Source organism: Citrobacter sp. XT1-2-2 (genome assembly GCF_023516235.1).
Lineage (GTDB): Bacteria > Pseudomonadota > Gammaproteobacteria > Enterobacterales > Enterobacteriaceae > Citrobacter > Citrobacter werkmanii.
In genome coordinates this window covers 1,378,157-1,435,827 of the sequence record NZ_CP097324.1, presented here as the reverse complement: position 1 = coordinate 1,435,827, position 57,671 = coordinate 1,378,157, and the positions used below count along the sequence as shown (strand labels likewise).

Below are 57,671 nucleotides of genomic sequence, written 5' to 3'. Positions count from 1 at the left end.
CTTTGTTTTAACTGGTCATCCATCTTGTTGTTCCTTTCACGTGTCGATCAAAAAAGTGGCGCGGGTAACCATGCTACGAGCCGCACATTATCACCTCAGTCAGCGGCCCAAACTTTGAAGGTCCCCAAACTCTCGCCATTCAAAGAAAGAATTTGTTATCAACTTATAACAGCCATGTTACCTGCTTAATCCAGCAATGCCATGCTTGTCTGCTATGCTTTTTGCGTGTGCAGCCCGCAATTTTCCCAAAAGTGTGAATTAACACACGCATCTAACGCTTTACTTTTCAAGGAGTATTTCCTATGACCCGTAAAGAGCTTGCCAATGCCATTCGTGCGCTAAGTATGGATGCCGTACAAAAAGCTAACTCAGGCCACCCCGGCGCACCAATGGGAATGGCCGATATCGCCGAAGTACTGTGGAATGATTTCCTCCGCCATAACCCGACCGATCCCACCTGGTACGATCGTGACCGGTTTATTCTGTCCAATGGTCACGCTTCAATGCTGCTTTACAGTCTGCTGCATCTTTCCGGCTACGATTTGCCGTTAGAGGAGTTGAAGAACTTCCGCCAACTGCATTCGAAGACGCCAGGGCACCCGGAAATCGGCTACACGCCGGGCGTGGAAACCACCACCGGCCCGCTGGGTCAGGGTTTAGCCAACGCGGTTGGCCTGGCGATTGCCGAACGCACGCTGGCGGCGCAATTTAACCAGCCGAATCATGAGATTGTTAACCACTATACCTGGGTGTTTATGGGCGACGGCTGCCTGATGGAAGGGATTTCCCACGAGGTTTGTTCCCTGGCGGGAACCCTGGGACTGGGCAAACTGATCGGCTTCTACGATCACAACGGCATCTCGATCGATGGCGAAACCGACGGCTGGTTTACCGACGATACCGCGAAACGCTTTGAGGCCTATCACTGGCATGTGGTGCATGAGATTGACGGTCATGATCCTGAGGCGGTGAAAAAAGCGATTCAGGAAGCGCAGGCTGTTACCGATAAGCCATCGCTGATTATCTGCCGCACGGTGATTGGTTTTGGCTCACCGAATAAAGCCGGGAAAGAAGAAGCGCACGGCGCCGCGCTGGGCGAAGAAGAAGTGGCGCTAACCCGACAGAAGCTGGGGTGGCACCATCCTGCTTTTGAGATCCCCAAAGAGATTTACCGGGCGTGGGATGCACGGGAAAAAGGTGAGAAAGCGCAACAGGCCTGGAACGAGAAATTCGCGGCGTATCAACAAGCACACCCGCAGCTGGCGGCTGAATTTACCCGTCGAATGAGCGGCGGGCTACCGGAACAGTGGGAAGAGACGACCCAGAAGTACATTACCGACTTACAGGCTAATCCGGCCAAAATCGCCACCCGTAAGGCCTCGCAAAATACCCTGAACGCCTACGGGCCGATACTGCCTGAACTGCTTGGCGGCTCAGCGGATCTGGCGCCGAGCAACCTGACCATTTGGAAAGGATCTACGTCGCTTAAAGAGGATCCAGCCGGAAATTACATCCACTATGGCGTGCGGGAGTTTGGCATGACCGCGATTGCCAACGGTATCGCCCATCACGGTGGCTTTGTGCCGTACACCGCCACGTTTCTGATGTTTGTCGAATATGCCCGTAATGCCGCGCGCATGGCGGCGTTGATGAAGGCCAGACAAATCATGGTTTATACCCACGACTCGATTGGTCTGGGGGAGGATGGTCCTACGCACCAGGCCGTCGAACAGCTCGCCAGCCTGCGTCTGACGCCTAATTTCAGCACCTGGCGACCGTGCGATCAGGTTGAGGCGGCAGTAGGCTGGAAGCTGGCGGTCGAACGCCATGACGGGCCAACGGCGCTAATCCTCTCCAGACAAAATCTGGCGCAGGTTGAGCGTACACCTGAACAGGTGCAGCAGATTGCCCGCGGGGGATATGTGCTGAAGGACAGCGGCGGTAAACCGGATGTTATTTTGATTGCTACCGGTTCAGAAATGGAAATTACGCTGCTGGCGGCGGAAAAACTGACCGGTGAGGGTCGTAACGTGCGTGTGGTTTCTCTGCCCTCGACCGATATTTTTGACGCTCAGGATGAGGCGTACCGGGAATCGGTCTTACCGGCAAACGTCAGCGCCCGGGTGGCGGTGGAAGCAGGCATTGCCGATTACTGGTACAAATATGTCGGTCTAAAGGGGGCAATTGTCGGCATGACCGGTTATGGAGAATCAGCTCCGGCAGATAAATTGTTCCCGTTCTTCGGCTTTACGGTAGATAACATCGTCGCCAAAGCGCATAAAGTGCTTAACGCGTGATCCACAATGTGGGCCAGGCATCTGGCCCGTGCCAGTTATCGCAACTTGGTTCCTGGGCATAACGCGCCAGGCGAAACCGCTGTCCGTCATAGCGCCAGCGCGTCTGGATACCGCAATCAGCCAACCCTCGTCCTTTGGCGAGGGTGACCAGTTCCCGCGACTTCTCGTCAAACGTGGCGTTGGTCAGTTCCATATCCCGACTTTCGGCATCCGTTTTAAATGGCAGACTCAAACGGACGGCACTGGAGGTTAACGGTTTTGCGCGTGAAACAATCCACGCCAGATCGATGGTGTTATACGCCCCGGCTTCACAGCCGATCATCAGTAGCGCTTTGTCATCCGTCAGGGCCGTGACGCGCATCTCGCGACGCAGTGGATCGATCGAGCAGCGAATACCATTGATGCGCCAGTTACCATAATCCAGCAGCTCACTGCGCTCTTGTTGCGTTAAGGGCGTTGGCGTTGGGTTAATGACAGCCACACCTTTCAGGGCCGGTGCTGGCGGTACGCTGAGCGGCGGCTCATCACCTTTTTCGATCCAGGCGGTTTCGCTCCCCACGCGTTTTTGCTGGGCGTCGATAAACAGTAATGCGGCTTTTAATCCGATCAGTGAAAGATTTTGCGCGCCTTTTTGCAGGGTTATTGCCTTCGCGTCCTGTACGGTTTGTAAAAATGCGCTAATAGTGACCGGATCATCGGTCATCAGTTGCCAGGGGGTAATACGCCAGTGCTCACCGCTAAGCGCAAGCGGTGCGCCATCCAGCAACAGGCGCGGCGCAATTTCGCTCTCTTTAGCATGGGAAGGCTCCAGCCCTCCCAGTTCAATACGCAACACCGCATCGGTGTGCGCCCCGGCGCTGCGGCTGAGGGTCATGACCAGGCCGTGATGTTCTCCGGTATTGCGCGCCACGCAAAAATTCTGGTTATTACACGTCACCTGCCAGTCAGAAAACGCCTGCTGCGCGGGCGCGGCCCACAGCAAACGGACGGGAATCAGCCCGAGCAGAAAAATGAAAATGACGCGATAGCGCATGGACGGTACAACCCCGGAATTAAAACACACAGCCTAAGCGGTATCTTCCTTGCGCGACTGATGTGGCTCAATAAGAATCGTCGGATTGGCCGTCTATTTGTAAAGAAATATTAATACTCAGGGTTAATCCATAAGGTGCGACGACTGCAGGTAGTTCAACAACAGCACCGTTTTGCCGTCACGGATCTCACCCGTTTTAATCATTTCCAGCGCCTGCGTGAAGGGCAACTCCAGAACCTCAATATCTTCATCTTCAACACCGCCGCCTGCATTTGCCCGCTGACTGTCGCTGTATTGCGCGATAAAGAAATGGATCAGCTCCGTTACGCCACCCGGCGACATGTAGAGTTCGAACAGTTTACGCACTTCCCCCACTTCATAGCCGGTCTCTTCAATCGCCTCTTTACGAATACACGCTTCTGGTTCGTCGTTATCCAGTAGTCCGGCGCAGGTTTCAATCAGTTGGCCGTCTTCGTTACCGTTGACCCAGGTCGCGACGCGGAACTGACGGATGAGCACCACGGTTTTCTTCTCCGCGTTATACAGCAGAATTGTGGCGCCGTTGCCGCGATCGTAAACCTCGCGCTTGTGACGAATCACCTCACCGTTACTTCGGGTCAGATCATAGGTAATATTGCGCAGGATGAAGTAGTTATCAGAAAGGACTTTATCTTTGATGAGGGTAATTTTTTGCGACATACCGGCTCCACGGCGAGAAGTGAGAAATAATACTACGCCGTGAAACCGGGTTTGTCTTGACCTTCGGCTAGTGAGATTTGACTGATTTTACGCCCAGCCAGTCGACGATCCCTTGGGCAGCATGCCGCCCTTCAGCCATCGCCGTGACCACCAGGTCCGCACCGCGTACCGCATCTCCGCCGGCAAAGATTTTCGGGTTACTGGTTTGATAACGGTACGCGCTCTCAACGTTGGCGGCAATGCGTCCCCAGTTATCGACCTTAACGCCATGCGCCTCCAGCCACGGCATACCGTGCGGGTGGAAACCAAACGCCATGATCACCGCGTCTGCGGGCATAACAAACTCACTCCCGGCGATCGGCACCGGGCGTCGACGCCCATTCGCGTCCGGCTCGCCAAGCTGGGTACGTAAGAAACGCACGCCGCTGACTCGTCCATCGGCATTCAACACCAGCTCAACCGGCTGGACGTTAAACTCAAAGTTCGCCCCCTCTTCGCGCGCGTTTTTCACCTCTTTTTTCGAACCCGGCATGTTGGCTTCATCACGACGATAGGCGCAGGTAACCTGGCTTGCCCCGTGACGCAGCGCGGTACGCACGCAGTCCATCGCCGTATCGCCTCCGCCCAGCACCACAACGTTCAGCCCGGCGGTATCGATAAACGGTTCTTCAGGCAGTTCATCCAGCCCCATCACCTGTTTGGTGTTGGCAATCAGGAACGGAAGCGCATCATAAACGCCCGGCGCGTCTTCATTCGGCAGGTCCGCTTTCATGGAACGATAGGTCCCCACGCCCACAAATACGGCATCGTACTCTTCCAGCAGCGTCGCCAGCGCCACATCCCTACCCACTTCACAGTTAAGTTCGAAATGAATGCCCATGGCGCTGAAGATTTCACGGCGACGCGCCAGCAGCGTTTTGTCCAGCTTGAAGGCCGGTATGCCAAACGTCAGCAAACCGCCGATTTCAGGATGGCGATCGTATACGGTGGCGCTAACGCCGTTTCGCGCTAACACATCCGCACAGGCCAGGCCTGCCGGACCCGCGCCGATAATCGCGACGCGCCTATCCACTTTCTGTACGTGGCTTAAGTCCGGTCGCCAACCTTTGCTCAGCGCCCGGTCAGAAATATAACGCTCAATATTACCGATAGTCACCGCGCCATGCTCGTTACGCACCGTGCATGCCCCTTCGCAGAGCCGGTCCTGGGGACACACGCGCCCGGTCACTTCCGGCAGGCAGTTGGTCTGATGAGAAAGCTCAACCGCCGCGTCGATGTTCCCGGCTTTGACCAGTTCTATCCACTGCGGAATATGGTTATGCAGTGGGCAGGTCCATTCGCAAATACTGTGGTCGCCGCATTTCAGACAGCGGGATGCTTCCCGTTCCGCCTGCGCCGTGCGAAACGGCAGATAGATCTCTTCAAAGCTGGTTTTTCGGGCTTCAATCGCCAGCTTATCTGGCTCACCACGCGCAGGCGTCGCCTGCATTTGCTCACGTTTGGTGATGGCATCCTGAACAAAATCGGTAGCGCTACTGTGCCAGGGCTGACTCTCCAGACTGGCTGTACGCAGTCTGCGCGCTTTTGACAGGCCGGTAAGCGCGTTTTCCGTCACCAGCTGTAACGCCTGTGCCGGACAGTTTTCCACGCAGGCGGGGCCTTCTTCACGCCCCTGGCACAAATCGCATTTATGCGCAGTCGCTTTCACCTTTCCTTTAGCCACGGGAGTGAGTACGATCTGCATCGTGCCAAAGGGACAGGCCACGACGCACGATTTGCAGCCAATACACTTTTGCGGGTTCACCTGCACGCTGTCGTTATCATGGCTGATTGCCCCGTTTGGGCAACTTCTGGCGCAGGGGGCGTCTTCACAGTGGTGGCAGGTCACCGCACTGCGCTGTTGCTGATGCTTGATGACGGTAATTCGGGGCTGAAAATGCCGCGGGCTCAGGACATGCTGCTCGCCATTGTGGGCCATGACGCAAGCGACCTCACAGGCATGGCAACCCAGGCACTGCTGGCTATTGACCATAATAAAACGATTCATGGCTTCCTTCTTTTTTGGTTGCAAAAACCTTATTCTTTATATGACTGTTGTTATTAACCGACACGGAAGGAAGCGGCAATGTTCATTTGCCCAGGAAGCACAACTATTTATCCAGAACCTGTGGCAGATCAATTTATTTCATCGCATATGAAATTGTGTTTCAGTTACCATCCAGTTTCATGGCGTTTTATTAACATTTATCAAATACACCGTATCGTTCGGGCTGTATCAAGGCGCGACGTGTATTGTGTGAGGATGCACAAGTGACGGTAAAGCGTCCGGTCTCGGCCAGCCTGGCCAAGGCTTTTTTCTACATCGTGCTGTTGTCGATTCTCTCAACGGGTATTGCGTTGCTCACGCTGACCAGCAGCTTGCGGGATGCTGAAGCCATCAACGTTGCTGGCTCATTGCGCATGCAAAGCTACCGTCTGGGTTACGATCTGCAAAGCCAAAGCCCGCAGCTCAACGCCCACCGCCAACTTTTCCAGCAGGCGCTAAACTCGTCGGCATTACAAAATCTGAATGCGTGGTATGTACCGCAAGCGGTGAAAAGTCGCTATGGACGACTGCATGCAAACTGGCTGGAAATGAACGCCCGTCTGATCGATGGCGATTTAAAATGGTACCAGGCCAATATCAATAACTATGTCGATCAAATCGATCTCTTCGTGCTGGCGTTGCAACATTACGCCGAACGCAAAGTGATGCTGGTTTTTGGTATTTCGCTGGCAGGCGGGATTGGCATATTCACGCTCGTCTTCTTTACCCTGCGGCGCATTCGCCAGCAGGTGGTGCGGCCGCTAAATAAGCTGGTAATGGCCAGCCAGCATATTGAGCACGGTCAGTTTGATATCCCACCGCTGGATACCGGTTTACCCAACGAACTGGGGCTGCTGGGCAAGACCTTTAGCCAGATGTCGAGTGAATTACACAAGCTGTACCGTTCACTGGAAGCCTCGGTCGCAGAGAAAACCCACGATCTCCACGAAGCCAATCGCCGTCTGGAGGTGCTGTATCAGTGCTCTCAGGCGCTGAATACCAGTCAGATTGATGTGTACTGCTTCCGCCATATTTTACAGATTGTCCGCGAACATGACGCCGCGTATTTCCTGGAGCTTACCGTCGGTGATAACTGGCGGATTAGTGAAGGGAGCAAAAGCCCCGAGCTGCCAATGCAAATCCTGCCGGTCACGATGCAGGAAACCGTCTACGGCGAACTGCACTGGCAAAGTCCAAACGTCAATGCCTCGACCCCGCTGCTCAACAGCGTATCTTCTATGCTGGGACGCGGGTTGTACTTCAACCAGGCGCAAAAACATTTTCAGCAGCTGTTGTTAATGGAAGAGCGCGCGACCATTGCACGCGAACTGCACGACTCGCTGGCGCAGGTGCTCTCTTATCTACGCATTCAGCTCACGCTGCTGAAGCGCTCGATTCCAGAGGATAACGCTCCGGCGCAAAATATTATGGCGGATTTCTCTCAGGCGCTGAATGATGCCTATCGTCAACTGCGCGAGCTGCTGACCACCTTCCGTCTGACCTTACAGCAGGCTGATTTACCCTCCGCCCTGCATGAAATGCTGGAAACGCTGCAAAATCAGACCTCAGCTAAACTGGTGCTCGATTGCCGGTTGCCTACGCTGGCGCTGGATGCGCAAATGCAGGTGCATCTGCTGCAGATTGTTCGTGAAGCGGTGCTGAACGCAATTAAGCATGCTAACGCAACCGAAATTGCCGTCAGTTGCGTCACCGCGCCGGATGGCAATCATACGGTTTATATTCGCGATAACGGCATCGGCATTGGCGAACCGCATGAGCCCACCGGGCACTATGGATTAAATATTATGCGTGAACGAGCGGAAAGACTGAGCGGCACGTTGACCTTCTCGCAGCCCTCCGGCGGGGGAACGCTGGTAAGCATCAGTTTTCGTTCGGCTGAATCCGACAGTAAGCTAACGTAAAGAACCGCAAAGCGCCGTCGGGCCTGGATCCAGGTCTGACGGCGCTGGCACAAAAGGTATGCTGTAAACGGGCATGATAATTTACATTATCTTCTTTTTTTCTCCACGTTTGCCCCGTACCTTGCCGCTAAAGTGAAGCAAGTCATACCCATAACGATACGCAGAAACACGAGGTCCCCTTTTAATGGCGAATTTTTTCATCGATCGCCCCATTTTTGCCTGGGTGTTAGCTATCCTGTTGTGTCTGACAGGAGCCCTGGCTATTTTTTCGCTACCCGTTGAGCAATATCCCGATCTGGCCCCGCCCAACGTGCGGGTAACCGCCAACTATCCTGGTGCATCTGCACAAACGCTGGAAAACACCGTGACCCAGGTCATCGAGCAGAATATGACCGGTCTCGATAATCTGATGTATATGTCATCACAGAGCAGCGGGACAGGCCAGGCGACGGTTACGCTGAGTTTTGTCGCCGGGACCGATCCTGATGAAGCCGTACAGCAGGTGCAAAACCAACTGCAATCGGCAATGCGTAAGCTGCCGCAGGCGGTACAGGATCAAGGGGTCACGGTACGCAAAACCGGGGATACCAATATTCTGACCATCGCCTTCGTCTCTACCGATGGCTCCATGGATAAGCAGGACATCGCCGATTATGTGGCGAGTAATATTCAGGACCCGCTCAGTCGTATAAACGGCGTGGGGGATATCGACGCCTACGGTTCACAATACTCCATGCGTATCTGGCTCGACCCGGCCAAACTTAACAGCTTCCAGATGACCGCCAAAGATGTGACCGACGCTATCGAGTCACAGAATGCGCAGATTGCCGTTGGGCAACTTGGCGGCACGCCTTCAGTGGACAAACAGGCGCTGAATGCGACGATTAATGCCCAGTCGCTGCTGCAGACTCCGGATCAATTCCGCGATATTACTCTGCGCGTTAACCAGGATGGTTCGGAAGTTAAACTGGGCGACGTGGCGACGGTCGAAATGGGGGCTGAAAAGTATGATTATCTCAGCCGCTTTAATGGTAATCCCGCCTCCGGTCTGGGCGTGAAGCTGGCCTCCGGCGCCAATGAAATGGCAACGGCAACGCTGGTTATTAACCGCCTGAACGAGCTGTCGCAATATTTTCCGCACGGGCTGGAATATAAGGTGGCGTATGAAACCACCTCCTTCGTAAAAGCCTCAATTATCGACGTGGTAAAAACGCTGCTGGAAGCGATCGCGCTGGTATTTTTGGTCATGTACCTGTTCCTGCAAAATTTCCGCGCCACGCTGATTCCCACTATCGCCGTTCCCGTCGTGCTGATGGGTACCTTCTCCGTGCTCTACGCCTTTGGCTATAGCGTGAACACGTTAACCATGTTTGCGATGGTGCTGGCGATCGGCCTGCTGGTGGATGACGCCATTGTGGTAGTGGAAAACGTCGAGCGTATTATGAGTGAGGAGGGCCTCTCACCGCGTGAAGCCACGCGAAAATCGATGGGACAAATCCAGGGCGCGCTGGTCGGTATCGCCATGGTACTGTCGGCGGTGTTTATCCCAATGGCCTTCTTCGGCGGCACTACCGGGGCTATTTATCGCCAGTTCTCGATTACCATTGTTTCCGCGATGGTGCTGTCCGTTCTGGTGGCGATGATCCTCACCCCTGCGCTGTGCGCCACGCTGCTTAAACCGCTGCATAAAGGCGAACAACACGGGCAGACCGGTTTCTTCGGTTGGTTTAACCGCATGTTTAATCGCAATGCCGAACGCTACGAAAAAGGCGTTGCCCGGATCCTGCATCGCAGCCTGCGCTGGATCCTGATCTACGTTCTGCTGCTCGGCGGTATGGTCTTTCTGTTCCTGCGTCTGCCGACTTCCTTCCTGCCGCTGGAAGACCGCGGAATGTTTACCACCTCGATACAGCTCCCCAGCGGCTCCACCCAACAACAAACGTTGAAAGTGGTAGAGGAAGTAGAGAAGTATTACTTCACCCACGAAAAAGACAACATCATGTCGGTCTTTTCCACGGTAGGATCCGGCCCCGGCGGGAACGGACAAAACGTGGCGCGTATGTTCGTGCGTTTAAAAGACTGGGATGAGCGTGACACCACCACCGGGACCTCCTTCGCCATCATCGAACGCGCGACCAAAGCGTTTAATAAGATTAAAGAGGCTCGCGTCTTCGCCAGCAGCCCTCCAGCCATTAGCGGCCTCGGAAGTTCGGCTGGTTTTGATATGGAACTGCAGGATCACGCCGGCGCGGGCCATGACGCGTTAATGGCCGCACGCGACAAGCTGATTGAGCTGGCCGGGAAAGACGCGTCCCTCACCCGCGTTCGTCATAACGGACTCGACGACAGTCCACAATTGCAAATTGATATCGATCAGCGCAAAGCCCAGGCGCTGGGCGTGTCCATTGACGACATCAACGACACATTGCAAACGGCCTGGGGCTCCAGCTACGTTAACGACTTTATGGACCGCGGCCGCGTGAAGAAAGTCTACGTCCAGGCGGCGGCAAAATACCGCATGCTCCCGGACGATATCAACCTGTGGTACGTTCGCAATAATAGCGGCGGCATGGTGCCTTTCTCGGCCTTTGCCACCTCGCGCTGGGAAACCGGCTCACCGCGCCTGGAGCGTTATAACGGCTATTCTGCCGTCGAGATTGTCGGTGAAGCCGCGCCCGGCGTCAGTACCGGTACGGCGATGGACGTGATGGAGTCGCTGGTCCGTCAATTGCCGACCGGATTTGGCCTGGAATGGACGGCGATGTCTTATCAGGAACGACTGTCGGGTTCTCAGGCCCCCGCCCTGTACGCCATCTCTCTGCTGGTGGTGTTCCTGTGTCTGGCGGCGCTGTACGAAAGCTGGTCGGTGCCCTTCTCCGTCATGCTGGTCGTGCCACTGGGGGTTATTGGCGCGCTGCTGGCCACCTGGATGCGCGGTCTGGAAAACGATGTGTATTTCCAGGTCGGGTTATTAACCGTTATCGGACTATCAGCGAAGAACGCGATATTGATTGTTGAATTCGCCAATGAGATGAACGAGAAAGGACACGATCTGCTTGATGCCACGCTGCATGCCTGTCGCCAGCGCTTACGCCCGATTCTGATGACGTCGCTGGCGTTCATCTTTGGGGTGTTGCCGATGGCCATCAGCAATGGCGCAGGTTCCGGCGGTCAACATGCGGTGGGGACCGGTGTAATGGGCGGGATGATCTCAGCCACAATCCTGGCAATTTACTTCGTTCCCCTGTTCTTTGTGCTGGTCCGTCGACGCTTCCCATTGAAGCCGCGCCCAGAATAATCGGACACAAAAAAGGCGACTTACGTTGAGTCGCCTTTTTTTATCCTTTGCAGGATATGAATTTCTTCCAGAAAATTATTTACGAAGCATGACTTCGATAAAGTCTTTCCAGTTCCCCAGTTCACGTTCAATCATAACAACCTCTCTTATTATTATGAGCATTCTACGAAATCATCATCATCAAAAGAAGATCATTTAACCGATGGTTGTGATTACATCCTCCCGTGTTTGGGGTATATGTGATCACTATGCGCTAAACCCATAAATTTTATGTGACTTACTGCAACATTTTGAAATATTCATACATCATCTACTACTTTGACAATTCTGATGGAAAAACAGGCTGATGCAAACAGGCAAATTCTGATTTTCATTTATACGATAGTTTTGGAACTTTCAGGAATCATTATTCACCCTTGTTCAACAATGTTATATTTCTCTATAACGCCTGAATGACAATATGTATTATTCATGTTCACAAAACATAGGCATAAATATTCAAATTCCATCAATAAGGATTCAGATGATTACTCTCTACGGCATTAAGAATTGCGATACGATTAAAAAAGCCAGACGCTGGTTAGAAGAACGAGGGATCGACTACCGCTTCCATGATTATCGCGTCGACGGCCTGGACAACACGCTATTACAGTCCTTTATCAGCGAATTAGGTTGGGAGCCGCTGCTCAATACGCGTGGAACCACCTGGCGAAAACTGGATGAAGCCACGCGTAGCCAAATCACTACTGCGAACGCCGCCGCCGCGTTGATGATTGAAATGCCTGCAATTATCAAACGCCCATTGCTCTGCAAGCCGGGTAAGCCTATGCTGCTTGGTTTCAGTGATTCCAGTTATACGCAGTTTTTTAATGAGGTGTAATCTATGTCGTGCCCGGTTATTGAGCTGACTCAGCAGCTTATTCGCCGTCCTTCTCTGAGCCCGGATGATGCCGGGTGCCAGGCGTTAATGATTGAACGCCTGCGCGCGGTAGGTTTTACCGTTGAGCGAATGGATTTTGGTGACACGCAGAATTTTTGGGCATGGCGCGGTAAAGGTGAGACCCTGGCATTTGCCGGTCACACTGACGTAGTGCCTGCCGGCGATGTCGATCGCTGGATTAATCCGCCGTTTGAACCGACCATTCGCGATGGCATGTTGTTTGGGCGTGGCGCTGCCGATATGAAAGGTTCACTGGCGGCGATGGTCGTGGCCGCAGAACGCTTTGTCGCCCAACATCCTAATCATCAGGGCCGCCTGGCATTCCTGATAACCTCTGACGAAGAGGCCAGCGCCAAAAATGGCACCGTGAAGGTGGTTGAAGCGCTCATGGCGCGGAACGAACGCCTCGATTATTGTCTGGTTGGCGAGCCGTCCAGCACGGAAATCGTTGGCGACGTGGTGAAAAATGGTCGTCGTGGTTCACTGACCTGCAACCTGACCATTCACGGCGTGCAGGGGCACGTAGCCTACCCGCATCTGGCTGATAACCCGGTACACCGCGCAGCACCTATGCTCAATGAACTGGTGGCGATCGAGTGGGATCAGGGTAACGAGTTCTTCCCGGCGACCAGCATGCAGATTGCCAATATTCAGGCAGGAACCGGCAGCAACAATGTTATCCCGGGCGAGCTCTTTATTCAGTTCAACTTCCGTTTCAGCACCGAATTAACCGATGAAATGATTAAAGCCAGGGTGCTGGAACTGCTGGATAAACACCAACTGCGTTATACCGTCGACTGGTGGCTCTCCGGCCAGCCGTTCCTGACCGCACGCGGTAAACTGGTGGATGCAGTAGTGAACGCCATTGAGCACTATAATGAAATTAAACCGCAGTTACTGACTACAGGCGGGACATCCGACGGGCGTTTTATTGCCCGCATGGGGGCACAAGTAGTAGAGCTTGGGCCGGTCAATGCGACCATTCATAAAATTAATGAATGCGTTAATGCCGCCGACCTGCAACTGCTGGCCCGTATGTATCAACGTATCATGGAGCAACTCGTCGCCTGATGAGTGTTCCTGTAAGAGGAAATGAGCATGGACTGGCTGGCAAAATACTGGTGGATTTTAGTGTTGGTGTTTCTGGTAGGCGTATTGCTGAACGTGATTAAAGATCTCAAGCGTGTCGACCCTAAGAAATATCTCGCCAATAAGCCGGAGCTTCCCCCGCATCGTGACTTTAACGATAAGTGGGACGACGACGACGATTGGCCAAACAAGGATCAACCGAAGAAATAATTTCCAGGCCGATAAGTTCCGTAGGCCCGGTAAGCATTAGCGCTACCGGGTATTAAGTGCCGGATGGCAACGCTTCGCGTTTTGTCCGGCCTACTGTGATCAATCAGATCATCTCAATCACATCATCATCGTGAGGCTTACCACCGCTCAGCGCTTCATCAAAGTAGTGTTTCGGTACGGTAAAACGCAGATGATCGAGCGCAAACTGCATGCTGTGTTCATCAATGGCGTGCCCCAGATTTTCGACGATATCCAGCGTCACATCTCCACCGGCGCGAATTAACGCTTCCTGCGCAGCAACGGCGTGAGATAACTCAATCACCCGGTCTTCACCGCCGTGAATCAAATGTACCGTCGTAGCCGTGGTTGCAACCTCTGGTAAGGTGGCGTAGCGACCATTGAAGGCGATGACCCGCGATGCCAGCCCCGGCTCGGCTTTAATACTCTCAAGCGACATAATCGCCCCCTGAGAAAAACCAATCAGCGCGGTAGCCTGAGGTGAAACGCCGCTGTGTTTTTGCCAGTAGCGCACGGTTTCAATAAAGACCGGCATAATGGCGTCAACACGCGCCTGCCGGTTCTCCTCCGTTACGCCCTGAACCGAAAACCACTGACGTCCGGAAGGAGAACCATAAGGCTCAGCCCCGCCAATGCTGACGATGAGCGCATCCGGAAACAGCGGTGCAAACCAGGAGCCGATTTCGCCCATGGCAACCGGGTTATCGCCGACGCCATGAAACAGCAGCAGTAGCTGTTGAGCGGGTTTATCAGGACTTTGAACAACAAAATGGTCATGTTTCATGGCGATCTCCTTAACTGATGAGAATCATTCTACGCCGCTTAACCGCAATGACCATGTCAGTAAATTGAAGAAGTTAGTGAAAATTTTGCCATTGCATAATGCGATTTTGTAGCCGCTGTATACGTTCAGCATCCAACTGTTTCAGCGCCTGCGCCGCCTCGGCCCGCTGAACGACCAGCAGTGCTTTACGCCCGGGGATCTTCAACTGCTGGCACAATTCGACATCGCTGCGTTTAGCCTGTAAGCGGCCCCGCAAGGCCGGGAGAGGTAACTCGCTGTGCTGAAGCAGACGAGTCAGACAGCCAAGCGACGTCAGTAATGGCCGATGGGCGAAGGCAAATCCGGCCAGATCATTCCAGTCATCCTCATTAAGCGTAGACTCTTTCAACGGGTCCAGCGGAATGCCCTCACCGTTCCACTGCGTAAGGATCTCCGCATCGCGCCGCAGACGCTGGTGTTCGCGCCCGGCGAGGCGTTTTCCCGCTTCGCTAATAGGCAGTAACGCCATGGCGGTATAGCACCCGCTGCTGGCTTCGCGGTGATTGCCCATTCGCACCAGAGCAAAACCACAGCGCTGCCAGAAACGCCAGAGTTCGACCGTATACCCAAAACTGACGGACAGATAGTCACACTGCGTGGAGTAACGCCGGGCCTGCATAATCAACTGCTGCCCGATACCTTCTCGCTGGCGAGCAGGATGAACCGCAATTCGGCTTACCCGCCGTCCAATGAGCGTTGCCGCCAACGGATCACCGCCGTGCGCCGCCAGTGACTGTGCAACCAGATTTCCTCGTGGTCGGCGATATCCTGCCCAAACGGCCTGGCTTAATTCTGCAGACAGTCCCCCTTCATCCACCAACCAGACGGCGCCCGCCACCGAGTCTGCACACGATGCCTGAAGGAAATGCTGGCCAGGCGCGTCCATCATTCGCCGCAGATCCAGTGGCGAAGTGCGATAGTGCGCCCCGGAAAGCAGTTGATATACCGCTACCGGCAGCGCCGGGTTGTCATGCCAAGACTGTTGTCCAAATGCACTGAAATGGAGATCGCCCGACGGGGCATGCGTAAACGTTTCGTCGTCAAACAGCAGCGCATCGCTGACGATTTTCTCCAGCGGACATCCCAGCGCCCAGCGTACGGGCTGTTGTAACTCAAAACGTCGAAGATGGGGAAAGCGGGCGCAGAATTTCAACAAGAAGCCTCTGCCGGTTCCCTCATAGCCCTGAACGGTGGTGGTTAATAGCGTGCGGGGAAAACGCGCGACTAACTGATGCAGTAGCGGCGCGGGGATTGCGGCGGCTTCATCAACGATAAGCCAGTCTGCGGTTGCAGAACTGCTTAACAACGCGTCCGGGGCCATAAAACGGTAACGTTCTGCGGCAAATTGCGCCAGCACATCGGTTGCCGCTTTGGCTGGCGCGGTAACAATTGCAGTCCCGTTGATACGTGCAATCAGTTGCCCCGCCAGCGCGGATTTTCCCCGACCACGCGCGGCCGTCACGGCAACCACGCCAGAAGGCATAGTCAGTAACTGCGATAAAATCAGCGCCTGTTCAGGCTGAGGTTCACCGGTTGCCGCGTGCCAGTCGGCGCGAGCAGCAAAGTGGGGATATGTAGCAGGCTGATGCTGCTGCCAGTGCAACGCCTGTCCATCACGGGAAATGACCCGTTTGACGTGTTCAACAAAATGCGGCGTTGGAATCGGGTCAGCACAGTCACTCCAGCGCAGTGAATCCGCGTCAGGATGCGTGTGCCAGCTATGCCAGGGGGGAGTGAGCAACACCAGCCAGCTGCCGGCGATCAGCGTGCCGCTTAAGGCGGCAAACGCCGCAGCGTCAAATCCCTGCCCGGCGTCAAAAAACGCATGATGGAATTCGCGACCTAGTAACGTTTGCAGCGCCTGCGGCGTACAGTTCGGCTCAGCAGGAGCTTGCGCCCCTACCCATAGCCAGTCGCCGGGTAACGCGTTGCGTAGCGCTAATGCTTGCGCCTGACGCCAGCTATCCTCGCCGCTGATAACCAGCAGACGGCGGATGCCTTCGCGGGTCATCTGTTCAGTTAACGCCCTCAGCGCCGTGTTATCAGACATCCCTGCCTCTGTCTCTTAAATGCCTTTTCCAAAAGTATTGCACTGCCCCGGATCGCCACTGTCAAAGCCGCGTTTGAACCAGGTAAAGCGCTGTTCAGAAGTTCCGTGGGTAAAACTGTCCGGTACAACGCGGCCTTGTCCTTGCTGCTGCAGGCGATCGTCACCGATAGCTTGCGCGGCGTTCAGCGCCTCTTCCAGATCGCCGGACTCCAGCACGCCCTGCTGCTGCATACTATGGCCCCAGACGCCGGCAAAGCAATCCGCCTGCAGTTCCATACGCACGGAAAGACGGTTCACTTCAGCCTGTGAGGCATTCTGTTGCATCTGACGAACTTTCGGTTCAATACCCAGCAGTTTCTGCACGTGGTGGCCCACTTCATGGGCGATAACATAGCCCTGAGCAAAATCACCATCGGCGCCCAGCTTGTTTTTCATATCGTCGTAGAAGGAGAGGTCGATGTACACGGTGCCATCCGCCGGGCAGTAAAACGGGCCCATCACGGACTGGCCTGCGCCGCATCCGGTACGCGTAGCGCCCCGATACATCACCAGCTTCGGCTGTTGATAGGTCCGGCCCATTTTTTCAAACTGCTGTCCCCAGGTATCCTCCGTGGTGGCCAGAATCACCGAGGTAAATTTTGCCGCTTCATCATCATTTGGGCTGATGGAGTGTGATGATTGCTGTTGGGAAACGGGTTGACCGGTCATTAATCCGGTGAGATCCACGCCATAATAACCTGCGACCAGCACCACTATCAGCAGGATGATGCCGCCTTTACCACTGGGCAAACGAAAACCAGGCCCGCCCATAGAAGGGCCGCCAGAGCTGTTTCGTCTGTCTTCTACATTGTCACTTTCACGACGCCCTTGCCAGCGCATAATCACCTCAACTTTTTATTCATTATGATGATGATCGTAGGCGGTTCGGAACAGGATTACCATAAGAAACAGTAATCAAAATCGGCGAGATTGATGAGCCGGTGAGCGATCGCCGGCTCAGAAGGGAATTAGTCTAACTTGACACCCAGGCGATGCGCGACGGCTTCATAGGCTTCGATCAGACCGCCCAGGCTCTGGCGGAAGCGATCTTTGTCCATTTTATCCAGCGTTTCTTTGTCCCACAGACGGCTACCGTCCGGTGAGAATTCATCACCCAGCACCACTTCACCTTTATACAAGCCAAACTCAAGTTTGAAATCGACCAGAATCAGGCCCGCATCATCAAACATCTTTTTCAGCACGTCGTTCGCTTTGTAGGTCAGCTCTTTCATACGCGCCAGATTCTCTTTGCTCACCCAACCAAAAGTTTCGCAATAGGAATCGTTAATCATTGGATCGTGCATAGCATCGTTTTTCAGGAACAGATCAAACAGCGGCGGATTAAGTTCAATACCTTCCTCAACGCCTAAACGCTTAACCAGTGAGCCCGCCGCGCGGTTACGCACCACACATTCAACCGGTACCATCTCCAGTTTTTTCACCAGACATTCGGTATCGGAAAGCAGTCGCTCCATCTGGGTAGGAATGCCCGCTTCTTGCAGTTTAGTCATAATGAAATGGTTGAACTTATTATTCACCATGCCTTTACGGTCAAACTGTTCAATGCGCGCGCCATCCCCTGCTGACGTATCATTGCGGAATTCGAGCACCAACAGGTCCGGGTTTTCCGTGCTGTATACGGTCTTCGCTTTACCACGATACAACTCAGCTTGCTTTTGCATCTTTATTACTCCTGGGTGTGAATTAACGATAAATATTGCGTTTTTCTGCCGACGCACACGTTTGCGTATCATATCAGAAAAAAAGGGCTGGAGTTATCCAGCCCTTCATTTTTACTTACTGAACGCTGCCTGGAAGACGGCGACCAGCGCGTCGTTCTGGCTTTGTGTCAGGGTATGCCCCTTCGGATCGATAAACTGCATACTACTGCGGTTATCTAAATCACCGACCTGCAGTTTATAGTCGCCAGACACTAAACCTGGATCGCTTGCGCCCAGTTCCTGCCAGCTGCTATCAGACAGTGGTTTGTAGGTCACGGCGATGCTGCCCTGAGAACGGGTGCTGTCGGTCACTTTCATGCCCACTTTCTCAAGCGCTGCCGGCAGACGCTGCCACACCACGTTGAACGGTCCACGCACCACCAGCATTGGTAAACCAGTGTCGTCGGCGGCGCTCTGAACATCCATGGTTGCTGCAGAGCGGTTCTGCGCGGCATTCGCAGCATCTGTGGCGTTCTTATCCAGACCAGCAGAGATGACGTTCATCATCTCAGCGCTGTAACGCTGCATAGATGCCGCATCGGCTACAGGTTTACCCGCCTGCTCGAGGTTAGTCAGTTTCACCGTTACCGCTTGCTGATAGCCCTGCGGTTTAACCGAGATTTGATAACGTCCACGGTACTGCTCGTCTTCATCCAGACGGTTCCAGTCAACCCAGTCGGTGGTCAACGTCTGGCTGGCATCATCACGCTTAGCGATCGTGTAGTTTTTAGACTGAATGACGCTAACGACCTGTGGCCACAGCGTGTTGCCACGACCATTTTCCACCAGTAATGTCGACGTATCACCTGCGATCTGGGTACGAGCGCCAGTGACTAACGCTAACGGCTGGGCCGGTGGGCGAATATCCAGCGCTTTACCCACGGCACCGCTACCGTTGGTTACCGGGATATTATAGTCACCCGACATAACCGGCAGAATCATCCCAGCTGGCGCATGAAGCTCAGCAAGCGGTGCGGCCTCCAGATAGGATTCATCACCGCTCACCTGGCGCTTATAGCGCGAGTCAGAACTACAGGCCGCGAGCAACATAACAAGCGAAACACCCGCAACCTTGGCCAGGCGCGACTTTTGTACTGAGTAAGCCATCAAATCTCCCTAAACTTTACAGCAAACCGGCATGCTTAAGCGCCGCCTTGACGATTTCACGAGCATTGTCCGTGATTGGCGTCATCGGCAGACGCAGCGTATCGGTCGCCACAAGTCCCAACTCCTTACATGCCCATTTCACTGGGATAGGATTGGGTTCGACAAAAAGTTTGTTGTGTAACGGCATCAGACGCTGGTTAATTACCCGCGCCTCGGCAAAATGCCCTGCAGCCGCCAGTTTGCACATTTCAGCCATGTCACGCGCCGCAACGTTAGACGTTACGGAAATCACGCCATGACCACCGAGCTGCATAAAATCCAGTCCGGTCGCGTCATCACCGCTGAGCAGAATGAAGTCGTCTGAAACCAGCTCTTTGATCTGGTGAACGCGACTTAAGTTCCCCGTGGCCTCTTTAATAGCGATAATATTTTTTACTTTCGCCAGACGGCCAACGGTTTCTGGCAGCATATCGCAGCCAGTACGGGACGGCACATTATACAGAATTTGCGGCAGGTCAGTATGTTCAGCGATGGCTTTGAAATGCTGGAACAAACCTTCCTGGGTTGGGCGGTTGTAATACGGCGTCACCGTCAGGCAGCCGACAACACCGCTATCGTTGAAACGCTGCGTCAGACTAATGGCTTCTGCGGTCGCATTGGCGCCCGTTCCGGCAATTACCGGAATACGCCCGTCGGCCAGCTCCAGCGTCATCATCACCACATCGCCATGTTCATCATGACTCAGGGTGGCAGACTCACCGGTGGTGCCAACCGAAACGATCGCCGAGGTGCCGCTGGCGACATGATAATCAATCAGTTTTTTCAGGCTCGACCGGCAGACTTTACCTTTCTCATCCATCGGCGTAACAAGCGCGACAATACTTCCCGTGAACATGGGCCATCCTCTGTGCAAACAAGTGTCTCAATGGTACGTTTGGTACGACAATAAAAGCAAGCGACCAGAGCCGTTCTGATTGTTGTATGCATGTTTTTTTTATGCTTTCCTTATGATTACCTCACCGCTCAAAGGAAGAACAGGTTTGACATCGTCATCGCAACACTATCTGGTCATTACTGCGCTGGGTGCCGACCGCCCAGGAATTGTGAACACCATCACGCGTCATGTCAGCAGTTGCGGCTGTAATATCGAAGACAGCCGACTGGCGATGCTGGGTGACGAATTCACATTTATCATGCTGCTGTCAGGCACCTGGAATGCCATCACCCTGATTGAATCAACCTTGCCGTTGAAAGGCGCTGAGCTGGATTTATTGATTGTCATGAAGCGCACGACTGCGCGTCCCCGCCCAGCAATGCCCGCCACGGTATGGGTGCAGGTCGATGTCCCCGATTCTCCACATTTGATTGAACGCTTTACCGCCCTGTTTGATAGCCACCAAATGAATATTGCGGAACTGGTTTCACGCACGCAACCGGCTGAGAATGGAAAGACGGCGCAGTTGTTTATTCAAATTACCGCACATAGTCCTGCGTCACATGACGCGGCAAATATTGAAGATGCGTTTAAAGCACTCTGTACAGAACTCAATGCGCAAGGCAGTATTAACGTCGTCAATTACTCACAGCATGATGAACAGGATGGAGTTAAGTAATGAACCCACTGAAAGCCGGTGATATCGCACCGAAATTTAGCTTGCCGGATCAAGACGGAGAACAAGTAAATTTAACCGACTTCCAGGGACAGCGTGTTCTGGTTTATTTTTACCCGAAAGCCATGACACCCGGCTGTACCGTACAGGCCTGCGGCCTGCGCGATAACATGGATGAGTTAAAAAAAGCAGGTGTTGAAGTGCTGGGAATCAGCACCGATAAACCGGAAAAACTTTCCCGATTCGCGGAGAAAGAAGTTCTTAACTTCACGCTCTTGTCCGACGAAGATCATCAGGTTTGCGAGCAGTTCGGCGTCTGGGGTGAGAAGTCATTTATGGGCAAAACCTACGATGGCATCCACCGCATCAGCTTCCTGATTGATGCTGAAGGGAAAATTGAGCATGTGTTTGATAACTTCAAAACCAGCAATCACCACGACGTGGTAATGAACTGGCTGAAAGAGAACGCCTGATTCACGTTTTTCTGAAAAAAGCCTGATGGCGCTTTGCTTATCAGGCCTACAATTTGCACACTTTATAGGCCGGATAAGGCGTTTACGCCGCCATCCGGCATCAACCTCGGTTATTCAAACGTCCCTTTGACGCAGGCTTTTTTCTCTCTGACTACCACTTTTCCCTTCGCCCACAGGTGATTCACCTCCAGCGCGTCGTTCAGCACCAGAATATCCGCATCGCATCCCACAGCCAGACGCCCTTTATGCTCCAGCCCTAAAAATTCTGCCACCGTACGCGTCAGCGGACACAGCGCCTGTTCCAGCGGTATAGCATGAACCTTCACCAACTGGCGCACCGTTTCCGCCAGTGATTCAAACCCCGCGACGCCAATCCCGGTGAGATTACCTGACTCATCAAATTCCGGTTGGCTGCCGTTGCCGTCCGAGCTCAGGGTAATGCGCGACAGCGGCACATTTTGGCGCAGCGCCGTGGCAATAGCCGTGGCCGGATCAACAGGCTCATCAATGCTGCTGGTAATATCGATAAAACCGCCTTTGCGGGCATACTCCAGTGCCGCCTGGAACAAGGGTTCCGCACGGTTAACGTGAGTCGGCAACAGTTTAGTTATCGGCACGTCGCAGTTTTCAAGGATCTGATACAACGGTTCCAGCATGCGCGGGCTGTCGCCCATATGGAAAACGCTGATCCCCGGTTTGCGCCCTAACAATCCACCGACGCGCGACTGCGCCGCCATGTTCGCCAGTGCCTGAGTATCTGGTGCTGAAGAACGATGGTCCGAAATCGCACACTTCACGCCAATCACTTTATCGATCAGCGCTACGTCGCGATCGATGCTGCCGGTGATAGTCGGGGAAGGCAGAGAATACGCACCGGTCAGCATCCAGGCACTGATACCTTCAAACTCCAGCGCGCGGGTTTTCGCCAGCAGCGACTCCGGATGACGGGTAATACCATCTGTGCCCAGCAATCCCACCACCGAAGTGACGCCAGCTTCAACCAGCCGTGACAAACGCACTTCCGGCGTGCGGGTGTGCGGACCCGCTTCACCGCCACCGCCAATCAAATGGACGTGCTGATCGATAAACCCCGGGCACACAATCGCGCCGTCCAGATTGACGCACTCGCAGCCGGGAAAGTCTTCAGGGGAAATCGACGGCGCGATGGCAACAATTTTGCTGCCGGATACCAGTATATCCTGTCGCCCTAAATCTTCCGGCGCGTACACATGTCCCTGCTGGAACAATGTCAAATTAAGAATTGAACAGTTCATAACCTTCCTTGTCAGGCAATAACCTGCATGACCCAAATAGAGAGCAGTGCATTAATGACGCACACCGCAATAATAAGCGGATAGTAACGAGGATGGACCCCCGCAGTCCCCAAACAACGTCCCACATTTTGCACCGGATTACCCATCAGGTAGATAGCGGGTAATAATACCGTGGCATCATGTCCCGAAAGCGTACCGGCAACAACCAGGCTGGCGCAAACACCGACGCCGCCTCCCATACTCATGACCGCCGCCAGAAGGACGGTGGCAGATTCGCCCGGCAGCCCCCATAACGCCATCACGGGCTCACATACCCGCCCGACAATCTCGAGCAGCCCCGTTACTTTCAGCGCCTGGATAATCACAAACGCCATCACCACGTTCGGTAACAGGCTGGTTGTTGCTATGGTAAACCCGCGCCGTGCGCCATCGATAAACATATCCATGACGTTTTTACGTACCTGCGTTGTCATCTCAGGCCTCCTGCTGCGTACGGCGATTTTCCAACTGCGCAATCCATAAGCGCAGCAGGTTAGCCCCCACAAATTTGAACACGAGGATCACCGCCAGCGGCGTAATCACCGGAACGGTAACCATCGTAAACAGCGCGGCCCCTGAGGAAAAATAGTTGGTAATACAGGCGCTGCCGCTGGTTTGCCAGCAGGCAAAAACGGCACGTTCCTGTTCAGTGATAATGCCCTCTTCAGCCATTTCTTTCGTCATCCCGGCTGCGGCATCGGTATTTTGCAAATTCGCGATCAGCGCCAGCGAACAAACACCTGGAATTCCGAGCAACGGGCGCAGGACTGGCGTCATTAACTGTTGTGCGGCGCGCAATCCACCTAACCCTTCGGTGACGGAGATAATCCCCAGAGAAAGAATGACGGAAGGCGCCAGCTCCAGTGCGAATAAAAAGCCATCTTTAGCGCCCATGCCACCCGTGCCGCGAAAAGAGATGGCCGTATCGCCTGCCGCATTAACCTTCCCAAACGCACCGTTAAGGACGGTGAAGTCAAATACCCGCCACCATTCGGTACTTTTCGCAAACATGCCGGAAAAAAGAATAATTGTAATAAAAAAAGCGAGATAACCGCCCCATCCCACCTTTTGCTGCGTGTGTGTGTTGTGACCCATGTTGTTCTCCTGTTGGTCTTATTCCTTGCGTGACGAAAAGACATCACGCGGGTCAAGTTAAAGACAAACGCGGAGAAAAACGACACCAGAGGAGATTATTCAGAAAGTGTGGATAGAGGTCAGACAAGTTCAGCTCCGGCGACATTGCATCGCCGGAGTTTGCAGATTAAGGTTCGTCAACGGCCTGACCATCAGGCCAGGCATGCATGACGGCTTTGATAAGCGTCGCCAGAGGAATCGCAAAGAATACGCCCCAGAATCCCCACAGCCCGCCAAAAATAACGACCGACAGAATAATCACCAGCGGGTGCAGATTAACGGCCTCGGAGAACAGTACCGGGACCAGCAGATTACCGTCCAGCGCCTGGATTATCAGGTACACGGCAAAGCAGCTCCAGAACTCGGTGCCAAGCCCGAACTGGAACAACGCCACTCCGACGACCGGAATCGTCACCACAAAAGCGCCGATATACGGGATCAAAACCGAGAACCCCACCAGCACCGCCAATAGCAGAGAATAGTTGAGGCCAAACAGCAGGAAGCCGAGCCAGGTCGCCACGCCGACCACCACCATTTCCAGCACCTTTCCGCGGATATAGTTGGTGATTTGCTGATTCATCTCTTTCCATACCTGTCCCGCCAGTCCGCGATTACGCGGCAGTACCCGACGCACGGCGTTCAGCATCTGACCTTTATCTTTGATCAGGAAGAATACCATCAACGGGACAAGCACCAGATAGACCGCCAGCGTCAGCAATCCGACCAGAGAGGCTAACGAATATTTCACCACCGAATCGCCCATGGTGAGCATCCGCGAGCGCATATTCTCCGCCATCGCATCAATGATGCCCGCATCCATCAGCGCCGGATAACGTCGTGGCAAAGTGGCGGCAAAATCAGATAATTTATTGAGCATACCGGGCATATCGCGGATCAGGTAAATCCCCTGCTGCCACGCGACGGGCATCACGACAAACGCCATCAGCAGCAAAATACCGACAAACACCACCAGCACGATTGATGTCGCCCAGCGCCGTGAACAGCCGATATGTTCCAGCCGTACAGTCGGCCACTCAAGCAGGTACGCCAGCACAATGGCGACCAACAGCGGCGCCAAAAGACCGCTAAAGAAGAACAGGATGCCAAAACCGGCAACCAGAATAATTAGCAGGGCGATGGCCTCGGGGTCGCTAAAGCGGCGGCGATACCATTGCATCAACATTTCGAGCATAAAACCCTTCCATGAACCCAATAGCGGGATTGCGATCCCGAATTGTATCGAAATGTCACAAAAAAGACTTCGCTTTTTATGGCTGATTACGCAAAGTGAAAAGACATTTTTCCTGGGTGTTCATCGTCAGGTTTCACAGTTACACTCCCTAAGCTTGCGGAGTGTGAACGATACTTCACGGCATTGGTCAAATGGCTATCTCAAAAAAGAATACAGGACAGAGGTTATGTTCAGGCAGTTGAAAAAAAACCTGGTTGCTACCCTCATTGCCGCACTGACCATCGGTCAGGTTGCGCCCGCATTTGCTGACCCCGCGGACACCCTGCCTGATATGGGAACCTCGGCAGGGAGTACCCTTTCCATAGGACAGGAAATGCAGATGGGCGATTTTTATGTACGCCAGCTGCGGGGCAGCGCGCCGTTAATTAACGATCCGTTGCTGACCCAATATATTAATAGTCTGGGGATGCGTTTAGTTGCACACGCCGACTCGGTAAAAACGCCCTTCACCTTCTTTTTAATCAACAACGATGAAATTAACGCCTTTGCCTTCTTTGGCGGCAACGTTGTTTTGCACTCCGCACTGTTCCGCTATTCCGATAACGAAAGCCAACTGGCATCGGTTATGGCGCACGAAATTTCCCACGTCACGCAGCGTCACCTGGCGCGAGCGATGGAAGATCAGAAACGCAGCGCCCCGCTAACATGGGTCGGTGCGTTAGGATCCATTTTATTGGCGATGGCCAGCCCCCAGGCGGGTATGGCGGCGCTGACCGGTACGCTGGCGGGTACGCGCCAGGGAATGATCAGCTTTACGCAGCAAAACGAACAGGAAGCGGACCGCATCGGTATTCAGGTACTGCAACGCTCGGGATTCGATCCCCAGGCCATGCCGACATTCCTGGAAAAACTGCTCGATCAGGCCCGTTACTCTTCGCGTCCACCGGAAATTTTGCTGACCCACCCCCTGCCAGAAAGCCGTCTGGCAGATGCGCGTAACCGCGCCAACCAGATGCGCCCGGTCGTCGTCCAGTCTTCAGAAGATTTTTATCTGGCCAAGGCGCGAACCTTAGGCATGTATAACTCTGGTCGCAACCAGTTGACCGATGACTTGCTGAGTAGCTGGTCGAAAGGCAACGTACGCGAGCAACGTGCGGCGCAGTATGGCCAGGCGTTGCAGGCAATGGAGGCCAGTAAATACGACGAGGCGCGTAAAGCGCTGCAACCATTGCTGACGGCCGAACCAAACAATGCCTGGTATCTTGACCTGGCAACGGATATCGATCTCGGCCAGAAGAAAACCGGCGACGCGATTAATCGCCTTAAAAATGCTCGAGACCTGCGAGTCAACCCGGTACTGCAGCTCAATCTGGCAAATGCGTATTTACAGGGCGGGCAAGCCAAAGAAGCAGCCAATATCCTGAATCGTTATACGTTTAACCACAAGGATGACCCTAACGGCTGGGATTTGTTAGCGCAAACGGAGGCTGCTCTCGGCAACCGCGATCAGGAACTGGCTGCCCGTGCAGAAGGGTATGCCCTTGCAGGGCGTCTTGACCAGGCGATTTCGATGCTCAGCAGCGCAAGTTCGCAGGTCAAACTGGGAAGCCAGCAGCAGGCCAGATACGATGCCCGTATCGACCAGTTGCGCCAGTTGCAAGAACGTTTTAAACCGTATACGAAGATGTAATTATCGAACTCTTGCCGGATGGCGATGCTGTAGCGTCGCCATCCGGCAGTATTGTGATGCAAGGAGAAGTCATGTCAGACGCGATTAAAATCTACCATAACCCACGTTGTTCCAAGAGCCGCGAAACGCTGGAATTGCTGAAGTCCAACGGCGTGGACCCGGAAGTAGTACTGTATCTGGAAACGCCAGCAGACGCCGCAACCTTGCGTGAACTGCTGCAGATGCTGGGCATGTCCAGCGCGCGCGAACTGATGCGCCAGAAAGAAGATCTCTACAAGTCGCTTAACCTGGCGGACAAGAATTTGAGTGAAGATGCGCTGATTCAGGCCATGGTTGAAAATCCGAAGCTGATGGAGCGCCCCATTGTGGTTGCCAAAGGCCAGGCGCGGATCGGACGTCCGCCGGAGCAGGTACTGGAAATCGTCGGTTAACCTGAAATCGCCGCACTCTTTTCGGCTGCGGCGTTTACAGTTTCAAAATCTCTTTTACGAACGGAATGGTCAGCTTACGCTGGGCGGTGATCGATGCGTGATCAAGCTGATCCAACGTCATAAACAGCGTACGCATTTCCCGATCCAGACGTTTAAGCAGGAAACGTCCCACATCTTCCGGCAGTTCAAACCCACGAAGCCTGGCGCGTAATTGCAGCGCCTGCAGCTTATCTTCATCGGAAAGCGGCTGCAGCTTGTAGATCTGTCCCCAGTCCAGGCGCGAGGCGAGATCCGGTAACCCCAGATTGAGCTGCCTTGGCGGGCGATCGCCGGTGATCAGCAGACGCGTTTTCCCAGACTCCAGTATACGGTTGTAGAGATCAAAGATTGCCATTTCCCACAGCGAATCACCGGCCACACATTCGATATTATCGATGCATACCAGCGATAAATGCTCCATACCGTCGAGCACCTCGGGAACAAACCAGGTGCGCTTATCGAGCGGCACGTAGCCTACCGCATCGCCGCGCGCAGACAGTTCCGCACAGGCTGCATGCAGCAAATGACTACGGCCAGCGCCTTCACGCGACCAGAGATAAATATACCCGCTATGTTCCTGACGCAGCACGTTTTGCAGTGCAGCCAGTAAAGAGGAGTTATCCCCCGGCCAGAAACTTGCAAACGTTTCGTCGTCAGGAAGATAAAGTGGCAAAGAGAGCTGTGCCGGTGTGTTCAGAGATACCTCAACCCAGGATTTCATAAAATCGCGTTGAGTTTAACACAGAAATGCGTCGCGATAGAACCGGGCAGCGATGCCGCCCGGTCAGAGACTTACTGTTGCGGGCTGTCTGCATCTTTTGCGTCGAGCACCACTTCTTCCGGACGCAGCAGGCTGATGACTTTAAAAATCAGGCTCAGGCAGACACCGACGATGGTCGCCAGCGCCATGCCTTTCAGCTCTGCGGCGCCAATGTGAACTTTCGCGCCACTCACGCCAATGATCAAAATGACCGAGGTCAGGATCAGGTTCTGAGCTTTGTTGTAGTCAACTTTTGATTCGATCAGTACGCGAATACCGGAAGCACCAATCACGCCATACAGTAACAACGATACGCCGCCCATGACTGGCAGCGGGATGATTTGGATCGCCGCCGCCAGCTTGCCTACACAGGAAAGCAGGATGGCAAAAATCGCGGCGCCGCCAATAACCCAGGTACTGTAAACGCGGGTAATCGCCATTACGCCGATGTTTTCGCCATACGTGGTGTTCGGCGTAGAGCCGAAGAAACCGGAGATGACCGTAGACAGGCCGTTGGCGAACATAGAGCGATGCAAACCAGGATCGCGAATCAAATCTTTTTTCACGATATTTGCCGTCACTACCAGGTGTCCGACGTGTTCAGCGATAACCACCAGCGCAGCAGGCAAGATGGTCAGAATAGCAACCCATTCAAAACGCGGCGTGTAGAGAGTCGGCAGCGCAAACCAGTGCGCCTGGGCAATCGGCGTAGTGTCCACAACGCCCATCACGAAAGAGAGCGCATAACCGGCCAGCACCCCAATCAGAATCGGGATAATCGCCATAAAACCGCGGAACAGTACGGAGCCAAATACCGTCACCGCCAGCGTCACCATCGAGATGATGATGGTTTTCGAATCCGGTAATTGCCCTTCAGCAGGCAGTAATCCCGCCATGCCCGCAGCAACACCTGCCAGCTCCAGGCCGATGACGGCAACGATTGCGCCCATCGCCGCCGGAGGGAACATCACATCCAGCCAGCCGGTGCCTGCTTTCTTAACGATGAAAGAAACCAGGCAGAACAGGACGCCGCACATAATGAAACCGCCCAGCGCCACTTCATAACCTAACGGCAGCAGCAGCAGCACCGGAGAAATAAACGCAAAGCTGGAACCGAGATACGCGGGAATTTTACCCTTACAGATAAAGAGATACAGCAACGTACCAATGCCGTTAAACAGCAAAACGGTAGCCGGGTTGATGTGGAACAGAACTGGCACCAGTACCGTAGCGCCAAACATGGCGAACAGGTGCTGCAAACTAAGCGGGATTGTCTGTAAAAGCGGCGGTCTTTCACTTACCCCGATAGCACGGCGCGTCATAGTGTTTTCCTCTGAGTGTTGTTTGTTATTAGCGATTAGGTTGTTGTATTCAAAAAAAAGCCGACTCTTAAAGTCGGCTTCTTTTCACTTATTCGTTTACTTGGTACCAAAAATCTTATCGCCAGCATCGCCAAGCCCCGGAATAATGTATCCGTGCTCGTTCAGTCCCTGATCGATGGAGGCCGTGTACAGCTCAACATCCGGGTGCGCTTTTTCCAGCGCCGCGATACCTTCCGGCGCAGCAACCAGCACCAGCACTTTAATGCTGGTGCAGCCAGCATTTTTCAGCAGGTCGATGGTGGCGATAACGGAACCGCCGGTCGCCAGCATCGGGTCTACGATCAGCGCCATACGCTCATCGATGTTAGAAACCAGCTTCTGGAAATACGGAACCGGCTCCAGCGTTTCTTCGTTACGGTACATACCGACAACGCTGATACGCGCGCTCGGAACGTTTTCCAGTACGCCTTCCATCATGCCCAGACCGGCACGCAGGATTGGCACAACGGTGATTTTTTTACCTTTGATTTGGTCTACTTCAACCGGACCGTTCCAGCCCTCAATGGTCACCTTTTCGGTTTCCAGATCAGCGGTTGCTTCATAAGTCAGCAGGCTGCCAACTTCCGAGGCGAGTTCACGAAAGCGTTTAGTGCTGATATCGTTTTCACGCATCAGTCCCAGCTTGTGTTTGACGAGTGGGTGTTTGACTTCCACGATCTTCATACTCTTCTCCTTTCCTCAGACGAGTGGCAACCACAAAAAAAATCGCCGGATTATACCGCTTTTCGTCTCTGGCGCAACACTGCATCCGCTTGATATGGATCAACCAAAGTCGTTTGCGTCTGTATGATGAGTATAAAACAAGCCCCGCACTCATAGCGGAGCTTGTTATCAATACTATGAATTTTAAAGATATTTAGCATTAGTCTGGATGACGTTTTGATACCATGAAAAAGATTTCTTAGGCGAGCGTGCTAATGTCCCAGTACCGTCATTATTTTTATCGACGTAGATAAACCCGTAGCGTTTTTTCATCTCCCCCGTCCCGGCCGAGACTAAATCAATACACCCCCACGGGGTATATCCCATCAGTTCCACGCCATCTTCCACCACCGCTTTTTTCATCTCACGTATGTGGGCGGCAAGGTAGTCGATACGGTACTGGTCGTTGACTGTACCATCGCTCTCGCGCACGTCGATGGCGCCAAATCCATTTTCGACAATAAATAGCGGCAGTTGATAATGATCCCAGAACCAGTTCAGCGAATAGCGCAGACCGACCGGATCAATCTGCCAGCCCCAGTCCGATTTTTGCACGTACGGGTTAGGTACCAGACTTTTCGACTCATCGTAATCCAACTGGGGGTTATCCGCCGTAGCCTGCGTCGCGAAAGACATATAGTAGCTAAAACCGATGTAATCAACGCAGCCCAGGGCCAGCGCCTGACGGTCTTCCTTGGTGATATCGAGTTCAAAGCCACGGCGAGCAAAGTAGTTGAGAAGATGTTGCGGGTATCTACCACGCACATGCACGTCGGTAAACCAGTAACGACGGTGCATGGCGTTCATCGCCATCATCATATCGTCTGGCGCGCAGGTCAGCGGGTAGATTGGACACATGGCAATCATGCACCCTACCTGCAACGCGGGGTTAATTTCACGCGCGGTCTTCACCGCCAGCGCGCTTGCCACCAGTTCATAGTGCGCAGCCTGGTACATGACCGGCTCGCGATCTTCACCTGGCTGGTACTTCAGACCAGAATTAGTAAAAGGGGCGAAGTCTTCGTGATAATTCGCCTGGTTGTTAATCTCATTAAACGTCATCCAGTACTTCACTTTGTGCTGATAACGCGTGAAAACCACCCCGGCAAAACGGACAAAGAAATCGATAAGTTTACGATTGCGCCAGCCGCCGTATTCCGTCACCAGATGGTAAGGCATCTCAAAATGCGACAGCGTAATTACCGGCTCAATGCCATATTTCAGACATTCGTCGAACAGATCATCATAAAACTGCAGGCCAGCTTCATTGGGTTGCGCTTCATCGCCTAATGGGAAAATACGCGTCCACGCAATGGAAGTACGAAAACATTTAAAGCCCATTTCAGCAAACAGCTTTATGTCCTCTTTATAGCGGTGATAAAAATCAATCGCCTCATGGTTAGGGTAATTTTTACCGGCGATCACACCGTCAGTAATTTCACGCGCCACACCATGCGCCCCCGCCGTCATCACATCAGCAACGCTAATTCCCTTTCCACCTTCCCGCCAGCCACCTTCCAGTTGGTGAGCGGCTACAGCGCCCCCCCACATGAAATCTGCTTTAAATCCAGACATACCTTCCCCCTATCATGATTACCCTGTTCAACACACTCTCGGTGAGGTCCGTAACAGAAAACAGAAACCGGTTTCAGTACGATACTGCGCATTTGGCTGGCTGGTTTCAAGCACAAGAATGTACCCGGTTTCATTTTCGTGGCGCGATTCAAACAAATAGATAAATGACTGTAAAATGCTGAAAAAATCAGCAGATAAAACTTGATGCAGAGCAGGCTCGCAAACGTTTGCTTTCCCTGTTAGAATTGCGCCGAATTTAACTTTTACTGCAAGTAAACATGTGGGGAAGCAGGCAGTGACCGATAAAACCTCTCTTAGCTACAAAGATGCCGGTGTTGATATTGATGCAGGTAATGCTCTGGTTGATCGAATCAAAGGCGTAGTAAAGAAAACGCGTCGCCCGGAAGTGATGGGTGGTCTGGGTGGCTTCGGTGCGCTGTGCGCATTGCCGCAAAAATATCGTGAACCGGTACTGGTTTCCGGCACGGATGGCGTAGGTACAAAACTGCGTTTGGCGATGGATCTGAAACGCCATGACACGATTGGCATCGATCTGGTCGCGATGTGCGTCAACGACCTGGTGGTTCAGGGCGCTGAGCCGCTGTTTTTCCTCGACTACTATGCGACTGGCAAACTGGATGTGGATACCGCAGCCAGCGTCATTAATGGTATTGCCGAAGGCTGTCTGCAGTCAGGCTGTGCGCTGGTGGGCGGTGAAACGGCTGAAATGCCGGGCATGTACCACGGCGAAGATTACGACGTGGCTGGCTTCTGCGTTGGCGTCGTCGAAAAATCCGAGATTATCGACGGTTCAAAAGTGGCTGACGGCGACGTGCTGATTGCGCTCGGCTCCAGCGGCCCGCACTCCAACGGCTACTCCCTGGTACGTAAAATCGTTGAAGTCAGCGGTTGTGACCCTGAAACCACCGAGCTTGAAGGCAAGTCGCTGGCCGATCACTTACTGGCCCCGACCCGTATTTACGTAAAATCCATTCTGGAGCTGATCGAGAAGGTTGATGTGCATGCCATCGCCCACCTGACCGGCGGCGGCTTCTGGGAAAATATTCCGCGCGTCCTGCCAGACAACACGCAGGCAGTGATCGACGAATCCTCATGGCAGTGGCCAGCCGTCTTCACCTGGCTGCAAACGGCGGGTAACGTCAGCCAGCACGAGATGTACCGTACCTTCAACTGCGGCGTAGGCATGGTCATCGCCCTGCCAGCTTCGGAAGTGGACAACGCCCTCGCTTTGCTCAATGAGAAAGGTGAAAACGCATGGAAAATCGGTATCATCAAAGCCTCTGATTCCGAACAGCGTGTGGTCATTGAATGAAAAACATTGTGGTGCTCATTTCCGGTAACGGAAGCAATTTGCAGGCGATCATCGACGCCTGCGAACAGAAAAAAATCAATGGCACCATACGGGCAGTATTCAGTAACAAGGCCGATGCGTTCGGCCTTGAACGTGCACGAGAAGCGAATATTCCGGCGCATTCGCTGGAGGCCGCTCAGTTTGCCAGCCGCGACGCATTTGACCGCCAACTGATACAAGAGATTGACGCCTACGGCCCCGATGTCGTGGTGCTGGCCGGTTATATGCGCATCCTCAGCCCGGCGTTTGTCGCTCACTATTCGGAACGGTTGCTGAATATCCACCCGTCTTTATTGCCGAAGTATCCCGGTTTGCACACGCACCGTCAGGTACTGGATAACGGCGATGAAGAGCATGGAACCTCCGTCCATTTTGTTACTGATGAACTGGACGGTGGACCGGTTATTCTCCAGGCCAAGGTTCCGGTATTTGAAGGCGACAGCGAAGATGACGTCACTGCCCGGGTTCAGGCCCAGGAACATGCGATTTACCCGCTGGTGGTAAGCTGGTTTATCGATGGTCGCCTGAAGATGCGCGATAACGCAGCATGGTTGGACGGCGTTCGCCTGCCGCCGCAAGGCTACGCCGCCGACGAATAATCACATCTTCCGGTAGGCCTGATGGCGCTTCGCTTATCCGGCCTACTATTCTTCCCCCCTTTCTCTTTGCTATCAGACAGTTTATTGTCATATTTTTCTGGCACAGTTGGACATCTGAGAGCAATGCTCGCCATAATAAATCGGTAGTGTCCCGTGAATGAAACGGAGTAAAAGTGGTAATGGGTCAGGAAAAGCTATATATCGAGAAAGAACTCAGCTGGTTAGCGTTTAACGAACGTGTACTCCAGGAAGCTGCTGATAAATCAAACCCGTTGATCGAACGGATGCGTTTTTTAGGCATCTATTCCAATAACCTCGATGAGTTTTACAAAGTTCGTTTTGCCGAACTGAAGCGCCGAATCATCATTAGCGAAGAACAGGGTTCAAACTCTCACTCCCGCCATCTGCTCGGCAAAATCCAGGCCCGCGTATTAAAAGCCGATCAGGAATTTGACGGCCTGTATAACGAATTACTGCTGGAGATGGCGCGTAACCAGATTTTCTTAATCAACGAACGCCAATTGTCGGTGAATCAGCAGAGCTGGTTACGCCATTACTTCAAGCAATATCTTCGCCAGCACATTACGCCGATTCTGATTAACCGTGAGACGGATTTAGTCCAGTTTCTGAAAGATGACTATACCTATCTGGCGGTGGAGATTATCCGCGGTGATACGATCCGCTACGCGCTGCTGGAAATCCCTTCGGACAAGGTTCCCCGTTTTGTGAATTTGCCGCCGGAGACCCCGCGTCGCCGCAAACCGATGATCCTGTTGGACAACATTTTACGTTATTGCCTTGACGATATTTTCAAAGGGTTCTTTGATTACGATGCGCTGAACGCCTATTCGATGAAAATGACCCGCGACGCGGAATACGATTTAGTGCACGAGATGGAATCCAGCCTGATGGAGCTGATGTCATCCAGCCTGAAACAGCGTCTGACCGCCGAGCCTGTGCGCTTTGTTTATCAGCGAGATATGCCTAATGCGCTGGTCGAGGTGCTGCGTGAAAAACTGACCATTTCTCGCTACGACTCCATCGTTCCCGGCGGGCGTTACCATAACTTCAAAGACTTTATTAACTTCCCCAATGTTGGCAAAGCTAACCTGGTGAATAAACCACTGCCCCGTCTGCGTCACATCTGGTTCGATAACGAGAAATTCCGTAACGGATTTGATGCAATCCGCGAGCGTGATGTACTGCTTTATTATCCGTATCACACCTTTGAACATGTCCTGGAACTGCTGCGTCAGGCCTCCTTCGACCCAAGCGTACTGGCGATAAAAATCAACATCTACCGTGTGGCAAAAGACTCGCGCATCATCGACGCGATGATCCATGCCGCGCATAACGGTAAGAAAGTCACTGTCGTCGTGGAACTGCAGGCACGCTTCGATGAAGAAGCCAACATTCACTGGGCCAAACGTCTTACCGAAGCGGGCGTTCACGTCATCTTCTCCGCCCCAGGCCTGAAAATTCACGCCAAGCTGTTTCTTATCTCACGTAAAGAAGGCGATGAAGTCGTGCGCTATGCGCATATCGGGACCGGGAACTTCAACGAAAAAACGGCGCGCCTCTATACCGATTACTCATTGCTTACCGCCGATTCACGCATTACTAACGAAGTTCGCCGGGTGTTCAACTTCATTGAAAACCCATATCGTCCGGTAACATTTGATTATCTGTTGGTTTCTCCGCAGAACTCACGTCGCCTGCTGTACGCCATGATCGACAAAGAGATCGCTAACGCACAGCAAGGGTTACCTTCAGGTATTACGTTAAAACTGAATAACCTGGTCGATAAGGGTCTGGTGGATCGTCTCTATGCGGCCTCAGGCTCGGGCGTGCCGGTCAATTTATTGATTCGCGGTATGTGTTCTCTGATCCCGAACCTTGAAGGCATCAGCGACAATATTCGCGTTATCAGCATTGTTGACCGCTACCTCGAACATGACCGGGTTTATATCTTTGAGAACGGCGGCGATAAGCAGGTGTATCTCTCCTCGGCTGACTGGATGACAAGAAATATCGACTATCGTATCGAAGTCGCTACCCCACTACTTGATCCACGCCTCAAGCAACGCGTGCTGGATATCATTGATATTCTGTTTAGCGATACGGTGAAGGCTCGCTTCATCGATAAAGAACTGAGTAATCGCTACGTGCCACGTGGAAACCGCCGTAAGGTTCAGTCACAATTGGCGATTTACGACTACATCAAATCACTCGAGCAACCTGACTAACGATATGCCAATACACGACAAGTCACCACGACCGCAGGAATTTGCTGCGGTCGACCTGGGTTCAAACAGTTTTCATATGGTCATTGCCCGCGTGGTTGATGGTGCAATGCAAATCATCGGACGACTGAAACAACGCGTACATCTGGCGGATGGGCTCGGCGCAGACAACAAGCTGAGCGAAGAAGCAATGGAGCGCGGATTAAGCTGTTTGTCGCTTTTCGCCGAACGACTGCAAGGTTTTCCCCCGTCGAGCGTATGTATCGTGGGAACCCATACTCTACGTCAGGCGCTGAACGCGACCGATTTTCTCAAGCGCGCAGAAAAAGTTATCCCCTACCCGATTGAGATTATTTCTGGCAATGAAGAAGCACGTCTGATTTTTATGGGCGTTGAACACACCCAGCCGGAAAAAGGCCGCAAGCTGGTTATCGATATCGGCGGCGGTTCAACGGAACTGGTGATCGGCGAAGATTTCGAACCCAAACTGGTCGAAAGCCGCCGTATGGGCTGCGTTAGTTTTGCTCAGATGTATTTCCCGGGCGGCGCTATCAGTCGGGAAAACTTCCAGCGCGCCCGCATGGCGGCAGCGCAAAAACTTGAAACGCTAACCTGGCAGTTTCGCATTCAGGGCTGGAACGTTGCGCTGGGCGCGTCGGGTACCATTAAAGCGGCACACGAAGTGCTGCTGGAGATGGGGGAGAAAGATGGTTTTATCACCCCCGAACGTCTGGAAAAACTGACCGCTGAAGTGCTGAAGCACGCGTCATTCGATGCGCTCAGTTTGCCGGGACTGTCAGAAGAACGAAAAGCGGTGTTTGTACCTGGGCTTGCTATTTTGTGCGGCGTTTTTGATGCGCTGGCTATCCGTGAACTTCGGCTGTCCGATGGCGCGCTACGTGAAGGCGTGCTGTATGAGATGGAAGGCCGTTTTCGCCATCAGGATGTACGCAGCCGCACCGCCAGCAGCCTGGCGAATCAGTACAACATTGACAGTGAGCAAGCCCGGCGTGTGCTGGAAACCACCATGCAGATGTATGACCAATGGCATATTCAGCAGCCAAAACTGGCCAATCCCCAGTTGGAAGCGTTACTGCGCTGGGCTGCAATGCTGCATGAGGTTGGGCTGAATATTAACCATAGCGGCCTGCATCGCCATTCTGCTTACATTTTACAAAATAGCGATTTACCGGGATTCAATCAGGAACAGCAACTGATGATGGCAACATTAGTTCGTTACCATCGTAAAGCGGTGAAACTTGATGATTTACCCCGCTTTACGCTGTTTAAGAAAAAACAGTTTCTGCCGTTAATCCAGCTATTGCGTCTGGGGGTATTACTGAATAATCAGCGTCAGGCGACAACCACGCCGCCGACCCTGACCCTACTAACCGAAGACAACCACTGGACCTTACGCTTCCCACATGACTGGTTCAGCCAAAATGCGCTGGTACTGCTCGATCTGGAAAAAGAGCAGCAATACTGGGAAGCGGTAACCGGCTGGCGTCTCAGAATTGAAGAAGAAAGCTCACCCGATATCGCAGCATAAGCTCTTAACAGGTGCCGGCTCGTCTGGCACCTGCTCTTCCAGCGTTTCGCGCAGCGGCAACGGTTTGCCAATCAAATACCCCTGCAGGTAATCAATTCCCAGCGAAATCACCGCGCTGCGTATTTCTTCGCTTTCGACATACTCCGCAACCACCAGCATTCTTTTCATCCGCGCCAGATGACAAATGGAGGCCACGATTTGGTAATCGAGGCTGTTCGAAACGATATTACGAATAAAACTGCCGTCAATTTTCAGGATATCGGCATTCACATTTTTCAGTCGCGCATAGCTGGCATATCCGGTGCCAAAATCATCAATCGCAATCTGACAGCCCAAAGATTGCAGCTGTAGTAACGTCGCCTGTGCCTGTTCCGCATTGGTTAAGGCATTGCTTTCCGTCACCTCAAAGATGAGTTGCCAGGCTTCAACTTTGTATTTCGTCAGTAACTGATTGATGTCATGCGGAAGCCGGGCACGGCATACCGATGTAGGTGATAAGTTAATAGCAAACCGACGGGCAGGCATTTGTTCCCGATTCCGCGCCATAAATTTCAGCGTGTTTTCAATCACCCACATGTCGATGCTGGATGACAAACCAAACTCGTGCGCTACCGGCAAGAAATTATCCGGAGCGATAGTTTCACCGTCATCCCCATGAAGTCGCAGCAGAATTTCATGATAGACATCACCACGCACGCCAGCGATCGGCTGTGCCATCAGGAAAAAGCGATTGTGCTCCAGCGCCTGCTGCAGACGGTTCATCATCGCAACCTTATCTTTCAGGTCACGTTGCAAGTGCATCACGCCGCGTCGCTGCATATTTTCTGGAGAATTGGTCGCCAGAGATATTTCGGCAATGGTGCTTAACTCACCGAGCAATAAATAAATGTGGTTAACCGGAGCGCGAACATAGCAAAAGCTGATGCCAACCTGCGGCTGTAAAGGCATGCCATCCCAGATAAAGCGGAATTGCTTAATATGCCTGTCCAGGGCTTCAATGCGCTCCTGATGAGCCTCTGTGTTAAAACGCAAAACGAGATCATTACCCGATAATTGATAGACATGCTCATCCGGTTCCAACAGAGGTGTTATCCACTGAGCGAGCTTTTGCTTGTACTGGATACGCAGCATAATGCCGTAATTTTTCACCAGCAGTTCCATGCCGGGCACGCGCAAAAAGCAGAGCACTGACCAGGGCGCTTTTTTCAAATCCCGATTCAACGCACGCAAGTTTGGAATATGTACCATTGGATCATAGAATGCCAGACGATGGTTCCGTCGGGTAACAAACCGCTGGCGCGTTGCCAGTACGGCAATGAAATTCACTATAAAGGAGAAAACCAGATAGCTCGATGAGGTAATGGCAAGCTGGGTATCATAGCCCGAATACCAGGGCATATAGCGCTGATAATAATGAATTGCAGTAATAAGTACGACTGACCATATCAACGAAATAAATCTATAACCGTAACGCATTGCGCCCCATAGCATAACGGGCAGTAACAGTGATAAGGTATAATTCGTGCTAAATATTGAGCTTTGTTCATTTAGCGGCATACACAACATTGACATAAATGCGGCCAATATAATCGACCAGACTGCAAGCTCTGTTTTGGTAACTTTGCTGTCAAACTGCTGCTTTAACTGAGAAAAATAGCCTCTCAGGTGCAATGGATTGCGAATCGTTCGAATAATAAGATAGCACAGTGGTACCCCAACCAGATTCCCCGCCAGCATAGCCTGATAATTGATTAACGTGCCGGTGTTAAAGGGCATTACGCCCACCATGCCTGATTTGCTCTCATAGACGCCCACAAAGGCGGCAAACTGGAAGAGAATCAGAAACAGCGTTGCCGGGCAGAACACCTGCCAGAACATTCGCTGAAACATCAGGTGAGAATCGCCGTGGGAAACATTGTTGCGTCGGGGAACGAATACCTTATACCCGCCCCAACTAAGCACTAGCGTAACTATAAAGTGAGAAATTATTGAGAGTGTTTCAAATAGTCCAACCTGCGGATATTTATACCAGATTATGGAAATGATAATTCCTGGCAATGCCGCCCAGCCAAAAAAGAGCATCAGACTAATCATCAGCGCCAATGGCAGATAGAAAAGTATTACGGTCCCCGTACTAATATGGGCATAGGTGTTGGCAGTGCTCAATATAGGCAACAGCAAAGAAGGCAAGATGAGAGGTAACGCCCACCATCTATCTCTAATACCAATATATTTTTTATTGAGTTTCATAGATGCTCAGTAGAATCCCACACATCCTGTAGGGGGTATTCAGACAGGCATCCCACCTGACTTTAAATCGTTAAAGTAATACATCATATTGATTCATCAATTCTAGTTGTCAGCAAAGGCCGACGTTTGATACATATCAAAAAAAATGCCCCTCATTAATCAATTATTACTCTTTTCATTATTTTTTATCGTTAATTCATTATTCGCGCAAATAATCATATTAATTTCCATAACATAAGGGGATAAAACAACTGAAGCAATTTTACATAACGAAGAATTGACCATTCCCTCGCAGTATGCCTTAATGTGAGTATCGCCCATGTCGGGTACACTACAAGGAACCTTTTGTGAGCCAGGTTACCAGCCTACGCAAACGACACCGATTTAACAGTCGCATGATCCGGATCGTACTGCTTATCAGCTTCCTCTTCTTCTTCGGACGCTTCGTCTACTCCGCCATTGGTGCGTGGCATCACCACCAGGACAAAAAAGAATCTCAGCAGCTAACCCTGCCGCAACAGACCTCCCCAGCACAAACAGCCCCACGTTAATCGCTCGCAGACCGCGTTGATGTCCTGACCCTCAAGATTCCTTACCGGATGGCTAATCGTCTGACAGTTAACCATCCGGTAAGGGATTTGTGTTCCCTCCCGTCACTACTTTTATAATGCCACATACTCCCCCAGCAAATCATTTTTTGATTTCCGCACAATTACACAATATTTTCGCTCCTCGTCACCACACTATTCGCACTGAGTTACTATGTTTCTGTGTATTGGAGATAATAAACGTAAACACAGTTCAAATAGTCACTCACCGATAGCATTAGTTAATATAAATAACGCACACATTAATATTTAAAATGTAATTACATATATATAAGATTTTGGCTTTTTATATTCAACAAGGTAATACGATGCAGGATTTTACATTAATCCCAAAAATTCGAAGCGGTATTGAATGACTCACTGGGCACAGCGATGCTATCCAACATCGCCGCTGGTGTATTGTTGGTTTCCCTGCGACCTTTCCGCGCCGAAGAAATCGTGCAGATTGGCACTGTCACCGGGACAGTTGAAAAAGTGCATCTTTTCTCAACCACCCTACCCACCGCTGATAGTAAAGAGCTGGTGATCTCTAACGGCAAAATCATCGCTGACAATATTGCCCCCCGTTTCGCCGCACCGACCAGGTCGATTGTCGATGAAAATACGCTGACCGGGGGGTATTTCCTCTGCTGGGCCGCATTAGCGTTGATTAATAGCTTAAAAACCCACTCTTAAATAAAATTTGAAAATTAAATGCTAAAAAGGAGACCGTAAATATCATCATCGTTACATGTTTCCAGGTCTCACATTACAGGCTACAAAAAACAACCTCCCCCCCTCCCCAACATATCTGTACAATACTCTCTATCGTTTTCTATGCTTTATTCATGATGAAGGAATCCATAAAAATGGAACAACCGGTCAAATGTGACCCACATATCCTGTCGTTACTGAAAAAAACCTCCCTCAATCACATTGACTATCTGGTCGACGTTTTGACAGACAACGGCAAGGGCCGGGTAGCATTATCATCGTCCGTTAAGGACTTACTACTCGAAGAGAAGGCAGAACGGGACTACAGCGAGCATGGACTGCGGCATCTGCTACATGAATTGCAGGAATATGGCGGACACTCGCTCGTTAATATTTTCCGCAGTGAGCCGTTGCCTTATTCTGAGTTATTAACCGATGTTCATAAAAAGCTCAATGGCAAAGACAGCAAGAAAAAAAATAACGCCACAAAAGAGCGGGAAATCGTCCTAAGTTTGTTTGGTGATGACTGGCAGTCATTAGCCGATCATGAACGTTGGGAGCGCTGCACAGAAACGAAAGTTGTCTCCGGTTTTTTCAAGATGCAGGATAATCTGCGCATCAACGATAAAGGGGTTGTTATCGGCCTGTCAACTGCGGCAAGCGTAGCGGCATTTGCCGCACTCCGCTTACATCCCGTCACTGCTATCGTCAGTACGATTGGCCTTGCTAACCAAACGCTTGGGGAGGCATACCGGGTAACAATTCCTTTCATTGCCCATATCGCGATGCTCAACATGCTTTACTCGCCCAAAGTAGCGCAGTAAAAATACCGTAACTAACCCAGCAGAATTCACCCTATGTCAACTTTAGCGAACAACAATCAGATAGCTGAGCAAGAAGCGGCCTTCGAGGTGGACATCGTCGACGCGCAAAATAATGCCCTGGTGAAAATACACAGCCAGCCTGGATACTGGCAAGATATTACGCAACAGGACTCGCAGACGGAACTTGATCCCAGCAGCATTTCACTCTTGAACCACTGGCTCAGTAGCGTACCCACCGTCGCCACTGCCGTTGCAGGTAACGCGACACAATTAATGACCTGTTCTTTCGAATACAGCCAACTGGTACAGGCGAAAGATGGCAGCGGAGCAATCGGCGCGGTACTTAATCCAGACACCAACAAAATTGGCGCGCAAGCCCGATTTCACGAAGCTGAAAATCTGAAGTCGCTGGTCAATGCCAGCCTGGTTTTTAATATCGCGTCACAACTTCTGGCCCAAAAACATCTTGCCGATATTAATGAGAGGCTGCGGATCATCGAACAAAAGATCGATTCGATTAAAAGCCATCTTGAACAATCGCGCCTCGCGAAGATCCAGGCTTTCCATGAACATCTCAATATTATCGGTTTATTACTGAGCCGTAATGACATTATCACCAAAGAGTCGCTACTCAACCTGGCCAAAAGCGCGCAGGAAGTACGCTCGCAGGTTAAGCATCTTGAAAAGGATATCACTCAGGCATATCGAGAAATTGAACAATTTGAACCAACCAGTTGGTTTGGATCTGACGATCTCCGGGAAGCGCTCAAACTGAAAATAAGCAATGTTGAACGGTTGCAGCGTGAGTATCTGACGGGTATGCAATGTTTGTTGGTGGCTAATCTCATCCTGTTCATCAAGCATGACGGCAACCAAGAATTTGTCCTGACAAGCGAAGTATATTTAAAAGAACTGAATGCCAGCAACGGCATATTTCAGCAATGGGAAAAAATAAAACGTAAAGTCGCCCATCATCTCAGCAAGATGAAGCCGTTATTTGAACGAGCAAGCAGCACCCAGGCAAATGCCTTACAGGTAGAACGCAAGCTAAATCAAACGGATAATCTGCTTAACACTGATAACGTTTTACTTACACAACTCGGCGAACGCATCCAGGCAGCCCAATCACCGCAGGTATTGTTAGAGATTGTGGATAATAAGGTGCTGAGAGGTCGCTTTTTGCGTTAGCACACCGATGCTAACTAACCGTCCAGAATTGGCTATACAATACGAGATGTCGCGGCTGGAAGCAGCGGCATCTCATCAACCAAGCGGGTGAAGGCGTGCTGGCTGTGATTTCCACAAATTATTGATATTTGGCAATCTCATTCTAATGACGATCAACTTGAAATATACGCTGTAAATTCCGCAAAGAATATATCCAGTTTTAGTAATAAGCAGGACATAGAGTCCCCGAAGTAATCAATATGGATATTCATTATTATTAAATGATTTTCTTTATGACTCGACCTGGTTCGACGATTACGTCAAATTTACCGTCAGGAACTGTGCGCCGCATAGAAAACTCATGAATGTACACAAATAAAAACCCCCTGTAAAAACAGAGGGTTGATTGCATTTTTACCTGTTCATGAAAACTCAGGAAAGGTTATCGGCTTATTCCCACTCAATCGTGGCTGGCGGCTTACCGCTAATGTCATACACCACGCGAGAAATGCCGTTCACTTCGTTGATGATGCGGTTAGAGACGCGGCCTAAGAAGTCATACGGCAGGTGCGCCCAGTGTGCGGTCATAAAGTCGATAGTTTCGACCGCGCGCAGAGAGACAACCCAGTCATATTTACGGCCATCGCCCATCACGCCAACGGAACGTACCGGCAGGAACACGGTAAACGCCTGGCTGACTTTGTTGTACAGGTCAGCTTTGTGCAGCTCTTCAATGAAGATAGCGTCCGCACGACGCAGCAGGTCGCAGTACTCTTTCTTCACTTCACCCAGCACACGAACGCCGAGACCTGGGCCCGGGAACGGGTGACGGTAGAGCATGTCGTACGGCAGGCCCAATTCCAGACCGATTTTGCGCACTTCGTCTTTGAACAGCTCACGCAGCGGCTCAACCAGCCCCATCTTCATCTCTTTCGGCAGGCCGCCCACGTTGTGGTGAGATTTGATGACGTGTGCTTTACCGGTCGCGGAAGCGGCAGATTCGATTACGTCAGGATAGATAGTCCCCTGCGCCAGCCACTTCACATCTTCCAGCTTCAGCGCTTCTTCGTCGAATACTTCAACGAACACACGGCCGATGATCTTACGTTTAGCTTCCGGATCGTTCTCGCCTTTCAGCGCTTCCAGGAAGCGCGATTCGCCTTCCACGTGAACAATGTTCAGACCAAAGTGGTCGCCGAACATGTCCATCACCTGCTGGGCTTCGTTAAGACGCAGCAGACCGTTGTCTACGAACACGCAGGTCAGGTTTTTACCGATTGCGCGGTGCAGCAGCATCGCGGTGACGGAAGAATCCACGCCGCCGGAAAGACCGAGGATCACTTTGTCGTCGCCAACCTGCTCGCGAATACGGACAACGGCATCGTCGATGATTTTCGCCGGAGTCCACAGCGCTTCACACTGGCAGATATCGCGTACGAAACGCTCCAGCATGCGCATACCCTGACGGGTGTGGGTTACTTCCGGGTGGAACTGCACGCCGTAGAAGCGTTTTTCTTCGTGCGCCATAATGGCGAACGGGCAGGTCTCGGTGCTGGCAACGGTGACGAAACCTTCCGGGATCGCGGTTACTTTGTCGCCGTGACTCATCCATACGTCGAGCAGCGGTTTGCCGTCGGCGGTCAGAGAATCTTCGATACCGCGAATCAGCGCGCTGTCGGTCTGTACCTCAACCTGGGCGTAGCCGAATTCACGCTCGTTAGAACCTTCAACGTGGCCGCCCAGCTGCATTGCCATGGTCTGCATACCGTAGCAGACGCCGAAGACCGGCACACCGGCGTTGAAGACATACTCAGGCGCACGCGGGCTGTTTGCTTCGGTGGTGCTTTCCGGGCCACCGGAGAGGATGATGCCGCTCGGGTTGAACTCACGGATTTGTGCTTCAGTAACATCCCATGCCCACAGTTCACAGTAGACGCCCAGTTCACGTACGCGACGTGCAACCAGTTGGGTGTACTGCGATCCGAAATCGAGGATGAGAATGCGATGTTTATGAATATTGTCTGTCATTTGACGATAATTCCGAGGCAAGTGAAACAATAACAAAACGCCCGGTTTAAAACCGGGCGCGGAAACTTATCAGGAGCCCAAGCGGTAGTTCGGGGACTCTTTGGTAATGGTCACGTCGTGAACGTGGCTTTCCTGGATACCCGCACCGCTGATACGCACGAATTCAGCCTTCGTACGCAGCAGGTCGATGGTACCACAACCGGTCAGACCCATACAGGAACGCAAGCCACCCATCTGCTGGTGAATGATCTCTTTCAGGCGGCCTTTATACGCTACGCGGCCTTCGATACCTTCCGGCACCAGTTTGTCAGCGGCGTTGTCGCTCTGGAAGTAACGGTCGGAGGAACCTTTGGACATCGCGCCCAGGGAGCCCATACCGCGGTAGGATTTGTAAGAACGGCCCTGATACAGTTCGATTTCGCCCGGAGACTCTTCGGTACCCGCCAGCATAGAGCCAACCATGACGGCAGCGGCGCCAGCGGCAATCGCTTTAGCGATGTCGCCGGAGAAACGGATACCGCCGTCGGCGATAACTGGAATACCGGTACCTTCCAGCGCTTCAACCGCGTCAGAAACGGCAGTGATCTGCGGAACGCCCACGCCAGTGACGATACGGGTAGTACAGATGGAGCCAGGGCCGATACCGACTTTCACCGCGCTGCAACCAGCTTCGGCGAGTGCGCGAGCGCCAGCGCCAGTGGCGACGTTACCGCCGATGATTTGCAGGTCAGGATATTTAGCACGGGTTTCACGGATACGTTGCAGCACGCCTTCAGAGTGACCGTGAGAGGAATCGATCAACAGTACGTCAACGCCGGCAGCAACCAGCGCGTCAACACGTTCTTCGTTACCTGCACCTGCGCCTACAGCCGCGCCGACACGCAGACGACCATGCTCGTCTTTACATGAGTTCGGTTTACGTTCTGCTTTCTGGAAATCTTTAACGGTGATCATGCCGAGCAGGTGGAAGCTGTCATCAACAACCAGCGCTTTCTCAACGCGCTTCTCGTGCATTTTGGCCAGTACGACATCACGCGCTTCACCTTCACGAACGGTCACCAGGCGCTCTTTCGGCGTCATGTATACGCTAACCGGCTGGTTCAGGTCAGTCACAAAGCGCACGTCACGACCGGTGATGATGCCAACCAGTTCGTTGTCTTCAGTCACTACCGGGTAACCCGCAAAACCGTTACGTTCAGTCAGTTCTTTCACTTCACGCAGGGTGGTGGTTGGCAGCACTGTCTGCGGGTCGGTTACCACGCCAGATTCGTGTTTTTTCACGCGGCGGACTTCTTCAGCCTGGCGCTCGATAGACATGTTCTTGTGGATAAAACCGATGCCGCCTTCCTGTGCCAGGGCAATAGCCAGGCGCGCTTCCGTCACGGTATCCATTGCTGCGGAGAGCATAGGAATGTTCAGGCGAATCGTTTTGGTCAGCTGAGTGCTAAGGTCAGCCGTGTTCGGCAGAACGGTAGAATGAGCGGGAACGAGGAGGACGTCGTCAAACGTCAGGGCTTCTTTTGCGATACGTAGCATGGGCAATATCTCACCTGGGAGGTTATTAAATATTGCCGCGGCATTATACAGAGCGTAACCGATTGCATCCACACTTTTTTGCAAAAAAACCTTGCGCTCCTCTGTGAGCATGTTACTTTCGACTGAATAACCTGCTGATTTAGAATTTGATCCCGCTCACATGTTATCCTCTCAGACCGCCTCAATTTTTACCGTAAGCCGCCTGAATCAGACGGTTCGTCTGCTGCTTGAGCAGGAGATGGGACAAGTGTGGATCAGCGGCGAAATATCGAATTTCACCCAGCCCTCTTCCGGCCACTGGTACTTCACCTTAAAAGACGATAACGCCCAGGTGCGCTGCGCGATGTTCCGCAACAGCAACCGCCGGGTGACGTTCCGTCCGCAGCACGGTCAGCAGGTACTGGTACGCGCCAACATCACGCTGTACGAACCGCGCGGCGATTACCAGATAATTGTTGAGAGCATGCAGCCCGCGGGCGAAGGGCTATTACAGCAGAAGTATGAACAGCTGAAAGCCAAACTGCAGGCGGAAGGGTTGTTCGATCAGCAATATAAGCAACCGCTGCCCTCCCCGGCCCACTGTGTCGGAGTGATTACCTCGAAAACCGGCGCGGCGCTGCACGATATTCTCCACGTTCTTAAACGCCGCGATCCGTCGCTGCCGGTAGTTATCTACCCTACCGCGGTACAGGGCGACGACGCGCCGGGGCAAATCGTTCGCGCCATTGAACTGGCAAACGCGCGCGGCGAGTGCGACGTGTTAATCGTCGGGCGCGGCGGCGGCTCGCTGGAAGATTTATGGAGTTTTAACGACGAACGCGTGGCGCGCGCAATATTTGCCAGCCGCATTCCAGTGGTTAGCGCCGTCGGCCACGAAACCGACGTCACGATCGCCGATTTTGTCGGCGACCTGCGCGCGCCGACGCCGTCGGCGGCGGCGGAAATCGTCAGCCGTAACCAGCAAGAGCTGCTGCGTCAGGTGCAATCTGCCCAGCAGCGTCTGGGCATGGCGATGGATTACTACCTCGCCAACCGCACCCGTCGTTTCACGCAGCTTTTCCACCGCCTCCAGCAGCAGCACCCGCAGTTGCGTCTGGCGCGCCAGCAAACTTCTCTGGAACGGCTGCGTCAGCGCATGAGCAGCGCGCTGGAAAACCAAATAAAGCAGGCGAATCAGCGCCAGCAACGTATGCTGCAGCGACTGAATCAACAAAATCCACAGCCCCGCATTTATCGCGCACAAGCCCGTATTCAGCAGTTGGAATATCGTCTGATGGAGAATGTACGCACACGTATAAGCGAACAGCGAGAGCGTTTCGGCAACGCGGTTACTCATCTCGAAGCGGTCAGTCCGCTGGCGACGCTGGCGCGCGGCTACAGCGTTTCTACCACCACGGGCGGCGGCGTACTGAAACAGATCAAACAGGTCAGCGCAGGCGATGTCATCACCACCCGACTAGCAGATGGCTGGGTGGAAAGCGAAGTGAGGGGCGTAACGGCGGCGAAAAAAACGCGGAAGAAAAAGCCGGTTTAAACCGGCACATACTCCACGCGTTTTTTCGAAATCAGCCCATGGCCATGCTGACAGAAATAATCCACCGTGCCACAAGCCTTGAGTACTTCGAGTGGTTGATGGCACTCTGGGCAACGTGCTTCCAGTTGAAAATCTTTTTGGCAACTCTCACAGCGCGCCGCACCGTTTTGTGGCTCCAGTTCAGCGTGGCAATCCGGACAAATGATAGACATTGCAACTCCAGTACAGGGATCGATTCTTGCGTTGAGTTTAACACGCTGCGCTAAATGTCGCCCAGGTCCAACAAAACGTCATACCTCATCAATTGAATGACCGGGGCATAGTTTCTGCCCCGGCATAATCGAGGTGTTATCAGGCGCTGGTTGCCGGTTTAGTTTGCGTATTTTCCAGCATGCGACGAATGGGAACAATAAGGACAATCAGGATCGCGGCGCAGATCAGCAGCGCAATCGAGCAGCGAGCGAAGAGATCCGGCAGCATATCCAGTTGGTCAGCCTTCACATGACCGCCAATCAGACTTGCGGCCAGGTTACCCAGCGCACTGGCACAAAACCACAGGCCCATCATTTGCCCACGCATTCTTTCCGGTGCCAGCAGCGTCATGGTCGCCAGACCGATCGGGCTCAGACACAACTCGCCAAGCGTCAGCATCAGGATACTGCCTACCAGCCAGAATGGAGAAACGCCCGCCCCGCCGTTGCTGAGAACGTTTTGCGCCGCCAGCATCATCAGGCCAAAGCCTGCCGCCGCACACAAAATACCGATAACGAACTTAGTGATGCTGCTCGGGCGAATGTTCATACTCGCCAGCTTCGGCCACGCCCAACTAAATACCGGCGCCAGCAGGATGATAAACAGGGCGTTTATCGACTGGAACCAGACCGCCGGAATTTCAAAATCACCGATCATACGGTTAGTGTAGTCGTTGGCGAACAGGTTGAACGAGGTGGGTTTTTGCTCAAACGCCGACCAGAAGAATGCGGCGGAAACCAGCAGGATAAAGCAAACCAGCAGTCTGGCGCGCTCTTTGCGATTCAGGCCGGCAAAGATGAACAGGTAGATAAAGTAGAGCGCAACAGAGGCGGCAATCACGTACACCAGTATGCTGGCAACCGCGACCGGATTAATCACAATCACGCCCTGCGCAATCAGCGTAACGATAATCGCCACACCGACAGCCAGCGCGAGTAGCCATGCGCCCACACCGTTACGCTTCACTACCGGGCTGTTCCAGGTCGAGTCCAGTCCCACTTCGCTGTCGTAGCGTTTCATCGACGGAACGGCAAACACACGGAAGATGATTAACGCCACCAGCATCCCGATACCACCGATACCAAAGCCCCAATGCCAGCCATGGGTTTTAATCAACCAACCGGAGATCAAGGGGGCGATGAATGACCCCATATTGATGCCCATGTAAAACAGCGAGAAACCGCCATCACGACGCGCATCGCCTTTTTTATACAATGTGCCAACCATGACCGAAATACAGGTCTTAAACAGACCGGAACCGAGCACGATAAACATCAGGCCGATAAAGAACAGGTTATTACCCATAATGGCCGAAAGCGCAATCGACAGATGACCAAGCGCAATCAGGATGGAACCGTACCATACGGCTTTCTGTTGGCCGAGCCAGTTATCCGCCAGCCAACCACCAGGCAGCGCGGCGAGATACATCGTACCGGCAAAAATACCCACAATCGCCGAGGCGTTTTCACGCGCCAGCCCCATGCCGCCGTCATAGACGGTAGCCGCCATAAACAGGATCAGTAATGGGCGAATGCCATAAAACGAGAAACGCTCCCACATCTCTGTGAAGAACAGCGAGCCGAGCGGATAAGGATGGCCGAAGAAAGTTCGGCTTTCTTTTTGATTAACAGAGGATTGCATAATTCTCCCGAAAGTTATGTCGTCGTGCGTGTATACACCGCATGTACGCCAGCCAGTTACGTATCTGACCGATTTTTTACATGCGGCGAAAAGTTATTTAACCATTTGATAACCTAAGACTAGTTTTGTCTAGTACCAACCCCCGGACTTTAAGATGAAAACTCGACAAATGTCTACTTTCTTAGATTTAAACTTGGTAAAAAACGAATAGTGATTGACATCGCACGGTCAGAAGCTGGCGATGGAATACCGAAAAAAAACCCGCGACAAGCGCGGGTTTTTATCAACATCAGCAACGATTATTTGCTTTTTTTAATGTGCTTAATCAAACGTTTACGTTTACGCATCTGGGTCGGCGTCAGTGTATTACGTTTATTCGCAAACGGGTTTTCCCCTTCTTTGAACTGAATGCGGATCGGAGTCCCCATCACGTCCAGAGTTTTGCGGAAGTAGTTCATCAGATAGCGCTTATATGAATCCGGCAGATCTTTCACCTGATTGCCATGAATCACCACGATCGGCGGGTTATAACCACCGGCATGGGCATATTTCAGCTTCACGCGACGACCACGTACCAGCGGCGGCTGATGATCTTCTACCGCCATGGTCATGATACGCGTCAGCATCGCGGTACTAACGCGACGGGTGGAGCTGTCGTACGCTTCGCGGACCGATTCAAACAGATTACCGACACCGCTACCGTGCAGCGCAGAGATAAAGTGTACGCGCGCAAAATCAATAAAGCCCAGACGGAAGTCCAGCGTTTCCTTGACCTGCTCTTTCACTTCCTGCGTCAGGCCGTCCCATTTGTTGACGACAATAACAAGTGAGCGCCCACTATTGAGGATAAAGCCCAGCAGCGAGAGGTCCTGATCGGAAATACCTTCCCGCGCATCAATCACCAGCATGACCACGTTGGCATCTTCAATCGCCTGCAGCGTTTTGATGACTGAGAATTTTTCTACCGCTTCGGTAATTTTCCCGCGCTTACGCACGCCAGCGGTGTCGATCAGCACATATTCACGTTCGTCGCGTTGCATCGGAATATAAATGCTGTCACGCGTGGTCCCTGGCATGTCGTAAACCACCACGCGGTCTTCGCCGAGGATACGGTTAGTCAGTGTGGACTTACCTACGTTCGGACGCCCGACAATCGCCAGCTTGATCGGCAGATCCTGCGGGTTGAAGTCGTCTTCAGGCTCTTCTTCACCGTTTTCTTTGGCTTCCAGTTGCGCCCAATATTCCGCATCTTCATCGACTTCTTCCTGCGGTGCAACGTCATCCATCCACGGCAGCAGAACATGCTCCAGCAGGCTGAGAACGCCGCGACCATGGGAGGCAGCAATCGGATAAATTTCACCCAGACCCAGCGAGTAGAAATCAACAACCGCCTGATCGGGATCCAGTCCGTCCGTTTTGTTGGCCACCAGGAACGTCGGTTTCTGGCGTGAACGCAGATGTTTAGCAATGGCTTCATCCGCTGGCATCAGGCCAGCACGCGCATCCACCATAAACAGTACAACGTCCGCTTCTTCGATAGCCAACAGAGACTGTTCAGCCATGCGGGTTTCAACACCGTCTTCCGTACCATCAATACCGCCGGTATCAATACAGATAAACTCGCGGCCTTCAATTTCCGCACGACCGTACTTACGGTCACGAGTCAGACCCGGAAAATCCGCAACCAGCGCATCTCGGGTGCGAGTTAGACGGTTAAATAACGTGGATTTGCCAACGTTAGGGCGCCCGACAAGCGCGACCACAGGTACCATGTTTAAAGCCTCATTTAAAAAATCATCAGACAACGCGCACATTTTTGCGCCGTTGTTAAAAACAGTAAAACGGCCCCTGCACCAGGAGCCGTTTTTCAAAGCGAGCGGCCAGGACGATTAACGCGTAATGGAGTACAGCGTACCGTCTTTCGCCTGGATCAGCAGTTTACCATCCGCAGAGACTGGCTCGGTCAGGAAACCGGAGCTGTCGACTTTCTGCTGGGCAACAAAGCGACCATCTTCAACGTTAATCCAGTGCAGGTAGCCTTCGCTATCGCCCACAACCAAATTGCCGTTATACAATGCCGGAGACGTCAGCAGACGGTGCAACAGATCGCTTTGCGTCCACAGCGTCACGCCGCCGTCGGTAGTCAGCGCCAGGATGCGGTCGTTTTGATCGACCAGGTAGATACGGTTTCCATCGACGATGAAATCATTTACCGAGCCCAGTTCACGTTTCCACATAATCTGGCCACTGCGCAGATCCAGCGCGGTCAGGTTACCATTATAAGCCAGCGCGTAAACAACGCCATTGACGATAACCGGCGTGGTATCAACGTCACTCAGACGATCGATTTCCGTTGGGCCTGTCGCCTGAGAAATACGTTGCTGCCAAATCATCTGGCCCTGTTGCATCAGCACGGCGCTTACGCGACCGTTATCACCACCAACAATTGCTGCGCCAAAGGCCGTCGCAGGGGCAGATTCGCCACGCAGAGACAGGGATGGCATGTCGAGGTTAACGGTCCACTTGATGGCGCCGTCAGCTTCGTTCAACGCCTGCAATTGACCGTTGCTGGTGTGGATTAATACCATGCCATCGCTCACAACCGGACGGGACAGCGCTTCACCGGCAACTTTCGTTTGCCATGCGGTGGTACCGTCGCTGGTATTCAACGCATAAACCTGCGCTTTTTCACTGCCAATGTAAACATGACCACCGGACACGGTTACGCCGCCAGAAAGCTGTGCAGATGCACGGGAGAACCAACCGTCTTTCTCACCCAGATTAACAGACCACACTTCTTTGCCGTCGTCTGCGTTCAACGCTTTCACGACACCTGCGCGATCGGCTGCATAGACAACGTTATCCGCCAGCGCAGGATGAAGATTGGAATAGAAATCACCAATACCGTTGCCCACGGAAGTGCTCCAGTCCGTAGACGGAGTAAACTGGTTTTCAACCACCGGTAATGGGGACATCTTAACGACATCTTCTTCGCCACTAAACAGTGAACAGCCGCTCAATAGGGTAACGGAAAGCAGCCCTGGCAGAAGTAATTTACGCAATTGCATCGGGTCCCTCTCAGATGGACAAATTATTGATTTTCATCTGCATCATTTCGCTCAGAGCAGGAGAGGCATCGCTTTTCACACCCGCTTCCCATGCGCTACGCGCACCTTGTTTGTCGCCCTTGCTCAGCAACGCTTCACCGCGCAGATCGGCAACAATGGCCGTCCACCCTTCACCTTTAATGGTGTCGAGTGTTTTCAGCGCGGTATCAGCCTGTTTAAGCTGCACCTGAACACGAGCCAGACGCAGGTTAATCACCGCTTTGAGATTCTCATCGCTGGTTGCAGCCAGGCCTTGTTGCAGCTGGCTTGCAGCTTTCTCAAGTTCATTTTGGTCAACAAACTGCTGCGCAAGTTCCAGTGAAGCTAACGCGCCGTAGGTATTTTTATTCTCTGCTGCAAATTTCTCTGCCGCAGGAATGCTATCCGCTTTACCCGCGCTAACCGCGGTCACCGTATTTTGGTATGCCAGAGAAGCAGAGCGTGCGGACTCCGTCTGATGGCTGGTCCAGTAACGCCAGCCAACCAGTGCGCCAACCCCTAAAATTATCCCAACCGCCAGCGCTTTGCCGTTTTCGGCAAAGAAGCGTTTTACCGCATCAACCTGGTCGTGTTCGTTCTCGTAAATTTCCACGCTGTCCTTCTCCTTAGCCCAGTAGAGTGCGCAAATGCGCGGCAACGCCATCCTGCGCTACTGCCGTTTGCTCACCAGAGCGCAAATCCTTCACTACAACAGTACCGTCAGCCACTTCGGACTCACCCAGTACCAGTGCAACGCGGGCGCCCCACTTATCGGCACGGGCAAACTGTTTCTTAAAGTTGCCGCCGCCGTGGTTGGTCATCAGTTTCACACCAGGAACTTCATCACGCAGACGTTCCGCAAGCCGCATTGCCGCCGACTGTGTGTCTGTGCCTGAAGCAACCAGGTATATATCGACAACAGGGGAGGCAATAAATTCCGGATTCACTGCCTGAACTAACAAAACAAGGCGTTCCAGGCCCATGGCGAAGCCCACAGCTGGCGTTGCGCGACCGCCCAGTTGCTCGACCAGACCGTCGTAACGACCACCGGCGCACACGGTACCCTGCGAGCCCAGACTGCTGGTAACCCACTCAAATACGGTGCGGTTGTAGTAATCAAGACCACGAACCAAACGCTGATTAACGGTGTAGGCAATCCCTGCGGATTCCAGTAGTTTGCACAGACCCGCGAAATGCTCGCGAGAGTCGTCATCGAGATAATCACCCAGCGCAGGTGCGTCGTTGAGCAGCGCCTGCACTTCTGGGTTTTTGGAGTCAAGCACGCGCAGCGGGTTGGTGTACATGCGACGCTTGCAGTCTTCGTCCAGTTTCTCTTTATGCTGTTCCAGATAGGCGACCAGCGCATCACGGTAGTTAGCACGGGCTTCAAGCGAACCAATTGAGTTCAGCTCCAGGCTAACATGTTGAGAAATACCCAGCGCGCGCCACCAGCGAGCGGTCAGCATAATCAGTTCAGCATCAATGTCCGGCCCCTGCAGGCCAAACACTTCGACACCCAACTGATGGAACTGACGATAGCGTCCTTTCTGCGGACGTTCGTGGCGGAACATCGGCCCGATATACCACAGACGCTGTTCCTGATTGTACAGGAGACCATGTTCAATGCCGGCGCGTACGCAGCCCGCAGTCCCTTCAGGACGCAGAGTCAGGCTGTCGCCATTTCTGTCCTCAAAGGTATACATCTCTTTTTCAACCACGTCGGTAACTTCACCGATCGCGCGTTTGAATAACGGGGTCTGCTCTACAATCGGCAAGCGGATTTCACTGTAACCGTAGCTACCGAGCACGTTTTTGAGTGTGCCTTCAATGCGCTGCCAGATGGCGGTTTCGCCAGGCAGATAATCGTTCATGCCGCGAATGGCTTGAATGTTTTTTGCCACGTTTATTCTCTTTATGAATATAAAAATGAACCCTCAGCGCTAACCCGAACAATGCGGGCGCCATGCGGGTTCAATCATACACGGGAAGCACGCCGCTTCCCATCACGTTGTTATTTTTCAAGCTGCTGCACGTCGATACGGCGCGCTTCGTCCAGGATACTCGCTTTAGCGCGAATACGGGCTTCAAGCTGTGTGATCATATCGTCGTTGTCGAGTCGGTCCTTACGCACACCGTCTTCGTACAGGCCGCTTTTCTTGTTACCGCCCGTCACGCCAAGCGTAGAAACCAGCGCTTCGCCAGGACCATTTACCACACAGCCGATGATCGAAACATCCATTGGCGTAATGATATCTTCCAGGCGTTGCTCCAACGCGTTAACCGTACCGATAACGTCGAATTCCTGACGTGAGCAGGTTGGACAAGCGATGAAATTGATCCCGCGCGCGCGAATGCGCAGCGATTTCAGAATATCGAAGCCCACTTTGATCTCTTCCACCGGATCGGCAGCCAGAGAAACACGCAGCGTATCGCCGATCCCTTCTGATAGCAGCAATCCTAAACCGATCGCGGATTTCACCGCCCCGCTACGTGCGCCACCGGCTTCGGTGATCCCCAGATGCAGCGGTTGATCGATCTGTTTCGCCAGCAGGCGATAGGATTCTACGGCGAGGAAAACGTCAGAGGCTTTAACGCTGACTTTGAATTGATCGAAGTTCAAACGATCGAGGTGATCCACATGACGCATAGCGGATTCCAGCAGCGCCTGCGGCGTCGGTTCACCGTATTTTTCCTGCAGATCTTTTTCCAGCGATCCGGCGTTTACACCGATGCGGATAGGAATATTTTTATCACGAGCGCAGTCTACTACCATACGGATGCGCTCTTCATTACCGATATTGCCTGGGTTGATACGCAGACAGTCAACGCCGTATTCCGCCACTTTCAGCGCGATACGGTAGTCGAAGTGAATATCGGCAACCAGCGGGACATTAACCTGCTGTTTGATAAGCTTGAACGCTTCTGCAGCATCCATTGTCGGTACAGAGACACGAACAATATCTGCGCCTACGCGTTCCAGCGCTTTGATCTGATTAACCGTCGCTTCCACGTCAGTGGTGCGCGTATTGGTCATAGACTGTACGGCGATGGGCGCGCCATCGCCGATCGGCACGTTCCCAACGTAAATGCGTGTCGATTTTCTACGTTGAATTGGAGCCTGGTTATGCATTAAAAAATCTCCCGCATTGCCGTCTGTTACTGAGCCGGTGATTGTTCGGCATTAACGGTCAGACGTGCAACCTGGTTAGTTCTGATAAAACGACTCAGATCGACAGGTTTACCCTGGAACTGAATCTGCACTGCCGCCGGAGCGCCAATTTTCAGTTTGTACGGCGCCTGACCGGTCAAATTCAGATTACCGTCTTTACGCTGCATACCGCTGAACAATTTTTTACCGGTTGCATCGGTTACTTCCAACCAGCAATCGGCGGTAAAGTTCATTACCAGTGCGTTAGGATCGGCTGCTGGGGTACTTACACCCGCCTGGTCAGTCGGCAGCGGGGCCGCATTTGTTGGCGCTGCGGTTGCGGTATCGACATTGGCCTGAGACGGCGCTACAACAGCATTCTGTTGCGCATCCGCGGCTGGCGCCGGGGTTGCCGGAGCATCCGTCGATGGCGCGGCGTCCGCCACTGCGCCATCATCTGCAGTCGGCGTCGTCTCCTGACCTGCTGCGGCGCTGGTATCTAACGGTACATTCTGCGCAGTGTCTTTACCGGCATTCAGCTCAGCAGAAGATTGATCGGCCATGGTGCTGATCTCTTCCTGCTGCGCTTTATGGTTCTGCCACCACCAGGCGCCTGTCAGTCCGACAACGACAAACAGCACCAGCCAGGTGAAGGTCATTAACCAGCCATCGCGCTTTTTACGACGCTTACCGAGCGAGAAGCTCTGCATCGGCGCGACTTTAGCAGGGCGAACTGGAGCCTGTTTTTCCAGCCCTGGCAACAGTTCTTCTTCAGGAATATGCACCAGACGCGCATAAGAACGGATGTACCCACGCAGGAATGTTGAAGCGAGATCGGCTGGTGCCTTATCTTCTTCAATATCGCGTACCGTGGAGACCTTCAGGCACAGTCGTTCCGCGACTGCCTGTTGGCTGAATCCGAGTTGTTCACGGGCATTGCGCAGACGAACGCCGGTGGAGAGTGCTTCATTTTTGTCGTGCGTGGCTTCAGTATTCATTCGCTACAGCTGCGTAAATTTGGGTTCTGGCGCCGGCGAGTCACAATGCTCACCCACACCGCGAAACATCTGGTCAGTTAACCTTCGTCAGACAGTATAAAACGGTCAGACTACCAATGACAAAAAAGCGTAAACCTGAGGGTTAAACTCTTGTTGCGCCGTTACATACTGCCTTAAAGTCGACAAAAACGCACCGTTATTATTGACCTGACGACAACAACCAAAGAACCTCACCTGGCTTACATTGCACTACGGTACAAGAATTATACCGTAGTGCGCTCGACATCAAACGGTTTTGATGTCGATAGCATCACCCTGCATACGCTTGCGCAGAGTACGCTTGGTACGGTCGATAACGTCGCCTGCCAATTGGCCGCAGGCTGCATCGATGTCATCGCCACGTGTTTTACGCACGATGGTGGTGAAACCATAGCTCATCAACACTTTGGAGAAACGATCGATACGGCTGTTAGAGCTACGACCATACGGTGCGCCAGGGAACGGGTTCCA

The 57,671-nt window shown here is 52.7% G+C and carries 49 protein-coding genes and 2 pseudogenes (2 of these 51 running past the window's edge); 20 read left to right on the top strand and 31 right to left on the bottom strand.

Translation table 11 applies throughout. The features are described 5' to 3' along the window. Positions 1 to 23 carry the 5' portion of an NADP-dependent oxaloacetate-decarboxylating malate dehydrogenase gene (maeB, locus tag M4I31_RS06825; protein WP_038642540.1) on the bottom strand. It extends 2,257 nt beyond the left edge of the window, so 23 of the gene's 2,280 nt are visible here — the first part of the coding sequence; it begins with the start codon at positions 21 to 23; its stop codon lies off the left edge, out of view. Between the two features lie 279 nt (positions 24 to 302). Between maeB and tkt the strand changes: the two genes are divergently transcribed. Continuing rightward, the gene (tkt, locus tag M4I31_RS06820) at positions 303 to 2,297 is read left to right on the top strand and encodes a transketolase (protein WP_069324480.1); all 1,995 of its coding nucleotides are present in this window, start codon (positions 303 to 305) and stop codon (positions 2,295 to 2,297) included. Here tkt and M4I31_RS06815 read toward each other — a convergent pair. The 3 genes from M4I31_RS06815 to aegA all read right to left on the bottom strand — a co-directional run bounded on the left by M4I31_RS06815 (position 2,287) and on the right by aegA (position 6,076). Further along, entirely contained in the window at positions 2,287 to 3,330 is a 1,044-nt protein-coding gene (locus M4I31_RS06815) for a DUF1176 domain-containing protein (protein WP_085049248.1), read from the bottom strand. The genes tkt and M4I31_RS06815 overlap by 11 nt on opposite strands. 123 nt (positions 3,331 to 3,453) lie before the next feature. Next, positions 3,454 to 4,029, bottom strand: coding sequence for a GDP-mannose pyrophosphatase NudK (gene nudK, locus M4I31_RS06810; protein ID WP_006683526.1), 576 nt, complete (start codon positions 4,027 to 4,029; stop codon positions 3,454 to 3,456). Positions 4,030 to 4,096: 67 nt separating this feature from the next. Then, positions 4,097 to 6,076, bottom strand: coding sequence for a formate-dependent uric acid utilization protein AegA (gene aegA, locus M4I31_RS06805; RefSeq protein ID WP_085049249.1), 1,980 nt, complete (start codon positions 6,074 to 6,076; stop codon positions 4,097 to 4,099). 263 nt (positions 6,077 to 6,339) lie between these two features. Between aegA and narQ the strand changes: the two genes are divergently transcribed. Both narQ and acrD read left to right on the top strand, forming a co-directional pair. Then, a complete protein-coding gene (gene narQ, locus M4I31_RS06800) occupies positions 6,340 to 8,037 on the top strand; it encodes a nitrate/nitrite two-component system sensor histidine kinase NarQ (protein WP_085049250.1) in 1,698 nt (565 codons plus the stop codon). A 184-nt stretch (positions 8,038 to 8,221) separates the two neighbouring features. Further along, positions 8,222 to 11,335, top strand: coding sequence for a multidrug efflux RND transporter permease AcrD (gene acrD / locus M4I31_RS06795; RefSeq protein WP_069324476.1), 3,114 nt, complete (start codon positions 8,222 to 8,224; stop codon positions 11,333 to 11,335). Positions 11,336 to 11,410: 75 nt separating this feature from the next. Here acrD and ypfM read toward each other — a convergent pair whose 3' ends face one another. Next, positions 11,411 to 11,470: a protein YpfM gene (gene ypfM, locus M4I31_RS06790; protein ID WP_001386977.1), complete on the bottom strand. Its 60-nt coding sequence runs from the start codon at positions 11,468 to 11,470 to the stop codon at positions 11,411 to 11,413. 388 nt (positions 11,471 to 11,858) lie between these two features. Here ypfM and M4I31_RS06785 point away from each other — a divergent pair, with 388 nt between their 5' ends. Genes M4I31_RS06785 through M4I31_RS06775 form a run of 3 tightly spaced genes read left to right on the top strand, consistent with a single transcriptional unit; the run spans position 11,859 to position 13,574 of the window. Continuing rightward, positions 11,859 to 12,215 carry an ArsC family reductase gene (locus M4I31_RS06785; RefSeq protein ID WP_085049251.1) on the top strand — a complete coding sequence of 119 codons (357 nt, stop codon included), beginning with the start codon at positions 11,859 to 11,861 and terminating at the stop codon, positions 12,213 to 12,215. Between the two features lie 3 nt (positions 12,216 to 12,218). Further along, positions 12,219 to 13,346: a succinyl-diaminopimelate desuccinylase gene (gene dapE, locus M4I31_RS06780; protein ID WP_038642554.1), complete on the top strand. Its 1,128-nt coding sequence runs from the start codon at positions 12,219 to 12,221 to the stop codon at positions 13,344 to 13,346. Between the two features lie 27 nt (positions 13,347 to 13,373). After that, the gene (locus tag M4I31_RS06775) at positions 13,374 to 13,574 is read left to right on the top strand and encodes a membrane protein (protein WP_003037974.1); all 201 of its coding nucleotides are present in this window, start codon (positions 13,374 to 13,376) and stop codon (positions 13,572 to 13,574) included. Positions 13,575 to 13,677: 103 nt separating this feature from the next. Here M4I31_RS06775 and ypfH read toward each other — a convergent pair whose 3' ends face one another. From ypfH to dapA, 6 genes are all read right to left on the bottom strand, one after another. Next, entirely contained in the window at positions 13,678 to 14,376 is a 699-nt protein-coding gene (gene ypfH / locus M4I31_RS06770) for an esterase (RefSeq protein ID WP_069324473.1), read from the bottom strand. Positions 14,377 to 14,449: 73 nt separating this feature from the next. Next, the gene (locus M4I31_RS06765; RefSeq protein WP_085049252.1) at positions 14,450 to 16,465 is read right to left on the bottom strand and encodes a tRNA(Met) cytidine acetyltransferase TmcA; all 2,016 of its coding nucleotides are present in this window, start codon (positions 16,463 to 16,465) and stop codon (positions 14,450 to 14,452) included. Between the two features lie 15 nt (positions 16,466 to 16,480). Beyond that, the gene (locus M4I31_RS06760) at positions 16,481 to 17,344 is read right to left on the bottom strand and encodes a neutral zinc metallopeptidase (protein WP_085049253.1); all 864 of its coding nucleotides are present in this window, start codon (positions 17,342 to 17,344) and stop codon (positions 16,481 to 16,483) included. Between the two features lie 128 nt (positions 17,345 to 17,472). After that, positions 17,473 to 18,186 carry a phosphoribosylaminoimidazolesuccinocarboxamide synthase gene (gene purC, locus M4I31_RS06755; RefSeq protein WP_003835086.1) on the bottom strand — a complete coding sequence of 238 codons (714 nt, stop codon included), beginning with the start codon at positions 18,184 to 18,186 and terminating at the stop codon, positions 17,473 to 17,475. A 111-nt stretch (positions 18,187 to 18,297) separates the two neighbouring features. After that, a complete protein-coding gene (bamC, locus tag M4I31_RS06750; protein WP_038642564.1) occupies positions 18,298 to 19,332 on the bottom strand; it encodes an outer membrane protein assembly factor BamC in 1,035 nt (344 codons plus the stop codon). A 16-nt stretch (positions 19,333 to 19,348) separates the two neighbouring features. Further along, a complete protein-coding gene (gene dapA, locus M4I31_RS06745) occupies positions 19,349 to 20,227 on the bottom strand; it encodes a 4-hydroxy-tetrahydrodipicolinate synthase (RefSeq protein ID WP_006683510.1) in 879 nt (292 codons plus the stop codon). A 145-nt stretch (positions 20,228 to 20,372) separates the two neighbouring features. On the opposite strand from dapA, the gene M4I31_RS06740 reads away from it, so the two are divergent. The 3 genes and pseudogenes from M4I31_RS06740 to M4I31_RS24085 form a co-directional block, all read left to right on the top strand. After that, positions 20,373 to 20,945, top strand: coding sequence for a glycine cleavage system transcriptional repressor (locus M4I31_RS06740; RefSeq protein WP_038642566.1), 573 nt, complete (start codon positions 20,373 to 20,375; stop codon positions 20,943 to 20,945). After that, entirely contained in the window at positions 20,945 to 21,415 is a 471-nt protein-coding gene (bcp, locus tag M4I31_RS06735; protein ID WP_038642568.1) for a thioredoxin-dependent thiol peroxidase, read from the top strand. Before M4I31_RS06740 ends, bcp begins: the two co-directional genes overlap by 1 nt. 21 nt (positions 21,416 to 21,436) lie before the next feature. Further along, positions 21,437 to 21,595: pseudogene (locus M4I31_RS24085) on the top strand (hypothetical protein); the annotation flags it as partial. Here the strand turns inward: M4I31_RS24085 and iadA are convergent. From iadA to M4I31_RS06715, 4 genes are all read right to left on the bottom strand, one after another. Then, positions 21,526 to 22,689 (bottom strand): beta-aspartyl-peptidase, encoded by a 1,164-nt coding sequence (iadA, locus tag M4I31_RS06730; RefSeq protein ID WP_085049254.1) that lies wholly within the window; start codon positions 22,687 to 22,689, stop codon positions 21,526 to 21,528. The pseudogene M4I31_RS24085 and the gene iadA overlap by 70 nt on opposite strands. 11 nt (positions 22,690 to 22,700) lie before the next feature. Further along, entirely contained in the window at positions 22,701 to 23,162 is a 462-nt protein-coding gene (locus M4I31_RS06725; protein ID WP_003037948.1) for a YjiG family protein, read from the bottom strand. Position 23,163: 1 nt separating this feature from the next. Next, entirely contained in the window at positions 23,164 to 23,823 is a 660-nt protein-coding gene (locus tag M4I31_RS06720) for a nucleoside recognition domain-containing protein (RefSeq protein WP_085049255.1), read from the bottom strand. Positions 23,824 to 23,989: 166 nt separating this feature from the next. After that, positions 23,990 to 25,054, bottom strand: coding sequence for an AI-2E family transporter (locus M4I31_RS06715; protein WP_006683504.1), 1,065 nt, complete (start codon positions 25,052 to 25,054; stop codon positions 23,990 to 23,992). A gap of 226 nt (positions 25,055 to 25,280) precedes the next feature. Between M4I31_RS06715 and bepA the strand changes: the two genes are divergently transcribed. Next, positions 25,281 to 26,744 carry a beta-barrel assembly-enhancing protease gene (gene bepA, locus M4I31_RS06710; protein ID WP_069324469.1) on the top strand — a complete coding sequence of 488 codons (1,464 nt, stop codon included), beginning with the start codon at positions 25,281 to 25,283 and terminating at the stop codon, positions 26,742 to 26,744. A 71-nt stretch (positions 26,745 to 26,815) separates the two neighbouring features. Beyond that, positions 26,816 to 27,175, top strand: coding sequence for an arsenate reductase (glutaredoxin) (gene arsC, locus M4I31_RS06705; RefSeq protein WP_003037937.1), 360 nt, complete (start codon positions 26,816 to 26,818; stop codon positions 27,173 to 27,175). Between the two features lie 34 nt (positions 27,176 to 27,209). Here the strand turns inward: arsC and M4I31_RS06700 are convergent, their stop codons facing one another. From M4I31_RS06700 to M4I31_RS06685, 4 genes are all read right to left on the bottom strand, one after another. Next, positions 27,210 to 27,911 carry a DnaA inactivator Hda gene (locus M4I31_RS06700; protein WP_211924219.1) on the bottom strand — a complete coding sequence of 234 codons (702 nt, stop codon included), beginning with the start codon at positions 27,909 to 27,911 and terminating at the stop codon, positions 27,210 to 27,212. Positions 27,912 to 28,006: 95 nt separating this feature from the next. Continuing rightward, on the bottom strand, positions 28,007 to 29,296 hold the full coding sequence (gene uraA, locus M4I31_RS06695; RefSeq protein ID WP_038642578.1) for a uracil permease: 1,290 nt from the start codon (positions 29,294 to 29,296) through the stop codon (positions 28,007 to 28,009). 96 nt (positions 29,297 to 29,392) lie between these two features. Beyond that, positions 29,393 to 30,019 carry a uracil phosphoribosyltransferase gene (gene upp / locus M4I31_RS06690; RefSeq protein ID WP_038642580.1) on the bottom strand — a complete coding sequence of 209 codons (627 nt, stop codon included), beginning with the start codon at positions 30,017 to 30,019 and terminating at the stop codon, positions 29,393 to 29,395. A gap of 183 nt (positions 30,020 to 30,202) precedes the next feature. Then, positions 30,203 to 31,633 carry a 6-phospho-beta-glucosidase gene (locus M4I31_RS06685; RefSeq protein ID WP_085049256.1) on the bottom strand — a complete coding sequence of 477 codons (1,431 nt, stop codon included), beginning with the start codon at positions 31,631 to 31,633 and terminating at the stop codon, positions 30,203 to 30,205. A gap of 295 nt (positions 31,634 to 31,928) precedes the next feature. On the opposite strand from M4I31_RS06685, the gene purM reads away from it, so the two are divergent. The 4 genes from purM to ppx all read left to right on the top strand — a co-directional run bounded on the left by purM (position 31,929) and on the right by ppx (position 37,396). Then, the gene (gene purM / locus M4I31_RS06680) at positions 31,929 to 32,966 is read left to right on the top strand and encodes a phosphoribosylformylglycinamidine cyclo-ligase (protein ID WP_069324467.1); all 1,038 of its coding nucleotides are present in this window, start codon (positions 31,929 to 31,931) and stop codon (positions 32,964 to 32,966) included. Then, positions 32,963 to 33,604: a phosphoribosylglycinamide formyltransferase gene (purN, locus tag M4I31_RS06675; protein ID WP_085049257.1), complete on the top strand. Its 642-nt coding sequence runs from the start codon at positions 32,963 to 32,965 to the stop codon at positions 33,602 to 33,604. The genes purM and purN overlap by 4 nt, the downstream gene beginning before the upstream one ends. A 179-nt stretch (positions 33,605 to 33,783) precedes the next feature. Continuing rightward, the gene (gene ppk1 / locus M4I31_RS06670) at positions 33,784 to 35,850 is read left to right on the top strand and encodes a polyphosphate kinase 1 (RefSeq protein WP_038642588.1); all 2,067 of its coding nucleotides are present in this window, start codon (positions 33,784 to 33,786) and stop codon (positions 35,848 to 35,850) included. Between the two features lie 4 nt (positions 35,851 to 35,854). Beyond that, positions 35,855 to 37,396, top strand: a complete 1,542-nt coding sequence (gene ppx, locus M4I31_RS06665; RefSeq protein WP_085049258.1) for an exopolyphosphatase — start codon at positions 35,855 to 35,857, stop codon at positions 37,394 to 37,396. On the opposite strand, the gene M4I31_RS06660 is transcribed toward ppx, so the two are convergent. Beyond that, a complete protein-coding gene (locus M4I31_RS06660; RefSeq protein ID WP_085049259.1) occupies positions 37,376 to 39,646 on the bottom strand; it encodes a sensor domain-containing phosphodiesterase in 2,271 nt (756 codons plus the stop codon). The genes ppx and M4I31_RS06660 overlap by 21 nt on opposite strands. A gap of 347 nt (positions 39,647 to 39,993) precedes the next feature. Here M4I31_RS06660 and M4I31_RS06650 point away from each other — a divergent pair, with 347 nt between their 5' ends. From M4I31_RS06650 to M4I31_RS06635, 4 genes and pseudogenes are all read left to right on the top strand, one after another. Further along, positions 39,994 to 40,197, top strand: a complete 204-nt coding sequence (locus M4I31_RS06650) for a YfgG family protein (RefSeq protein ID WP_071888163.1) — start codon at positions 39,994 to 39,996, stop codon at positions 40,195 to 40,197. A 432-nt stretch (positions 40,198 to 40,629) separates the two neighbouring features. Then, positions 40,630 to 40,845: pseudogene (locus M4I31_RS06645) on the top strand (mechanosensitive ion channel domain-containing protein); the annotation flags it as partial. A 257-nt stretch (positions 40,846 to 41,102) separates the two neighbouring features. Beyond that, positions 41,103 to 41,771, top strand: a complete 669-nt coding sequence (locus M4I31_RS06640) for a hypothetical protein (protein WP_085049260.1) — start codon at positions 41,103 to 41,105, stop codon at positions 41,769 to 41,771. Between the two features lie 33 nt (positions 41,772 to 41,804). Continuing rightward, positions 41,805 to 42,959, top strand: a complete 1,155-nt coding sequence (locus tag M4I31_RS06635) for a hypothetical protein (RefSeq protein WP_085049261.1) — start codon at positions 41,805 to 41,807, stop codon at positions 42,957 to 42,959. A 429-nt stretch (positions 42,960 to 43,388) separates the two neighbouring features. Here the strand turns inward: M4I31_RS06635 and guaA are convergent, their stop codons facing one another. Both guaA and guaB read right to left on the bottom strand, forming a co-directional pair. Beyond that, the gene (gene guaA, locus M4I31_RS06630) at positions 43,389 to 44,966 is read right to left on the bottom strand and encodes a glutamine-hydrolyzing GMP synthase (RefSeq protein ID WP_038642595.1); all 1,578 of its coding nucleotides are present in this window, start codon (positions 44,964 to 44,966) and stop codon (positions 43,389 to 43,391) included. Between the two features lie 69 nt (positions 44,967 to 45,035). Then, positions 45,036 to 46,502, bottom strand: a complete 1,467-nt coding sequence (gene guaB, locus M4I31_RS06625) for an IMP dehydrogenase (protein WP_038642597.1) — start codon at positions 46,500 to 46,502, stop codon at positions 45,036 to 45,038. Between the two features lie 160 nt (positions 46,503 to 46,662). On the opposite strand from guaB, the gene xseA reads away from it, so the two are divergent. Then, complete coding sequence (gene xseA / locus M4I31_RS06620; protein WP_085049327.1) at positions 46,663 to 48,036, top strand: exodeoxyribonuclease VII large subunit; 1,374 nt, start codon at positions 46,663 to 46,665, stop codon at positions 48,034 to 48,036. Here the strand turns inward: xseA and M4I31_RS06615 are convergent. From M4I31_RS06615 to M4I31_RS06575, 9 genes are all read right to left on the bottom strand, one after another. After that, positions 48,033 to 48,248: a zinc ribbon domain-containing protein gene (locus M4I31_RS06615; RefSeq protein ID WP_085049326.1), complete on the bottom strand. Its 216-nt coding sequence runs from the start codon at positions 48,246 to 48,248 to the stop codon at positions 48,033 to 48,035. The genes xseA and M4I31_RS06615 overlap by 4 nt on opposite strands. Positions 48,249 to 48,387: 139 nt before the next feature. Next, complete coding sequence (locus M4I31_RS06610) at positions 48,388 to 49,929, bottom strand: peptide MFS transporter (RefSeq protein WP_250856862.1); 1,542 nt, start codon at positions 49,927 to 49,929, stop codon at positions 48,388 to 48,390. A gap of 299 nt (positions 49,930 to 50,228) precedes the next feature. Next, on the bottom strand, positions 50,229 to 51,701 hold the full coding sequence (gene der, locus M4I31_RS06605; RefSeq protein WP_038642605.1) for a ribosome biogenesis GTPase Der: 1,473 nt from the start codon (positions 51,699 to 51,701) through the stop codon (positions 50,229 to 50,231). Between the two features lie 117 nt (positions 51,702 to 51,818). Next, positions 51,819 to 52,997, bottom strand: a complete 1,179-nt coding sequence (bamB, locus tag M4I31_RS06600; protein ID WP_069324460.1) for an outer membrane protein assembly factor BamB — start codon at positions 52,995 to 52,997, stop codon at positions 51,819 to 51,821. A gap of 10 nt (positions 52,998 to 53,007) precedes the next feature. Then, positions 53,008 to 53,628, bottom strand: coding sequence for a YfgM family protein (locus M4I31_RS06595; RefSeq protein WP_038642608.1), 621 nt, complete (start codon positions 53,626 to 53,628; stop codon positions 53,008 to 53,010). 13 nt (positions 53,629 to 53,641) lie between these two features. After that, positions 53,642 to 54,916, bottom strand: coding sequence for a histidine--tRNA ligase (gene hisS / locus M4I31_RS06590; RefSeq protein WP_069324459.1), 1,275 nt, complete (start codon positions 54,914 to 54,916; stop codon positions 53,642 to 53,644). Between the two features lie 110 nt (positions 54,917 to 55,026). After that, positions 55,027 to 56,145, bottom strand: a complete 1,119-nt coding sequence (gene ispG, locus M4I31_RS06585) for a flavodoxin-dependent (E)-4-hydroxy-3-methylbut-2-enyl-diphosphate synthase (protein WP_016154000.1) — start codon at positions 56,143 to 56,145, stop codon at positions 55,027 to 55,029. A gap of 26 nt (positions 56,146 to 56,171) precedes the next feature. Further along, positions 56,172 to 57,161: a cytoskeleton protein RodZ gene (gene rodZ / locus M4I31_RS06580; protein ID WP_085049325.1), complete on the bottom strand. Its 990-nt coding sequence runs from the start codon at positions 57,159 to 57,161 to the stop codon at positions 56,172 to 56,174. A gap of 285 nt (positions 57,162 to 57,446) precedes the next feature. Continuing rightward, on the bottom strand, positions 57,447 to 57,671 hold the end of the coding sequence (locus M4I31_RS06575) for a bifunctional tRNA (adenosine(37)-C2)-methyltransferase TrmG/ribosomal RNA large subunit methyltransferase RlmN (RefSeq protein ID WP_085049324.1). It continues 942 nt past the right edge of the window; 225 of the gene's 1,167 nt are visible here — the last part of the coding sequence; its start codon lies off the right edge, out of view; it ends in the stop codon at positions 57,447 to 57,449.

What these genes read in the sequence shown, in the direction of transcription:
- bamB (WP_069324460.1), bottom strand. Translation starts at nt 52,997, where the DNA reads ATGCAATTGCGTAAATTACTTCTGCCAGGGCTGCTTTCCGTTACCCTA.
- M4I31_RS06760 (WP_085049253.1), bottom strand. Translation starts at nt 17,344, where the DNA reads ATGCGCTGGCAAGGGCGTCGTGAAAGTGACAATGTAGAAGACAGACGA.
- M4I31_RS06610 (WP_250856862.1), bottom strand. Translation starts at nt 49,929, where the DNA reads ATGCAATCCTCTGTTAATCAAAAAGAAAGCCGAACTTTCTTCGGCCAT.
- rodZ (WP_085049325.1), bottom strand. Translation starts at nt 57,161, where the DNA reads ATGAATACTGAAGCCACGCACGACAAAAATGAAGCACTCTCCACCGGC.
- upp (WP_038642580.1), bottom strand. Translation starts at nt 30,019, where the DNA reads ATGAAGATCGTGGAAGTCAAACACCCACTCGTCAAACACAAGCTGGGA.
- M4I31_RS06635 (WP_085049261.1), top strand. Translation starts at nt 41,805, where the DNA reads ATGTCAACTTTAGCGAACAACAATCAGATAGCTGAGCAAGAAGCGGCC.
- tkt (WP_069324480.1), top strand. Translation starts at nt 303, where the DNA reads ATGACCCGTAAAGAGCTTGCCAATGCCATTCGTGCGCTAAGTATGGAT.
- M4I31_RS06785 (WP_085049251.1), top strand. Translation starts at nt 11,859, where the DNA reads ATGATTACTCTCTACGGCATTAAGAATTGCGATACGATTAAAAAAGCC.
- ispG (WP_016154000.1), bottom strand. Translation starts at nt 56,145, where the DNA reads ATGCATAACCAGGCTCCAATTCAACGTAGAAAATCGACACGCATTTAC.
- guaA (WP_038642595.1), bottom strand. Translation starts at nt 44,966, where the DNA reads ATGACAGACAATATTCATAAACATCGCATTCTCATCCTCGATTTCGGA.
- bepA (WP_069324469.1), top strand. Translation starts at nt 25,281, where the DNA reads ATGTTCAGGCAGTTGAAAAAAAACCTGGTTGCTACCCTCATTGCCGCA.
- purC (WP_003835086.1), bottom strand. Translation starts at nt 18,186, where the DNA reads ATGCAAAAGCAAGCTGAGTTGTATCGTGGTAAAGCGAAGACCGTATAC.
- iadA (WP_085049254.1), bottom strand. Translation starts at nt 22,689, where the DNA reads ATGAACTGTTCAATTCTTAATTTGACATTGTTCCAGCAGGGACATGTG.
- xseA (WP_085049327.1), top strand. Translation starts at nt 46,663, where the DNA reads ATGTTATCCTCTCAGACCGCCTCAATTTTTACCGTAAGCCGCCTGAAT.
- arsC (WP_003037937.1), top strand. Translation starts at nt 26,816, where the DNA reads ATGTCAGACGCGATTAAAATCTACCATAACCCACGTTGTTCCAAGAGC.
- M4I31_RS06660 (WP_085049259.1), bottom strand. Translation starts at nt 39,646, where the DNA reads ATGAAACTCAATAAAAAATATATTGGTATTAGAGATAGATGGTGGGCG.
- M4I31_RS06720 (WP_085049255.1), bottom strand. Translation starts at nt 23,823, where the DNA reads ATGGGTCACAACACACACACGCAGCAAAAGGTGGGATGGGGCGGTTAT.
- bcp (WP_038642568.1), top strand. Translation starts at nt 20,945, where the DNA reads ATGAACCCACTGAAAGCCGGTGATATCGCACCGAAATTTAGCTTGCCG.
- bamC (WP_038642564.1), bottom strand. Translation starts at nt 19,332, where the DNA reads ATGGCTTACTCAGTACAAAAGTCGCGCCTGGCCAAGGTTGCGGGTGTT.
- ppk1 (WP_038642588.1), top strand. Translation starts at nt 33,784, where the DNA reads ATGGGTCAGGAAAAGCTATATATCGAGAAAGAACTCAGCTGGTTAGCG.
- M4I31_RS06725 (WP_003037948.1), bottom strand. Translation starts at nt 23,162, where the DNA reads ATGACAACGCAGGTACGTAAAAACGTCATGGATATGTTTATCGATGGC.
- acrD (WP_069324476.1), top strand. Translation starts at nt 8,222, where the DNA reads ATGGCGAATTTTTTCATCGATCGCCCCATTTTTGCCTGGGTGTTAGCT.
- nudK (WP_006683526.1), bottom strand. Translation starts at nt 4,029, where the DNA reads ATGTCGCAAAAAATTACCCTCATCAAAGATAAAGTCCTTTCTGATAAC.
- M4I31_RS06715 (WP_006683504.1), bottom strand. Translation starts at nt 25,054, where the DNA reads ATGCTCGAAATGTTGATGCAATGGTATCGCCGCCGCTTTAGCGACCCC.
- M4I31_RS06615 (WP_085049326.1), bottom strand. Translation starts at nt 48,248, where the DNA reads ATGTCTATCATTTGTCCGGATTGCCACGCTGAACTGGAGCCACAAAAC.
- ypfH (WP_069324473.1), bottom strand. Translation starts at nt 14,376, where the DNA reads ATGAAACATGACCATTTTGTTGTTCAAAGTCCTGATAAACCCGCTCAA.
- M4I31_RS06775 (WP_003037974.1), top strand. Translation starts at nt 13,374, where the DNA reads ATGGACTGGCTGGCAAAATACTGGTGGATTTTAGTGTTGGTGTTTCTG.
- dapA (WP_006683510.1), bottom strand. Translation starts at nt 20,227, where the DNA reads ATGTTCACGGGAAGTATTGTCGCGCTTGTTACGCCGATGGATGAGAAA.
- M4I31_RS06765 (WP_085049252.1), bottom strand. Translation starts at nt 16,465, where the DNA reads ATGTCTGATAACACGGCGCTGAGGGCGTTAACTGAACAGATGACCCGC.
- purN (WP_085049257.1), top strand. Translation starts at nt 32,963, where the DNA reads ATGAAAAACATTGTGGTGCTCATTTCCGGTAACGGAAGCAATTTGCAG.
- ppx (WP_085049258.1), top strand. Translation starts at nt 35,855, where the DNA reads ATGCCAATACACGACAAGTCACCACGACCGCAGGAATTTGCTGCGGTC.
- uraA (WP_038642578.1), bottom strand. Translation starts at nt 29,296, where the DNA reads ATGACGCGCCGTGCTATCGGGGTAAGTGAAAGACCGCCGCTTTTACAG.
- M4I31_RS06815 (WP_085049248.1), bottom strand. Translation starts at nt 3,330, where the DNA reads ATGCGCTATCGCGTCATTTTCATTTTTCTGCTCGGGCTGATTCCCGTC.
- M4I31_RS06685 (WP_085049256.1), bottom strand. Translation starts at nt 31,633, where the DNA reads ATGTCTGGATTTAAAGCAGATTTCATGTGGGGGGGCGCTGTAGCCGCT.
- M4I31_RS06640 (WP_085049260.1), top strand. Translation starts at nt 41,103, where the DNA reads ATGGAACAACCGGTCAAATGTGACCCACATATCCTGTCGTTACTGAAA.
- aegA (WP_085049249.1), bottom strand. Translation starts at nt 6,076, where the DNA reads ATGAATCGTTTTATTATGGTCAATAGCCAGCAGTGCCTGGGTTGCCAT.
- dapE (WP_038642554.1), top strand. Translation starts at nt 12,219, where the DNA reads ATGTCGTGCCCGGTTATTGAGCTGACTCAGCAGCTTATTCGCCGTCCT.
- der (WP_038642605.1), bottom strand. Translation starts at nt 51,701, where the DNA reads ATGGTACCTGTGGTCGCGCTTGTCGGGCGCCCTAACGTTGGCAAATCC.
- guaB (WP_038642597.1), bottom strand. Translation starts at nt 46,502, where the DNA reads ATGCTACGTATCGCAAAAGAAGCCCTGACGTTTGACGACGTCCTCCTC.